This is a genomic window from Gemella sp. 27098_8_149 (assembly GCF_041433745.1).
Lineage (GTDB): Bacteria > Bacillota > Bacilli > Staphylococcales > Gemellaceae > Gemella.
In genome coordinates, this window is the sequence record NZ_JAPWCB010000007.1 from 1 (window position 1) to 57,671 (window position 57,671).

General features: G+C 30.3%; 48 protein-coding genes, 6 tRNA genes, 1 pseudogene and 1 CRISPR repeat array (1 of these 56 running past the window's edge). Of the genes and pseudogenes, 45 read left to right on the plus strand and 10 right to left on the minus strand.

What is annotated here, in order from left to right; all coding sequences use genetic code 11:
• Positions 1-2: 2 nt before the first annotated feature.
• On the minus strand, positions 3-1,496 hold the full coding sequence (locus O3801_RS04460; RefSeq protein ID WP_371454193.1) for a TrkH family potassium uptake protein: 1,494 nt from the start codon (positions 1,494-1,496) through the stop codon (positions 3-5).
• Positions 1,497-1,499: 3 nt separating this feature from the next.
• The gene (trkA, locus tag O3801_RS04465) at positions 1,500-2,873 is read right to left on the minus strand and encodes a Trk system potassium transporter TrkA (protein ID WP_371454194.1); all 1,374 of its coding nucleotides are present in this window, start codon (positions 2,871-2,873) and stop codon (positions 1,500-1,502) included.
• 286 nt (positions 2,874-3,159) lie between these two features.
• Between trkA and dnaG the strand changes: the two genes are divergently transcribed.
• Both dnaG and rpoD read left to right on the plus strand, forming a co-directional pair.
• Positions 3,160-4,950 carry a DNA primase gene (gene dnaG, locus O3801_RS04470; RefSeq protein ID WP_371454195.1) on the plus strand — a complete coding sequence of 597 codons (1,791 nt, stop codon included), beginning with the start codon at positions 3,160-3,162 and terminating at the stop codon, positions 4,948-4,950.
• 11 nt (positions 4,951-4,961) lie between these two features.
• A complete protein-coding gene (gene rpoD, locus O3801_RS04475; RefSeq protein ID WP_371454196.1) occupies positions 4,962-6,047 on the plus strand; it encodes an RNA polymerase sigma factor RpoD in 1,086 nt (361 codons plus the stop codon).
• 282 nt (positions 6,048-6,329) lie between these two features.
• Here rpoD and O3801_RS04480 read toward each other — a convergent pair.
• The 3 genes and pseudogenes from O3801_RS04480 to O3801_RS04490 form a co-directional block, all read right to left on the minus strand.
• Positions 6,330-7,670, minus strand: a pseudogene (locus tag O3801_RS04480) (IS3 family transposase).
• Between the two features lie 65 nt (positions 7,671-7,735).
• The gene (locus tag O3801_RS04485; protein WP_371454197.1) at positions 7,736-7,996 is read right to left on the minus strand and encodes a TM2 domain-containing protein; all 261 of its coding nucleotides are present in this window, start codon (positions 7,994-7,996) and stop codon (positions 7,736-7,738) included.
• Between the two features lie 175 nt (positions 7,997-8,171).
• Positions 8,172-8,558, minus strand: a complete 387-nt coding sequence (locus O3801_RS04490) for a rhodanese-like domain-containing protein (protein ID WP_294683053.1) — start codon at positions 8,556-8,558, stop codon at positions 8,172-8,174.
• Positions 8,559-8,679: 121 nt separating this feature from the next.
• Here O3801_RS04490 and O3801_RS04495 point away from each other — a divergent pair, with 121 nt between their 5' ends.
• From O3801_RS04495 to rpsI, 29 genes are all read left to right on the plus strand, one after another.
• A complete protein-coding gene (locus O3801_RS04495) occupies positions 8,680-9,435 on the plus strand; it encodes a TrmH family RNA methyltransferase (protein WP_371454198.1) in 756 nt (251 codons plus the stop codon).
• Positions 9,436-9,503: 68 nt separating this feature from the next.
• Complete coding sequence (gene corA, locus O3801_RS04500) at positions 9,504-10,457, plus strand: magnesium/cobalt transporter CorA (protein ID WP_371452609.1); 954 nt, start codon at positions 9,504-9,506, stop codon at positions 10,455-10,457.
• Between the two features lie 55 nt (positions 10,458-10,512).
• Positions 10,513-10,686 carry a DUF1146 family protein gene (locus tag O3801_RS04505; protein WP_371452629.1) on the plus strand — a complete coding sequence of 58 codons (174 nt, stop codon included), beginning with the start codon at positions 10,513-10,515 and terminating at the stop codon, positions 10,684-10,686.
• Between the two features lie 42 nt (positions 10,687-10,728).
• Positions 10,729-11,877 (plus strand): AI-2E family transporter, encoded by a 1,149-nt coding sequence (locus tag O3801_RS04510; protein ID WP_371452610.1) that lies wholly within the window; start codon positions 10,729-10,731, stop codon positions 11,875-11,877.
• 209 nt (positions 11,878-12,086) lie between these two features.
• Positions 12,087-12,509, plus strand: a complete 423-nt coding sequence (locus O3801_RS04515) for a cell division protein SepF (RefSeq protein ID WP_371454199.1) — start codon at positions 12,087-12,089, stop codon at positions 12,507-12,509.
• A 2-nt stretch (positions 12,510-12,511) separates the two neighbouring features.
• Positions 12,512-12,793, plus strand: a complete 282-nt coding sequence (locus O3801_RS04520; protein ID WP_371454200.1) for a YggT family protein — start codon at positions 12,512-12,514, stop codon at positions 12,791-12,793.
• 4 nt (positions 12,794-12,797) lie between these two features.
• Positions 12,798-13,568 (plus strand): YlmH family RNA-binding protein, encoded by a 771-nt coding sequence (locus O3801_RS04525; RefSeq protein ID WP_371454201.1) that lies wholly within the window; start codon positions 12,798-12,800, stop codon positions 13,566-13,568.
• A gap of 144 nt (positions 13,569-13,712) precedes the next feature.
• Complete coding sequence (locus O3801_RS04530) at positions 13,713-14,597, plus strand: phosphate/phosphite/phosphonate ABC transporter substrate-binding protein (protein WP_294683047.1); 885 nt, start codon at positions 13,713-13,715, stop codon at positions 14,595-14,597.
• Between the two features lie 180 nt (positions 14,598-14,777).
• Positions 14,778-14,851: transfer RNA gene (locus O3801_RS04535), tRNA-Asn, on the plus strand.
• A 2-nt stretch (positions 14,852-14,853) separates the two neighbouring features.
• Positions 14,854-14,941: transfer RNA gene (locus O3801_RS04540), tRNA-Ser, on the plus strand.
• Positions 14,942-14,951: 10 nt separating this feature from the next.
• Positions 14,952-15,026: transfer RNA gene (locus O3801_RS04545), tRNA-Glu, on the plus strand.
• Positions 15,027-15,056: 30 nt separating this feature from the next.
• Positions 15,057-15,132 (plus strand) — tRNA-Asp (locus O3801_RS04550).
• A 5-nt stretch (positions 15,133-15,137) separates the two neighbouring features.
• A tRNA-Phe gene (locus O3801_RS04555) sits at positions 15,138-15,210 on the plus strand.
• A gap of 26 nt (positions 15,211-15,236) precedes the next feature.
• Positions 15,237-15,312: transfer RNA gene (locus O3801_RS04560), tRNA-His, on the plus strand.
• Positions 15,313-15,471: 159 nt separating this feature from the next.
• Positions 15,472-15,819, plus strand: a complete 348-nt coding sequence (locus O3801_RS04565; RefSeq protein WP_371454202.1) for a DUF6568 family protein — start codon at positions 15,472-15,474, stop codon at positions 15,817-15,819.
• Positions 15,820-16,034: 215 nt separating this feature from the next.
• The gene (phnC, locus tag O3801_RS04570) at positions 16,035-16,772 is read left to right on the plus strand and encodes a phosphonate ABC transporter ATP-binding protein (protein WP_274459277.1); all 738 of its coding nucleotides are present in this window, start codon (positions 16,035-16,037) and stop codon (positions 16,770-16,772) included.
• Positions 16,773-16,812: 40 nt separating this feature from the next.
• On the plus strand, positions 16,813-18,306 hold the full coding sequence (locus O3801_RS04575) for a PhnE/PtxC family ABC transporter permease (RefSeq protein WP_371454203.1): 1,494 nt from the start codon (positions 16,813-16,815) through the stop codon (positions 18,304-18,306).
• Positions 18,307-18,337: 31 nt separating this feature from the next.
• Positions 18,338-18,847 (plus strand): ribosome maturation factor RimM, encoded by a 510-nt coding sequence (gene rimM, locus O3801_RS04580; RefSeq protein WP_371454204.1) that lies wholly within the window; start codon positions 18,338-18,340, stop codon positions 18,845-18,847.
• Positions 18,847-19,578 (plus strand): tRNA (guanosine(37)-N1)-methyltransferase TrmD, encoded by a 732-nt coding sequence (gene trmD, locus O3801_RS04585; RefSeq protein WP_060913888.1) that lies wholly within the window; start codon positions 18,847-18,849, stop codon positions 19,576-19,578. Before rimM ends, trmD begins: the two co-directional genes overlap by 1 nt.
• Positions 19,579-19,659: 81 nt before the next feature.
• Entirely contained in the window at positions 19,660-20,868 is a 1,209-nt protein-coding gene (gene rpsA, locus O3801_RS04590) for a 30S ribosomal protein S1 (protein WP_371454205.1), read from the plus strand.
• A gap of 157 nt (positions 20,869-21,025) precedes the next feature.
• Positions 21,026-22,333, plus strand: coding sequence for a ribosome biogenesis GTPase Der (gene der / locus O3801_RS04595; protein ID WP_294683523.1), 1,308 nt, complete (start codon positions 21,026-21,028; stop codon positions 22,331-22,333).
• A 242-nt stretch (positions 22,334-22,575) separates the two neighbouring features.
• Entirely contained in the window at positions 22,576-23,301 is a 726-nt protein-coding gene (locus tag O3801_RS04600; protein WP_371452618.1) for a zinc metallopeptidase, read from the plus strand.
• A 223-nt stretch (positions 23,302-23,524) separates the two neighbouring features.
• The gene (acpS, locus tag O3801_RS04605; RefSeq protein WP_371452619.1) at positions 23,525-23,890 is read left to right on the plus strand and encodes a holo-ACP synthase; all 366 of its coding nucleotides are present in this window, start codon (positions 23,525-23,527) and stop codon (positions 23,888-23,890) included.
• Positions 23,883-25,010, plus strand: coding sequence for an alanine racemase (alr, locus tag O3801_RS04610; RefSeq protein WP_371454206.1), 1,128 nt, complete (start codon positions 23,883-23,885; stop codon positions 25,008-25,010). The genes acpS and alr overlap by 8 nt, the downstream gene beginning before the upstream one ends.
• A 1-nt stretch (position 25,011) precedes the next feature.
• Complete coding sequence (locus O3801_RS04615; protein ID WP_371454207.1) at positions 25,012-27,180, plus strand: Tex family protein; 2,169 nt, start codon at positions 25,012-25,014, stop codon at positions 27,178-27,180.
• Positions 27,181-27,191: 11 nt separating this feature from the next.
• Positions 27,192-29,051, plus strand: a complete 1,860-nt coding sequence (locus O3801_RS04620; protein ID WP_371454208.1) for an acyltransferase family protein — start codon at positions 27,192-27,194, stop codon at positions 29,049-29,051.
• Positions 29,052-29,596: 545 nt separating this feature from the next.
• Entirely contained in the window at positions 29,597-31,060 is a 1,464-nt protein-coding gene (gene gltX / locus O3801_RS04625) for a glutamate--tRNA ligase (RefSeq protein ID WP_371454209.1), read from the plus strand.
• A 259-nt stretch (positions 31,061-31,319) separates the two neighbouring features.
• On the plus strand, positions 31,320-31,757 hold the full coding sequence (gene rplM, locus O3801_RS04630; RefSeq protein WP_003144827.1) for a 50S ribosomal protein L13: 438 nt from the start codon (positions 31,320-31,322) through the stop codon (positions 31,755-31,757).
• A gap of 19 nt (positions 31,758-31,776) precedes the next feature.
• A complete protein-coding gene (gene rpsI, locus O3801_RS04635; RefSeq protein WP_003145894.1) occupies positions 31,777-32,169 on the plus strand; it encodes a 30S ribosomal protein S9 in 393 nt (130 codons plus the stop codon).
• 169 nt (positions 32,170-32,338) lie between these two features.
• Here rpsI and O3801_RS04640 read toward each other — a convergent pair whose 3' ends face one another.
• Positions 32,339-32,959, minus strand: a complete 621-nt coding sequence (locus O3801_RS04640) for a hypothetical protein (protein ID WP_371454210.1) — start codon at positions 32,957-32,959, stop codon at positions 32,339-32,341.
• Between the two features lie 230 nt (positions 32,960-33,189).
• Here O3801_RS04640 and O3801_RS04645 point away from each other — a divergent pair, with 230 nt between their 5' ends.
• From O3801_RS04645 to O3801_RS04665, 5 genes are all read left to right on the plus strand, one after another.
• Positions 33,190-33,852, plus strand: coding sequence for a gamma-glutamyl-gamma-aminobutyrate hydrolase family protein (locus tag O3801_RS04645; protein ID WP_371454211.1), 663 nt, complete (start codon positions 33,190-33,192; stop codon positions 33,850-33,852).
• A gap of 268 nt (positions 33,853-34,120) precedes the next feature.
• Positions 34,121-34,723, plus strand: a complete 603-nt coding sequence (gene rpsD / locus O3801_RS04650; protein ID WP_003145898.1) for a 30S ribosomal protein S4 — start codon at positions 34,121-34,123, stop codon at positions 34,721-34,723.
• 360 nt (positions 34,724-35,083) lie between these two features.
• A complete protein-coding gene (locus O3801_RS04655) occupies positions 35,084-36,457 on the plus strand; it encodes an amino acid permease (RefSeq protein ID WP_371454247.1) in 1,374 nt (457 codons plus the stop codon).
• Between the two features lie 702 nt (positions 36,458-37,159).
• Positions 37,160-38,275 (plus strand): alanine dehydrogenase, encoded by a 1,116-nt coding sequence (gene ald / locus O3801_RS04660; protein ID WP_371454212.1) that lies wholly within the window; start codon positions 37,160-37,162, stop codon positions 38,273-38,275.
• Between the two features lie 266 nt (positions 38,276-38,541).
• Complete coding sequence (locus O3801_RS04665) at positions 38,542-39,915, plus strand: amino acid permease (protein WP_294682540.1); 1,374 nt, start codon at positions 38,542-38,544, stop codon at positions 39,913-39,915.
• Positions 39,916-40,007: 92 nt separating this feature from the next.
• Here the strand turns inward: O3801_RS04665 and O3801_RS04670 are convergent, their stop codons facing one another.
• Positions 40,008-40,553: a thermonuclease family protein gene (locus O3801_RS04670; protein WP_371454213.1), complete on the minus strand. Its 546-nt coding sequence runs from the start codon at positions 40,551-40,553 to the stop codon at positions 40,008-40,010.
• Between the two features lie 215 nt (positions 40,554-40,768).
• Here O3801_RS04670 and cas9 point away from each other — a divergent pair, with 215 nt between their 5' ends.
• Genes cas9 through csn2 form a run of 4 tightly spaced genes read left to right on the plus strand, consistent with a single transcriptional unit; the run spans position 40,769 to position 46,778 of the window.
• Entirely contained in the window at positions 40,769-44,947 is a 4,179-nt protein-coding gene (cas9, locus tag O3801_RS04675) for a type II CRISPR RNA-guided endonuclease Cas9 (protein ID WP_371454214.1), read from the plus strand.
• Positions 44,922-45,797: a type II CRISPR-associated endonuclease Cas1 gene (gene cas1, locus O3801_RS04680; RefSeq protein WP_371454215.1), complete on the plus strand. Its 876-nt coding sequence runs from the start codon at positions 44,922-44,924 to the stop codon at positions 45,795-45,797. The genes cas9 and cas1 overlap by 26 nt, the downstream gene beginning before the upstream one ends.
• Before the next feature lie 4 nt (positions 45,798-45,801).
• Positions 45,802-46,107, plus strand: a complete 306-nt coding sequence (cas2, locus tag O3801_RS04685; protein WP_371454216.1) for a CRISPR-associated endonuclease Cas2 — start codon at positions 45,802-45,804, stop codon at positions 46,105-46,107.
• Complete coding sequence (csn2, locus tag O3801_RS04690; protein WP_371454217.1) at positions 46,104-46,778, plus strand: type II-A CRISPR-associated protein Csn2; 675 nt, start codon at positions 46,104-46,106, stop codon at positions 46,776-46,778. The genes cas2 and csn2 overlap by 4 nt, the downstream gene beginning before the upstream one ends.
• A 161-nt stretch (positions 46,779-46,939) precedes the next feature.
• Positions 46,940-47,900: direct repeats of the CRISPR family, unit length 36 nt; unit sequence GTTTGAGAGATATGTAAATTTTGAATTCTACAAAAC.
• 206 nt (positions 47,901-48,106) lie between these two features.
• On the opposite strand, the gene O3801_RS04695 is transcribed toward csn2, so the two are convergent.
• The 3 genes from O3801_RS04695 to uvrB form a co-directional block, all read right to left on the minus strand.
• Complete coding sequence (locus tag O3801_RS04695; protein WP_371454218.1) at positions 48,107-49,468, minus strand: UDP-N-acetylmuramoyl-tripeptide--D-alanyl-D-alanine ligase; 1,362 nt, start codon at positions 49,466-49,468, stop codon at positions 48,107-48,109.
• An 8-nt stretch (positions 49,469-49,476) separates the two neighbouring features.
• A complete protein-coding gene (locus O3801_RS04700) occupies positions 49,477-50,544 on the minus strand; it encodes a D-alanine--D-alanine ligase (RefSeq protein ID WP_371454219.1) in 1,068 nt (355 codons plus the stop codon).
• Between the two features lie 264 nt (positions 50,545-50,808).
• Positions 50,809-52,806 carry an excinuclease ABC subunit UvrB gene (gene uvrB / locus O3801_RS04705; protein WP_371454220.1) on the minus strand — a complete coding sequence of 666 codons (1,998 nt, stop codon included), beginning with the start codon at positions 52,804-52,806 and terminating at the stop codon, positions 50,809-50,811.
• Between the two features lie 281 nt (positions 52,807-53,087).
• On the opposite strand from uvrB, the gene O3801_RS04710 reads away from it, so the two are divergent.
• The 5 genes from O3801_RS04710 to O3801_RS04730 all read left to right on the plus strand — a co-directional run.
• On the plus strand, positions 53,088-54,044 hold the full coding sequence (locus O3801_RS04710; RefSeq protein WP_371454221.1) for an Rpn family recombination-promoting nuclease/putative transposase: 957 nt from the start codon (positions 53,088-53,090) through the stop codon (positions 54,042-54,044).
• Positions 54,045-54,092: 48 nt separating this feature from the next.
• Positions 54,093-54,371, plus strand: coding sequence for a hypothetical protein (locus tag O3801_RS04715; RefSeq protein WP_371454222.1), 279 nt, complete (start codon positions 54,093-54,095; stop codon positions 54,369-54,371).
• Positions 54,372-54,849: 478 nt separating this feature from the next.
• Positions 54,850-55,749, plus strand: a complete 900-nt coding sequence (locus O3801_RS04720; protein ID WP_371454223.1) for an RluA family pseudouridine synthase — start codon at positions 54,850-54,852, stop codon at positions 55,747-55,749.
• Between the two features lie 368 nt (positions 55,750-56,117).
• The gene (gene fba / locus O3801_RS04725) at positions 56,118-56,984 is read left to right on the plus strand and encodes a class II fructose-1,6-bisphosphate aldolase (RefSeq protein ID WP_060914755.1); all 867 of its coding nucleotides are present in this window, start codon (positions 56,118-56,120) and stop codon (positions 56,982-56,984) included.
• 81 nt (positions 56,985-57,065) lie between these two features.
• Positions 57,066-57,671: the 5' portion of a M42 family metallopeptidase gene (locus O3801_RS04730; protein WP_371454224.1), read on the plus strand. Its footprint extends 429 nt past the window's final position; only the first 606 of its 1,035 coding nucleotides appear in the window; it begins with the start codon at positions 57,066-57,068; its stop codon lies off the right edge, out of view.

Here is a 57,671-nt window from a genome sequence, read left to right on the forward strand (position 1 = left end):
TTTTATTCGTTATAATTATTGATTATTCTATGGTTTTCTCTAGCTTTTTTTCTACGTTTTTTCCAAGTTTTAGCAGAAAAGAAAACTATCAATGGCATTAATTCCAAACGACCAAGTAACATTGAAACAGATAAAATTATTTTTGTAAAATATGGAATCTGTGAAAAGTTACTCATAGGACCATAGTGGTTAAAAGCTGGTCCAGCATTACTGATTGATGTTACTGTTAAAGAAATAGCATCTTCAAAATCATTAATCTGGAATGTTATTAAGAACAAAATAATAACATATACAAATCCAAATAATAATAGATAGTTAGATAACGGAGTAGTGTCTTTTACTACCTTTCCATCTATCTTGAACATAGAGATTTTTCTTGGATTTAGTGCTTTACTTATACTTTGTTTAGCATTTTTAACAAAGAAAATTAGTCGTGGTATTTTAATTCCACCAGCAGTGCCGCCAGTACAACCACCAACAATCATAAGAATTAGTATTATCATTTTTGAAAATACAGGCCAGATATTAAAATCGTTGTAGGTAAACCCTGTAGTTGAGACAACTGATGAAACTGTGAAGAATACGTCTAGTAAGCTATGGTTTGGTGTGTCATAAGAACGATAGATATCTAAAAACATTATTATTGATAAAATAGAAATCATACCGAAGAACCAACGTAACTCTTCACTTTTTAATACTTTAAAAAATCTTTTGAATACAATAAAGTATATCAAGGTAAGATTCATAGAAAAAATTAGCATGAATATAGCTATTACTACGGTAATATATGTACTATTATAATATGCTATTCCTGCATTTTTCACAGCAAAGCCTCCAGTTCCTGCTGTAGAAAAGGCTAGATTTATACTATCAAACACTCCAATTCCACCTATCATTAGCAGGAAGAATAAAATAATTGTTAGAGCAATATAAATTCCGTATAGATAAATTGCTGTTTGTTTCATAGAAGATACTACTTTACCAAAATATGGTCCTGGAACTTCAGCTTTTGCTATATGAATAGTGTGAGGTGAACGTGGGAGAATTGCTAAAGCAAACACTATAACCCCCATACCGCCGATAAAATGTGTAAAACTACGCCAGAATAATAAACTTTTTTCTATAGATTCTACGTCTTGCAATATAGTTGATCCAGTTGTTGTAAAACCACTAACTGTCTCAAAGAAACTATCAATATAATGAGGTATTTCTCCAGATAAATAGAATGGAAGTGCCCCAAGAATAGAGAAGATAACCCATGTTAATGTAACAATTACATATCCTTCACGTTTATAAAAATCACGTTCTGTAACATCTCTTGTAAGAAAATGTATTATTAATGATAGAATAAAACAAATAAAAATTGTACTGAAAAATGAATTAGTAATTTTAATTGGTTCATGATAGATCACTGATACTATTGTTGGTAAAATTAATAAAGCAGCTAAGAGCATTATCATCTTACCAACAACGTGAAAGACCATTTTGAAGTTCATAGATTACCTCCTTACAAGTATGTCGTCGATATGTTCAATTTTATGACCATAATTTACTACGACAACATTATCATTTACCATTATTTCATCTTCACCGTTAGGGAAAATTTGTTTGTTATTACGAATTATAAAAGCTATAAGCATATTATCATTAATATCTAATTCCTTCAGTTTTGTTCCCAGTACTCTAGCATTTTCATTAGAAATTTTAAATTCAATAACCTCAGCTTTACTGTTAGCAATACGATAGTAGCTTTCTATATCGGTAGTTCGACTACATTGTAATGATTTAGTATACTTTTTAATAATATTACCAACAATTTCTTTTGGTGTTATATAAGAATATTGCCCGATATCTTCAGCAATCTGCTTAAGAGATGCACGGTTAACTTTAGCGACTGTCTTTTTAATTCCTAATTTATCAGCATATAGATTAATAATAATATTCTCTTCATCTAGTCCTGTTAAGGAAATACAACTATCAAATGTTTGTATACCTTCTTCAATTAGTGTATCACGATCACTTCCGTCTGCCCATATAACATCAATCTCAGGAAAAGTCTCACTTAATGCTATTGCCTTTTCTTTATCAATTTCGATTACTTTCGTGTAGAAAGATGCTTTTTGTAAAAATTCTACAAGATAATGAGCTACTTTTCCTGCTCCGATTATTAAAGAAGAGGTTACTTTTTTCTCAAGATTCTCTTTATTTCCTAGTAGTTTATAGAATTTTTTTAAATTTTTATTTGAAGCCGTAATATGAACTTTATCTCCAACTTCAAAAACATAATTTCCTCGAGGAACAAAAACAGTTCCTTTTCTCTCAACAAGACACACTAATGAAGGAAAATCAATATATTTTCTACTATCGATAAGTGAAACCCCGTTAAGTAAACTATCTTCATTGATAATAACTTCTAATATATTAAATTTATTATTAGAAAAACTCTCAACTTTTGTTGCAGTAGGATACTTCAACATATAGAAAATTTGTTTTGCAGCTTCATACTCTGGATTAACCATAAGGTCAATACCTAGAGATTTTTTTATAAATTCTTTTGTTTTTGAATATTCAGGGTTACGAATTCTCGCGATTGTGTATTTTGCCCCCATCTGTTTAGCTGCAATACATGAAATCATGTTTATTTCATCACTAGTTGTTACTGATATAAACATATCAGCATTTGCAGCATCAGCTTCAGCTAATATATCTGAATTTGCACCATTTCCAACTAATCCATTAATATCATACGTCTCAACTAGTTTTTCAACACGGCGTTCATTTGTGTCAATAATTGTTACTTCATCAAATGTGTTAGAAAAATCAGCGCAAAGAAGTTCACCGACTTTACCACCACCGACTATAATTACTTTCACGTTAATACTCCTTTTTTAAATGATATTCATATTATAACGCAAAATAAAATAAATTTCTATAAAGTATTTATTTATAATCAATTAATAACCTAATATTAATTGATTATAATTTTAAGATAATAATTAATGAGTAGTAGAATAAATAAAAGAATAATTTGTTGAAGTACTATAAATATTTAAACAAACTATATTAAAATAAGTCAGTATATGATATAATTAGTGTTGGGAAATAATCTTTTCATTTTAATCTTAATAGTTGATTTTTTTTAAAAAAGGAGGACACAAGGTGGCGAAAATATCTAAACAGGACATCGACTATATTTTTGATAATATTGATATAGTTAGTCTTGTTAGTGAATATGTAAAATTAGAAAAACGAGGACAAAACTACTTAGGATTATGTCCATTTCATAATGAAAAAACACCATCTTTCACTGTTTCTCCTGAGAAAAAAATAGCCCATTGTTTTGGATGTGGTAAAGGTGGTAATATATTTCAATTTGTATCACTAATAGAAAATATTACATACAATCAAGCAATCGCAAAGCTAGGAACGAGGTTAGGACTAGATTTAGAGTCAAATGATAATAAAGAAGCTAGTTACGATTTAAATAATGAAATTGATATAATGTACTATGGGCATAGACTTTTGGCAGATTATTATAATTATATTCTTTTAAATACAAAAGAAGCAGAAGATGCTCTTAAGTATTTATTAGAGAGGGGACTAAATGAAGATGTCATAAAACATTTTAATTTAGGATATGCTCCTCGTGATAATAATATAGCATTAAACTTTTTTTATTCTAATAATATAAATTTAGATTTAATGGTTGAAGCAGGATTGTTAGGGAAAAATGATTCTGGAGATTACTATGATGTCTTTAAAGATAGAGTAATGTTTCCTATAAAGAATGATCAAAATCAAGTTGTAGCATTTTCTGGAAGAACGATGTCTACAGATAAAAATGTTCCAAAATATTATAATACGCATGAGACTAAGATTTTTGAGAAAAGAAAAGTTTTATATAACTTTTCTGATGCACGATCATTTATAGCTAAAGAAAATGAAGTGATATTATGCGAAGGGTATATGGATGTTATTAAGGCTCATCAAAATGGAATGAAAAATACCGTTGCTTTGATGGGAACCAACATAGATAATAATAAATTAAAAGAACTTTTATCACTAGTAAAGAAAATTACATTGAGCTTAGATAATGATGAAGCAGGATCGAAAGCGCAGATTGAAATTGGTAATAGAATTATTCAAACTACCGATAATGTCTATAAGCTAAAATTTTCAGGGGCGAAAGATTTAGATGAATTTCTAACTGAAAAAAATTCTAAAAATATTGATTTTGATTCTGAGATTTATTTAAAAAATAATAAAGATCACTTTATTAATTATAAAATTGAATATTGTAAAAATGATTCTAGAACAAATATTGAACAACGCATTAAATATAAAAATGAGATACTTGTTAATATTGCTTATGTAGAAGACGAATCATTAAAATACATATTACTTACTAATTTGGCAGAGGAGTTCGGAATCGAACGACAAGTTCTTCTTAAAGAATTAGGTAAAGTAGATGTGAAAAGAAAGAAATCAGCAGGAGAATGGACAGCTCCAACTAATCCAACACTGTTATTTCGAACAACTAATTATGACAAAAAAATGTGTAAATTATTTAAATACTTTTTTGTCAATAGGGCGTTATTTATTGAAAAATATAGTGATTTAGAAAAATGTCAATTCCCTCAAGAAGTATTTATAAATTTAATGGATTACTTAGTAATTTATTATAATAATAATCTGGAATTCCATATTCATAGATTTATTCATAGTATTGAGGACGAGGAAGTGGTGAGACTTGCCACATATATAGATGAGACGGATTTTTTAATTGAAGAAAATCCAACGTCTGATATTGTTGGAGATTATATAAAATATTTTTCAAATAAACAAATAACATTAAAAGAACTAAAAGATAGACTCAGAGTTGCTATCCAAGAGATGGATGCTGAAGCTCAAAAAGAGTTACTATTAGAACTAAAAAATTATAAGAAATAGAGGAGAAGAACATGGCTAAGAAAGTAAAAGATTTTGAAACAATAAAAAAAGAATTGTTAGAAAAAGGTAAAAAGCAAGGTGAGTTAACTCAAGAAGAAATCGTAGATGCTTTATCAAAATTAGATATTTCTTCAGAAGCGATGGATGATTTCTATGAAGAATTAAATAATGAAGATATTATTTTAATCAATGCCAATCATGAAGAAGAAGAGGAAGAAGATTTAGACTTAGAAGATCTGTCTGTTCCAGCAGGAATTAGAACTAATGACCCTGTGAGAATGTACTTAAAAGAAATCGGGAAAGTACCGCTATTATCAAAAGAGAAAGAACTAGAACTTTCTAAACTTATTGAAACAGGAACAGAGGAAGAAAAAGAACAAGCTAAAAAGGATTTAGCTGAAGCTAACTTACGTCTTGTTGTAAGTATTGCTAAACGTTATGTTGGGCGTGGAATGTTATTCTTAGACTTAATCCAAGAAGGTAACATGGGATTAATTAAAGCGGTAGAAAAATTCGACTATTCTAAAGGATTCAAATTTTCAACATATGCAACTTGGTGGATTCGTCAAGCAATCACTCGTGCTATCGCAGACCAAGCTAGAACTATCCGTATTCCAGTTCATATGGTTGAAACTATTAACCGTTTAATTCGTATTCAAAGACAATTACTTCAAGATTTAGGGCGTGAACCAAAACCTGAAGAAATCGCTAAGAAAATGAATATGACTCCAGAAAAAGTTCGTGAGATCCTAAAAATAGCCCAAGAGCCAGTTTCATTAGAAACACCAATCGGTGAAGAGGATGATTCACATTTAGGAGACTTTATCGAAGATAAAGAAGCTCAATCTCCAGTAGAGCACGCTGCAAACGAACTTCTGAAAGAACAACTAGAAGAGATACTAGAAACACTTACTGATCGTGAAGAAAATGTTTTGAAATTACGTTTTGGTCTAAAAGATGGTAAGACTCATACTCTAGAAGAAGTAGGGAGTGCGTTTGGAGTAACTCGTGAACGTATTCGTCAAATTGAAGCAAAAGCTATAAGAAAATTAAAACACCCATCTAAGCTTAATAAACTAAAAGGCTTCATGGAATAATTTTAGAGGCTTAAATAGAATAGAGTTAAATGTAAAAAATCAAGGTTAAATATGGTACTGCACCCAAAAAGTTGGACAAAATATTAAGTTATTTTGGTTTAGTATTTTAAACTTTAAAGTCAGTAAATTTTATTACTTTTAGTGGCTTTCATTCCTTACAGTTATTTAAGATTTTTCGAACTATTTAGTCAAGGATTTTTTAAAAGGCGTAGCCCTTGTCCTTGACTAAATAGGAGGAAAATCTAAACTGTGAAGGGGAATGAAAGTTTCTTTTTATTTATATTAGTTTCTATTCATTCTTCTGTAAGTTACAGGACTTAATCCACCTAAGTTCAATTTTATTCTCTCTTCATTATAGTACTTTATATAATCTATAATGGCTTCTTTTAATTCATATTTATTCTTAAAAGTATCTTCAAATCCGTAATACATCTCAGATTTTAAAACGCCAAAGAAGGATTCCATAAATGCATTATCTGCCGATGTTCCCTTTCTAGACATTGATTGTGTAATTCCTTTTGCTTTAAGAATTTGTCTATATTCAATATGTTGATATTGCCAACCTTGATCACTATGTAATATCATACCATCGTATCTTTCATTTTGAAGTTGAGATAACATTTCATGTTGTTGTACCATATTAGGTGAAAATGAAACACTATACGCTATTATCTCTGCATTATATCCATCAATTATAGGTGCTAAATAAACTCTATCCTCTCCAATCTTGAATTGAGTTACATCTGTATAACATTTCTTTAATGGTTCTGAGGCGAAGAAATCTCTAGCTATTATATTATCTGCGATTTTTCCAATTTTTCCTTTATAAGAGTTGTATTTTCTAGTAGGTCTTACGAATGATAATACACCTAGTTTTCTTGTTAATCTTAAAACTTTTTTATGATTTACTACAAATCCCATATTTCTAAGTTCTAATGTTATTCTTCTATAACCGTATCTATATTTGTTTTTTTTCCTGAATTAATAGAATTGCTTCTTCTATATTTTTATTTTTGTTATCTTTGTCTTCTTTATTTTTTGTATAATAATATGATGAACGAGATAAGCCTAAAATCTTTAATAGTATATTTAATCTATGTGTTTCCTTTAATTCTTCTACTATTTTTGTTTTCTCTTCGTTTGAGATTGTTTTAACCTTATCTCCCTCAACTTTTTTAAGACTGCATTTTCCGCACGTAGGTACTCAAGTTCCTTCTCTAATTGTTCTACTTTTGATAATTCATTTTTTTCGATCTTTTTATTATTATTTTTCATTTTACTAGTTCTTCCTCTCGGTTTCTCTAGTATATTATACCCGTTTTCTTTAAATTTTGAAATCCAATTATGAAGTAAACCGGGATTTGGTAATGCGTACTTTAATGAAGTAGCTTTTATAGAGTTTCCTAATATTAAAACTTCATTGATTATATCTAATTTTAATTCTACTGGATAGTAAGTATTATTTCTTTTAATCAGTATTGTCTCACCATGTAAATCAGCTAATTTTACCATATACCTCACATTACTAGAATTAATCTTAAACTTTTTAGATAGTTCCATGTATGAGTATCCTTCTTTCTTAAGTCTATACATTTCTATCTTATTTTCATCTGTTAATTTCATAATAAATAGCCCTCCAAAATTTGTCCAAATTTTGGGGGCTATTACCTATTTTAACCTTGATTTTTTTAATAGTGTATAAATATCTCACCATGTTCATTTGTTGGTTTGAATAATGTCACTACGAAAGTAAAAACTGCTATAATTGATGGAATAAAAGTCCAACAAAATAGTAAGCACAGTAGTCCTTTAAAGTTTTTTCCGATGTAGAAATATTGAATTCCGAAATGACCTAAAAAGAAAGTGATTAATAAGAATACCACTTTGTTAACATATCTACCAGGGATATAGCCACGATTATTTCTAGGATCATAATAATATTTAGTCATTAGTAGACCTCCATATGGATTATTTAAGGATAATAATACCATAAAATATTCTAGTATTCAATAGAGAAGAGATAATGTTAAAAATATTCGAATGTAAGTTAATCTACTGTATTTTTTTAAAATCAATATAAATAAAAAGTACCTAGCGTTGAAAGTATGCTAGGCACTTTGAAAATTATCGTTTAGTTTTAAGGTTTTCTTTCCAATCTTGAAGACCGTTTTTTAGCATATAAACGTTTGTATAACCGTTCTTTTTAAGAGTTAAAGCAGCACGTGGAGCTAAAGTTCCGTTTTTATCGCAAAGATAAATAGGTTGATCTTTTCTTAAAGATGTATATAAGAAATTGAATTGAGAAGAAGGCATATTACGAGCACCGTTGATGTGAGCGTATTTGAAATCTTCTTTCTCTCTAACGTCGATTAATTGAACTTTTCTAAGATTTTTTCTAAATTCTTCATAAGGAAGTTTCGTTACAGCGCCTTTTAATCTGAAGTAATTAAATAGTCCTACTGCTCCTAAAACAACCACTAAAACTATTGTTGATAGTAAAAATGATGACATAATGAACTCCTTTTTATTATAATATCTGTAAGTGAATTATATCATAATTTGAAAATTTGTTCAACATTGATTATAATTAGTATGAATGCTAAAAATATAAAATTAATTAATTGGAGAAAAAATGATAACATCAGCAAGTAATAAAAGAATTAAAGATATTCAAAAATTAAAAGAGAATAAAAATATAAAAAAATACGGCAGATATTTAATAGAAGGTAAACACCTTGTAGAAGAAGCTTTAAATGCAAAAGTAGTAGAAGAAATAATTGTTTCAGAAAGATTTGATGACTACAATATAGTTGATTCTTTCACAGGTAATTTAATAAAAGTCACTGATAGTGTCATGAAGAATATATCTGATACGATAACTACGCAAGGAATTATAGCTGTATGTCGTATTGATAAAAAAGAATTAGATATTAACAATTATAGTAAAGTTCTAATCTTAGATAAGATTCAAGATCCAGGAAACTTAGGAACAATAATCAGAACAGCCGATGCCTTCAATTTTGACTGCATTATTCTTGGTAAAGGAACGACAAGTTTATATGGTCATAAAGTTATTCGAAGTACACAAGGTAGCAACTTTCACATAGATTGTTTTGATAATATAGATTTAGTTGAGTTAATTGATAAAATGAGTAATTTCAATATTTTCGCTACTAGTCTAAAAGCGGATAAATATATAGAACAATTAGATAATATTTCAGGAAAAGTTGCAGTTGTCTTTGGAAATGAAGGCGCGGGAGTTAGTGAAGAAATATTGTCAAAAGTAAATAATCTACTTAAAATCGCTATGCCTGGACGAGCAGAGAGTTTAAATGTCTCTATAGCCGCGGGTATTGTGATGCACTATATTTCTACTAATTTAAAATAATAAATTTACTATTTTTTATAAGTGTGGTATTATGGTAAATGTGAAAATAAAGAGAGAGGTGAAATCTAATGTTAAAAATTATAGCAGTAGATAAAAAAGGAGATATCCTTACTGATGTTAGTTTAGAAAGACTTAAAGAGCAAGACATAGCGTGGTATTGGGTTGATTTTGATACTCCTACACGTAGTGAAATTAACTTGCTAACAACTTTCTTCAAGTTCCACGAACTTTTAATTGAAGACTGTTTAACGCTTTTACAAAGACCAAAAATTGAAATTACAAGACAACAAATTTTCTTAGTATCTCATGTATTAAAAAATATAGATGATGACTACGAAACTCTAAATATGTTTGTTGGGAAAAATTATATTGTAACGTTCCACCTCTCACACATACGTTATGTAAATAAAATCGTTCCAAAAATATTACAACGTGGTGCAGAATATTCACCATTACATGTTATGCACATGCTTGTATCAGAAATAGTAGAGGGATATATTCCTATTATTTCAAAAATTGAAAATCGTCTTGATGAAATTGAGGAAACAGATTCATATACTTCTGGAAGTAAGATTATGGATGAGGTATTTGATCTTCGAAGTGATCTGTTAAAACTTCGTCGTGGGTTACTACCAATGCGTGAGCTTATTCATAGATTCTTAGTTTCACGTCGTGTAGAAATGACAGATAATGATAGAAAATATTTCCACGATATTTATGATGATCTTGTTCAACAAACTGAGATAATCGAAGCAAACCGTGAGTTAGCCAGTGATATCCGTGAGAACTTTATGACATATAACTCACTTAAATCTAACAATATCATGATGACACTTACCGTTATTTCTACTATTTTCTTACCATTAACCTTCATAGTAGGGTGGTACGGTATGAACTTTAAATATATGCCAGAATTAGAATGGCAATATGGCTATTATATTGTTGTTGCAATTATGTTAGGTATTACGTTCGGTATGTTGTGGTTCTTCAAGAAAAAAGGATGGCTTGATATGTTTAAATAACATTATCAAGTAGGTTGAAATAATGAATGTTTTTAAATTAATGATCTTATTTTTTATGATATTACTTGCGAATTTTTCAATGATACGAATAGATTTTGGAAAATTTTTCAAGAAAAATAGTACAAGAGAAATTAAGGTATTTGTGATTTTAGTTTCTTTTGCACTAGGATATCTTGGATATATAACAATTATTAAAATTTATGAATTATCGTTAAATTTTTTAAAATGATTTAGTTGAATTGTTTAAATGATTTAACAGAAAGGAAATTGTATGGATAAAGAATTAGAAAAAAATAAAAAAGAAACAAGAATTGAAAAGTCACGTGAAGATAAGCTATTAGCTTTTATCGGAGGGAAATTCATAATCTATATACTATTAATAGTTATTTTATTAGGTATAGCTATTTATCTTTATACAGAAATATCATATATTTTTACACCGATAAATACGATAGTTTCGAGCATAATTACACCAATAATAGTCGCATATGTATTTTATTACATGTTGAATCCATTGGTGAACTTATTCGAGAAGAGAATGTCTAGGTTTATTGCTAGTTTGCTTGCTATATTCGTTGGTATAATTACTATACTTATTGTAATTGTAGGAGTAGTTCCTATTATTGTGGAACAAACACAGAATTTAATAACTGCATTGCCAAGATATATTGAGGTAGTGAAAGGATATTTGGAGACATATTCTGATAATGCATACGTGCAAGTAGTTGTGGAATATGTCAATAATAACCTTAATGTTTCTAAAATTAGTGAAAAACTAGTTAGCGTAGCTACATCTATTGCACAAGGGGTAGTATCATCTATTTCTTCTACTGCATCAGTTTTAGTTACCATGCCATTTGTGTTATTCTTCTTATTAAAAGATGCATCTCACTTTAACAAGTTTGTAATCAGTCTACTACCAAAAAAATTGGAACAACCTGTTGCTGAAACAATTGATGAAATTGATGATAAAGTAGGATCTTATATCCAAGGACAGATGTTAGTTTCTTTATGTATAGGAGTAATGTTATTTATAGGTTATAACATTATAGGATTACATTATGCATTTTCATTAGCTACTATAGCTGCATTTTTAAGTATCGTACCTTACCTTGGGCCAGTTATTGCAATAACACCAGCTATGTTAGTTGCAGCTTCAACAAGTTGGATAATGGTACTTAAAATGCTAGTGGTATGGGGAATCGTGCAGTTCTTAGAAGGAAATATAATTTCTCCTAATATAATGGGAAGAAGTATGAATATGCATCCTCTTACAGTAATTTTTGTTATTCTTATCGGAGTGAATATAGCAGGAGTTGTTGGCGCAATTTTAGGAATTCCTGTTTATTCTATTCTGAAAGTATTAGTAGGAAAATTATTACTTTCAATAAGAGATAGATATAATAAATTCTATGGATAAAATTAAAGCTTTAGAGTATTTTACTCTAGGGCTTTTTTTGTGATTATTATATGTGGAAATTTATTGATTTTTGTCGGAGAACCAAAAAAGCCTTAATGAAAATTAGAATTTTAAACTTTTGTAAGTGTTTTTTGTCTTATTACTTTATAAATTACCTCTTACATGCTATAATATTATAGTTAAATATAAGTAAGTTGAGGTTTGAGAATATGAGTATGATGAAAAAATTCAATAATCTTTTTGTTGGAGAAGAGGATTTTGAAGAAGAAGTAGTAGAAAACAATGAAGTGAGACAAGAACAACCTAAGCCAAGACCGGTGAAAAAGGAGAATCCAGTGGTAAGTAAACAAAATGTGCAAAGTCAATCTGCAGGAAGAACTAATAATGTTATACTAACTGAACCATTAGTTTTTGCTGATAGTAAAGATATCGTAGATGATATTAAACGAAATAAAGTAGTAATTATCAACTTAAGTAAGTTGGATATTGAGACTTCTGATAGACTTTTAGATTTTATTTCTGGAGGGATCTATGCATTAGGTGCTAGACTAAAAACTATTGGTGAAGATATTTATTTATGTGTTCCTAATGGTGTTGAAGTTTCAGGAGACTTTTACGAAGGAGAGTATTAATATTGTTAAATATAACAGAGTATTTTTGGGTATATAAGTTCGTAAAATATTTATTTAATTTTTATGAATACAGCATGTTAGCATATATTTTAACTTCATGGTTTCCTCAAATTAAAAATAATTTTATTGTAGAATTTTTAGAGGCGATTTGTGAACCATATCTAAAAATCTTTAGAAAAATCATTCCACCTTTCGGAATGTTGGATATATCACCAATAGCAGCTCTTATAGTACTTAGTGTTATAGAAAATCTAATCATAATGCTATTATTTAAGTTATCTTAATGCTATGAAGAAGATAAATTTTTTACAACAAGGGTCTGCTGAACAAAGAGAAGTAGCAGAAAAATTACTACAAAGTATTAGTTTTGTAGAAAATCGAAACACTGTTACAAAATTCCTAACGAACTTTGAACAAATTGTTCTTAGCCAAATAGTGGCGTATAACTATAGTGACTTTAAAGTTGAATTTTTTGGTGGTTTTGATGACGCTGAAAGAAAAAAAGCTAAGATCATTTCTAATGAATATTATGAAATAGATTATGATATTGTCTGTTTAAAAGCAAAGTTTAATAATAAATTTAATAAAATAGAACATAGAAATATTTTAGGTGCGATTTACAATCTTGGAATAAATTTTAATAGATTTGGGGATATAATTGTTTTAGAAAATGAGGTCTATATTTTTGTCGATGAAGAAATTGCGGATGTTATCTCAATGGAATTTACAAAAGCAGGAAGAGTAAACCTGAATTTTGAAAGAGTTGATCTTTCGGATGTGACTATCGAAAAAAAATATGAAGACTTTGAAATAGTTAGTTCATCTTTCAGAATCGATTCAATAGTAGCGAAGATTACTAATAAATCTCGTAGTAAGGTAAAAGAATTTTTGGAACAAGATTTCATTAAATTAAACCATGTTATCTTAAGAAATGGTGAGAAAACATGTACTACGGATGATATAATTTCTATTAGAAAGTATGGACGATTTGTAGTAAAAGATTATAGGCAAAATAAAAAAAGTTTAAAATATAGAATAACAATTTCAAAATTAGTTTAAAAATAGCTAGTATTAAAGAATACTAGTTATTTTTTTATTTTCAAATAATTTTTTAAAATATGAGCGTTTTCATTTTTATTATATAATTATTATGCTATACTCTATGATATAAAATAAAATATATACAAATATGAGGTAGATAAAATGAAAAAAATATTATTAACTATTTTTTCTTTTCTATTGGTATTTTCTTTAATTGGTTGTTCTCAAAAAAGTACAACAAAAGAAGAAAAAGTGTTGAAATTGGGTGTAGTGCCTAGTAGTAATAGCGAAAAGCTAGTAGATGATCTGACGCCGTTTGCGAAAGCACTGGGTGATAAATTAGGTATGAAGGTTGAAGTATTTACAGCAAGTAGCTATATAGGGGTTATAGAAGGAATAGGTAGTGGGAGTGTAGACTTCGGATTAGTTCCACCATTTTCAGCTGTTCTTTCAAATAAACAAAGTAATACAAAAAATCTCCTTGTAGGTAGAAGTACAAGTGGTAAACCTGGTTACTTTGCAGAAGTTTTTGTAAGAAAAGATTCTGATATAAAAAGTATAGCTGATTTAAAAGGTAAGAAAATTGCTTTTGTTGATCCATCTTCAGCTTCAGGTTATATTTACGCAGGGGCAATGCTAAAAGATGCTGGTATTGATTTAGAAAAAGATATTCAATACCAATTTAGTGGTGGACATGATAAAAGTTTACAATTATTACTAAATAAAGATGTAGATGCAGTAGCAAGCTATGAAAATGTAATAAGAAAATATACTAAAGAATTTCCTACATTAAAAGAAGATGTTAAAGTTATTGCTAAGAGTGAATTGATTCCAGGTGTAACAGTAGTAGCATCTAATAATCTTGATGAAGAAACTCAGAAAAAAGTAAAACAAGCTTTATTAGAGATTCAAAATGATAAAGAAACAATTCAAATTTTAACAAACTTATTTAGCATTACAGGATTTGAAGAACCAAATAATGATGCATATAAAGCTATTGAAAAAATCTCTGAAAAAATGAATATTGACCTAAATAAAGTTAAATAAAAGGGATATTTCATATAGAGATTAGATATAAAAAAGTAGCTATAAAATGTGGAAAATCAACGTTTGTTAAGTAAATGATATTATAGAATTGAAAATAATAAAAAAAGTTATACAAAAGTATTGACATTATGTTAATACTTTTGTATAATAAATATTGTTCGTTAGGAACACAAATATTTATCCACAGTAGCTCAGTTGGTAGTAGCATCTGACTGTTAATCAGAGGGTCGCAGGTTCGAGTCCTGCCTGTGGAGTTGGAGTAGTACTCAAGAGGCTGAAGAGGCGCCCCTGCTAAGGGTGTAGGTCGGGAAACCGGCGCGAGGGTTCAAATCCCTCCTGCTCCGTTTTTTTATTGGCCCGTTGGTCAAGTGGTTAAGACACCGCCCTTTCACGGCGGTAACACGGGTTCGAATCCCGTACGGGTCACCATTTGAAATAATACATTGAGAATAAGAGTTAGGTCCCGTGGTGTAGCGGTTATCACGCCTGCCTGTCACGCAGGAGATCGCGGGTTCGATTCCCGTCGGGACCGCCATTTTTGCCTTGATAGCTCAGTTGGTAGAGCAATGGATTGAAGCTCCATGTGTCGGCAGTTCGACTCTGTCTCAAGGCATTTTTTTATTTTAACTTAATATTTTGGCGGCTGTGGCGAAGTGGTTAACGCATCGGATTGTGGTTCCGACATTCGGGGGTTCGATTCCCCTCAGCCGCCCCATTTTTTTGAATTGAAGTAGAGAAGTAGTGTAAGTTTACATTGCTTCTTTTTTGTTTTTAAAACTATAATTTGTGCATGTTTACTTTTGTAAGCAAAATATTGGCATATTTATAAAAAGAGGAGTAAAATGGTATCTATAAAATATTAGGAGATTAAAAAATGGAAAAATCATTCGAACAACATTTAGAAAACTTTAAAGTTATTGATTCAAAAACTGCATTACAAAAAATTGAATCAAAAGAAAAATTTGTATTATTTATTGGGAGATCTTCATGCCCATTTTGTAGAAAATTCATGCCGAAATTAAGTGAAGTAGTTGTTTCTAATAAAGTAGAAGCATTCTTCCTTAACTCAGAAGATTTCTCAGATGCATCAGGTATTGAATCATTACGTGCAAAATACTCTGTAAGAACTGTGCCAGGTTTATTAGTAGCTGAAGCAGGAGAAGTTAAAGTTGTATGTGATTCTAGCTTATCTGTAGAAGAAATTACTACTTTCATTAAATAATAATCAAACTCGTCTATTTTGTGTAGGCGAGTTTATTATTGTCTTGTATAAATTAATTATAAAACGTATAAGTAATTAAACTAAATATTAAACAAGATGTAATATTAAAATACTGAAAAAAACTATTTTAAATGATATAATAGTAGTTATAAAATTTTACTAACAATGTAGATTAGTTTATTTTATAGTTCATTGTAAAATAATGAGGTGATAGTGTGAATAGTGAAAAGTTAGAAGTAAAGAATCTAATTTTTAATTATGGTGTAAAAAACATATTAAATGATATATCATTTGAAGTACCTAATGGTGATTTTGTTGCAATTGTAGGAAAAAGTGGAGCGGGGAAATCGACCTTACTACGTTGTTTGAACTTGTTAAACAAGCCTCAATCAGGAGAGATAATTATAACAGGTGAAAATATAGTACAGTTTAATAGAACAAGGTTGAAACGCATCAGAAGAGATATTGCTTTTATATTTCAAGATTATAATGTACTAGATAATTTATATACTGTTGAAAATGTTTTAACACCTTATTTAGTAAAAAAATCTGCCTTGGGTCTTTTATTAGGATATACAAAAAAAGAATATAATGAAGGTGTTGATTTCTTAAAGCAAGTTGGATTAGAGGATGAGGCTTTTAAAAAGTCTAAGTATTTATCAGGTGGTCAAAAGCAAAGGGTCGCTATAGCTAAAGCATTAGCCCAAAACCCAAAAATTTTACTAGCCGACGAACCTGTTAGCAGTTTGGACGAAAAAAATACGACACTGATAATGGATACATTTAAAAAATTAAATGAAGAAAATGGAATAACAGTGCTTATAAATCTTCACGATGTTAATCTAGCGAAAAAATATAGTACAAAGATTTTAGGATTAAAGGACGGAAAAGTTTTATTTTATAAAGATTCTGAGAAGGTGACTAAAGATGAATTTGAAGAACTTTATAATTAAAAAATCTATAACGAAGTTAGCTTCGTTGTCTTTTATTGTTTTGATTATTTTTATTGCATATAGCCAATATGATACAAAAACTTTTTCATTAGGATTTAAAAGGATACAAAATCTTCTTGGACGCATGTATCCCGTAGATTTTTCTATTTTACCTGAATTGAAACAACCGATTATAGAAACAATTAACATTGCTCTATTTTCATCTATATTAGCTTTATGCACAACGTTAATATTATTACCAATACTAACTAATGTACTATTTAAACTTAAGATAATTCCAAAAATATTTAGTGCGGTTTTCTCTATTTTTAGAACAATGCCATTTCTAATAATTGCTGCTATCTTAGTAAGTTTATTCAGTACAGGAGTATTTAGTGGTTTTGTGAGTATTTATTTAATAAATATTCTAACATCAGCTAAGTTATTGAAAGAATATGCTGAAGAAGTCGAGATTAAACAGTTAGAAGCTATGGAATCGTTAGGAGCTTCAAAATTTATTATTTATAAGAATGCTATTTTATCTAATCTTAAGCCCCAAGTTATCTCGGTATACTTTTTAACTTTAGAATCAAGTATCCGTGGAGCAAGTGTCTTAGGATTAGTTGGAGCAGGAGGAATAGGTCAAAGATTATGGCAAGAGCTAAATCACTTAAGATATGATAGAGTTTCTATAATAATTATTACTCTTGTTATTTTAATCTTCGTAATTGATCTAGTGAGTTATTATTTTAGGAATTTACAGAATACCTCTCAGTTAAATTTTGAAAAGTTTTTATTAAGAAGAAATGTAGTAAAATTTGGTATTCCTCTTATTATTGTAGGGAGTATTTTATACGTTACTAATTTCATTAATATTTCACATGAGAGATTTATCATAGGATTAAAACAGTTAAATGTATTGGCTAAAGGAATTATAAACCCTGATTTAGCATATGTTCCAAAAATGCTTAGCGAGCTGTTTGTGAGTATAGAAATTGCATTTAGTGCGACGATTTTTGCGGCTGTAACAGCTATATTTACATCTTATTTATCATCGGTAAATCTTTTTGGTAAATATAAAGCATTAGGCGTAAAAGTCTTTATAAATATATTAAGAACATTTCCACCGATAATAGTGGCATTAATATTCTTTAGAGGATTTGGGCCTGGAGCAATTAGTAGTTTCTTTGCATTATATATTTATACAGTTGGTGTTATGACAAAAATGTATAATGAGGTACTAGAAGGAATTAATAACAATGTATTATTAATGACAAAAAGTCTAGGGCTTGGAAGTTTTATTAGTTATGTTAAAATAATATTTAATGGATACTTCCCTGAATTCGTTACTATAGTTTTATATAGATTTGAATCAAATATCAAAAATTCAACTATTTTAGGTATGGTAGGTGCAGGTGGTATTGGACATTTGCTTGTAAATAATATAGAATATAGAAATTGGAATAGAATTTCAACATTATTAATCGGCTTATCGTTATCGATAATTATTATAGAAAATATCTCATACTTTATTAGAATGAGAGTAAAAAAATAATTAAAGAAAATATTAAAACAAGGAGAAATAGATGCGTCTAAAAGTAGGAAAAATTGTTAATACTCATTCTTTAAAAGGAGAGGTGAAAGTAATTTCATCAACTGACTTTGAAGAAGAACGTTTTAAAAAGGGTAGTGAATTATTAATAACTAGAGGAAATCAAGTTGTTAAAGAAGTGGTTGTAGAAAGCTACAGAACACATAAAAATAATCTTCTAGTAAAATTCGTAGGGATTGATACAATTGAAGAAGCAGAAAAATTTAAAAATTTACAAATCAAAATCGATTCTGATAATATTGGAGAACTTGAAGAAAATGAGTTTTATTTCCATGAGATTATCGGATGCGAGGTATTTGATGAAAATAATAAATCACTAGGTGAGGTAGTTGAGATCCTTACACCTGGTGCAAATGATGTATGGGTAATAAAAGCAGAAAACGGCAAAGAAATTTTAATACCTTACATTGAAGATGTGGTTAAAAAAATAGATGTTACTAATAAAAGAATTGATATCGAAGTTATGGAAGGGTTAATTGACTAATGAAGATTGATATACTAACGCTGTTTCCAGATATGTTTGATTCATTAAATCATTCAATTTTAGGAAAAGCAAAAGATAATAAATTATTGGATATAAATATAGTTGATTATCGTAAATTTTCTGGAAATAAACATAACCAAGTAGACGATTATCCTTTCGGTGGTGGTCAGGGGATGGTATTAAAACCAGAACCGATATTTAATGCTGTTGAAAGTTTAGATAAAACCGATAAAACACGAATAATTTTACTGTGTCCGCAAGGTGAAAGATTTAGTCAGAAAAAAGCTGAGGAGCTTTCTGAAGAAGAACACTTGATTTTCATCTGTGGTCACTATGAAGGTTATGATGAAAGAATTAGAGAGTACTTAGTAACAGATGAATTATCTATTGGTGATTTCATTTTGACAGGTGGAGAATTTGCTGCTATGACAATGGTCGATAGTATAGCACGTCTTGTTCCTGATGTTCTAGGAAAGGAAGAATCCCACAAGGATGATTCATTCTCGACTGGGTTACTAGAATATCCTCAATATACACGACCAAAGGACTATAAGGGAATGGTAGTTCCTGATGTGTTGACAAGTGGTCATCACAAAAATATAGAAACTTACAGAAAAAAAGAAAGTCTACGAAGAACGTTGACAAGACGACCAGATTTACTGGAAAACTATGAATTAAGTAAAGAAGAAGCCAAATTACTTGATGAAATAAAAAAAGAATTAAAAAATTAACATAAAATAAATGACATAACTGTATTTTTGATGTATAATATTAATATAGTATGTATTGTAAGCACAGGAGGATTAGAAGTAATGACAACTTCATTTGAGGAATTATTAAATAGCTCAGAAATGCTGAAAAAAGGAGATAAAGTAACTGGTACTGTATCAAAAATCGATAACGATAAAGTTTACGTTGATGTAGCAGGAGCACAATATGACTGCGTAATTTTACGTAACCAAATTACAAGAAAACCATTCGAAAACATTGAAGACGTATTATCAGTTGGTGACGAAGTAGAAGCTCAAGTAACAGGAATTAGAGCTGATCGTGAAAAAAGATCAGAAGATGTACCTGGTGTAATCTACTTATCACACAAAATTTTAGAAAATGCTGAATATAAAAAATTAATGGAATTATCATGGACTGGAATTATTGAAAAATTCGAAAATGGTGAATTAATTCAAGCAACAGTTTCTGGACAAACTAAAGGTGGATTATTAGCTGACGTAGAAGGATTACGTGCGTTCATTCCAGGTTCATATATTGATACTAAATTCAGAAAAGACTTATCAAAATTCGTAGGAAATGAATATACATTCAAAATCGAAGAAGTAGATAAATCTAAAAATAAAATTATCTTAAACAGACGCGTAATCTTAGAAGAAGAAAAAGCTAAAAAATTAGCTGAAGTTTATGGAAATATTAATGAAGGTGATGTTATCGAAGGTAAAGTTAGTCGTATCACTGACTTTGGAGCATTCGTTAACATCGGTGAAGTTGATGGACTATTACATATCTCAGAAATTTCTCACGCTCGTGTAGAAAAAGTTTCAGATGTGCTTTCAGTTGGAGATACTGTAAAAGTTGCAGTTATCGCTGTAGATAAAGAAAATGAAAAAGTTTCACTTTCAGCTAAAACTTTATTACCAACACAATGGGAAGTAGCTCGTGCTACAATTAAAGCTGGAGATGTATTAGAAGGTGTTGTTCGTAACACAACTGCATTTGGAGCATTTGTTGAAGTATTACCAGATGTTGAAGGATTAGTTCACATTTCTCAAATTTCTCACGATAGAGTAACTAACGTAGAAGACGTTCTTAAAAAAGGTGATAAAGTAAACGTAAAAGTTTTAGAATTTGATTTCGAAAACGAAAGATTATCTTTATCAATCAAAGAACTTTTAGAAAAACCAGTTAAAGAAGAAGTTAAGGAAGAAGCTGAATATGATACTTCTTACTTAAAAGATGAAGATACTTCATTCAATCTAGGGGACAAATTTAAAGATATCGAACTTTAATTTGAAAAAATAAAGAAATAAAGGCAGTAGATAAGCTTGTCTATTGCTTTTATTTTTTAGGTAGAAATGAATAGTGAAGTTTAGTTGAAATATGGATTTTAACTAATGAACTTTGCTATTTTAGCAAAAAAATATTTAAAGATATGGAGGTAAAAACATGGCAAAACCAACAGTTGCAATAATAGGTAGACCAAACGTCGGTAAATCTACAATTTTCAATAAAATAATTGGTGATAGATTATCTATTGTAGAAGACGTGGCAGGTGTTACTCGTGATAGAATATACTCAAAAGCAGAATGGTTAAATTACTCATTCTTTATGATAGATACTGGAGGAATTGAATTAGAAGATACTCCTTTCCAAAAACAAATCAGAGCACAAGCTGAACTAGCAATCGACGAAGCAGATGTTATTATTTTCTTAACAAATGGTCGTGATGGAGTAACTAGTGATGATGAAGAAGTTGCTAGATTACTTTATAAAACTGATAAACCAGTTGTACTTGCAGTAAACAAAATTGATAACTTTGATATGAATCATATGATTTATGATTTCTATTCATTAGGATTTGGAGATCCATTCCCAATTTCTGGATCTCATGGACTAGGTATCGGTGATTTACTTGATGAAGTTTGTAAAAACTTTAAAGTTCTAGAAGAAGAGGAAGAAGATGACAAAATTAGATTCTCTCTTATCGGGCGTCCTAATGTTGGTAAATCTAGTTTGATTAATACAATTTTAGGTGAAGAACGTGTTATTGCATCTGATATCGCAGGTACTACACGTGATGCAATCGATACTGATTTCAAACACAACGGGGATGAATATGTAGTAATCGATACTGCTGGTATCAGAAAACGTGGTAAAGTATATGAAAGCTGTGAAAAGTATTCAGTACTTCGTTCTCTTAAAGCTATTGAACGTTCAGATGTCGTCTTAGTTGTTCTTAATGCTGAGGAAGGTATTATTGAACAAGACAAGAAAGTTGCAGGATATGCACACGAATCTGGAAAAGGTGTAATCATAGTTGTTAACAAATGGGATGCAATTGCTAAAGATGATAAGACAATGAAAGAATTCGACGAAAAAATTCGTGATAGTTTTGCTTACTTAGATTATGCTAAAATTATCTATGTTTCAGCGAAGACGAAACAACGTGTATTTAACATCTTCCCATTAATTAAAGAATCATATGAAAATAGACAACGTCGTATTCAAAGTTCAACACTTAATGAAATCGTTGTGGATGCTGTTTCTATGAACCCAACACCACAAGATAAAGGTAAGAGACTTAATATTTTCTATGCATCACAAGTTGCTATTAATCCACCGACATTTGTGTTCTTCGTGAATTATCCAGAACTTATGCACTTCTCTTATGAGAGATTTTTAGAAAATAGAATCCGTGATTCTTTCAATTTTGAAGGAACACCGATTAAACTAATAGCGAGACAAAGAAACTAATAGTTTAGAATATAAATTTATAGTACGATCTAGAAGTAAGTTAACTTTTGGATCGTATTTTTTTATTGAAAATTAAAGTATAAATTAGGTAATCTTATGAAAAATATTGAAAATATAATAAAAAATAATAAAAATAACTAAAATGAATTATCAATGGTAAAATTTAGTCGAAATACTAGCAAATAATTTTAGAACGTGGTATAATTCTTCTTATATACTTTACTAATTAGGAGGTAATCTATATGCCATTAGGATATTATGGAATGTCAGGAAGTTATATACTTTACTTTTTACTAATTATGCTGATTCCTTTATGGGCTCAATTTAAAGTAAAAAGAACATACGAAAGATATAAAAAAGTAAGAACAAAATCAGGATTAACTGGAAAAGAAGTTGCAGAAATTATAATGCAAGCAAATGGAATAACAGGTGTTAAAGTAGTAAGAGGTGAGGTTGAGTTATCAGACCACTACGATCCAACTAATAATATTGTAGTACTTTCACCCATAGTTCATGATCAACCGACAGTTGCATCAGTTGCGATTGCAGCCCACGAAATTGGTCACGTTATTCAAGATAAAGTAGCAGACTATAAACCGATGAGATGGAGACACTCATTAGTACCATTAGCTAATCTTGGAGGAAACTTATCAACAATTCTTATTATGGTAGGATTCTTATTAACAGGATTAATTGGTCAATTCGGTTATACAGTTGCTTGGGTTGGAGTAGGATTCATGCTATTTGCAGTACTATTCCAAGTAGTAACATTACCAGTTGAGTTTGATGCTTCAAAACGAGCATTAGAACAAGTGGTTGACTTAAACATTGTAGACGATCAAGAACACAGACATTGTCGTAAAGTTTTAACAGCAGCAGCTTTAACTTATGTTGCAGCAGCAGTTGTAGCTTTAATGGAGATGTTAAGATTCGTCTTCATATTACTAAACAGTAATAATAGAGATTAATAAATATTAGATTGTCAATGAAAATTGGCAATCTTTTTTTGTTAAAAAGATGCAATATTTTACAAGATATAAATTAAACTTTCAATTCAATTAAAGTGAAACGTGTTTCAGCAGAGCACTGAACTTATGTAAATAATAAAGCTGAATATCAAGCTAATATTTCTTTCATAATATCTATATTAGTGATATAATATTGTAAGACTATATAATGAAGAGGTAAAAAATGATTTACGGAATCGGTTGTGATATCGTCGATATTCATCGCTTTGAAAAATATGTCGATGATAAAAAACGACTTGAAAAATTATATACAGAAAATGAATTAAATGAATTTTATAAAATAACAAATCATAGAAGAAAAATGGAGTTTTTGGCTGGGCGTTTTGCTGTAAAGGAGGCTACTTCAAAAGCTTTAGGAGTAGGGATTTCTAAAGATTTTTCTTTTAATGATGTAGAAGTAAAAAAAGATGATAGAGGGAAACCTTATATTGAATACAAAGACTTTATTACACATTTAACGATAAGCCATACTGATTCAACGGTTGTGGCATTTGTTATTTTAGAGAAGGGGGACAAGATTAATGATTAATGATAGACCAACAGAATTAAGAGTAGACTTAGATGCGTTACTTAATAATTATAATAAGCTAACAGCACTTAATAATGAAAAAACTGGTATAGCAATAGTAAAAGCTGATTCTTATGGGTTAGGTGCAAGAGTAATCGCAGATCATCTATATAAAAATGGTGTTAGACATTTTGCCACTGCTACATTAGAAGAAGCATTGGAATTAAAAGATGTAGTTTTTGATAGTATGGTGCTTGTATTAGGAGTAACAAATCCCCAAAATGTAAAATATGCTGTTGAAAACAATATATCATTAACATGTCCATCTAAAGTATGGTTAGAAGAATGTCTAGAAGAGTTGGAAAATATTGAAGGTAAATTAAAAATCCATGTTAAGATTGATACCGGAATGGGAAGAATAGGTACTTCTGATAAAGAAGAAATAATTGAAATAGATAAGCTACTTTCATCTGAAAAAATTGATTTCGAAGGTATTTTTTCACATTATTCTAATGCTGATGGTAGTGATAATAATTATGATGATTATCAAACTAAAAATTTCGATGAAAGAATAAAGCTATTTACCCATAAACCAAAATACATTCATATTGGAAATTCAGCTAGCACAGTAAAATATAGTGATAGAAAAGATCAGTATAATATGACTAGATTAGGGATTTCACTTTATGGATGCTATCCTAGTGAAAACATTGAAAAATTAGACAAAATTAAATTAGATCCAGTAGTTTCGTTAGTGAGTAAGATAACGCATGTTAAGAAATTTTTAAAAGGTGAAAAACTAGGGTATGGTGTTAGTTATGAAGCTAAACAAGATGAATATATTGCAACAGTTCCTATCGGCTATGCTGATGGTATTCTAAGGCGTGCTCAAGGGTTCAAGATTAAAGTGGGTTCGGAAGACTGTGAGATAGTAGGACGTGTTTGTATGGATCAACTTATGGTGCGTTGTAGTGAAAATATAAAAGTAGGAGACGACGTTCTATTTTTTGGAGAGAATAATGGCCAAAAAATATCAGTCGATGATTTTGCTACATTCCAAGATACAATAAGTTATGAAATATTCTGTTGTATAAATAAACGTGTTCCAAGAGTTTATTACAAAAATAAAATGGAGTTATAGTATGTACGAGAAAATTACAAAAAACTTAGCAACTAAGTTAAAAATACAAGATAAGTATATAGTAAATGTATTAAACTTACTAGAAGAAGGAAATACAATTGCATTTATCGCAAGGTATAGAAAAGAATTAACAAATTCTCTAGATGAAGTTGCTATTAAACAAATTCAAGATGAATTTAATTATTTAAAATCGCTTGAAGAAAGAAAAGAAGAGGTAATTAGATTAATTTCAGAAAAAGGTCTACTTACTGATGAACTAAAAAAAGATATTTTAGCTCAAGAAAAATTACAAAGGGTTGAAGATTTATATCGTCCTTTTAAAGAGAAAAAACGTACTAAGGCAACGATAGCTAAAGAAAAAGGATTAGAGAAACTAGCAAATTATATTTTAAAACTTCCAAAATCATTAGAAGATTTGAATAAAGAAGCTGCTAAGTATATAAATGCTGAAAAAGAGGTTAATACAGTAGAAGAAGCAATTAACTATGCATTAGATATTATCGCAGAAAATATTTCTGATAGTGCGAAATATCGTGAGTATGTATTAGAAAACACTAGAAAATTCGGTCAAATTACTTCAGTACTTAAAAAAGGTGGAGAAGAAAAAGACGAAAATTCTACTTATAAAAACTACTATGAGTTTGGAGAACAAATTTCGAAAATTGCTTCTCATAGAATTCTTGCATTAAACAGAGCGGAAAAAGAAGGAATAATCCGTGTAAATATAGAAAATGATAAAGATAGATTACACAATTATATACTACGTGGTTTAACAAAGAATCGTCAGACTGCTATTAGCAATTTGCTACTAGAATGTATAGCTGATAGTATGAAGAGGTTAATTTATCCATCAATTGAAAGAGAAATTCGTAGTGATTTAACGAAAAAAGCTGAGGAAGATTCTGTTGTTATCTTCTCAGAAAATTTAAAACAACTATTGATGCAAAGTCCTCTTAAAAACAAAAAAGTTTTAGGAATTGACCCTGCATTTAGAACAGGTTGTAAGATGGCGATTGTTGATGAATATGGTAATTTTATAGATAAAATGGTAATCTACCCGCATAAACCAGCTTCAGCAGATAAGCAAGAAAAATCAAAGAAAGATTTAATTAAATTTATTAATAAACACAATATTAACTTAATAGCTATCGGTAATGGAACAGCATCTCGTGAAACTGAGAAATTTGTAGTAGATAATTTAAAAGAAGCGGGATTAAAAATTGACTATGTTATTGTAAATGAAGCGGGGGCGAGTGTGTACTCAGCTAGTGAAGTAGCTCGTGAAGAATTTCCTGACTTTAATGTAGAAGAAAGAAGTGCTGTATCTATAGCACGACGTATTCAGGATCCATTAAGTGAACTTGTAAAAATTGATCCTAAATCAATCGGTGTAGGACAATACCAACACGATATTACTCCTAAGTTTTTAGAAAAAGAACTTACTTTCGTAGTAGAGACTGCGGTTAACAAAGTAGGGGTAAATGTTAATACCGCATCTGTTTCGCTATTATCATATGTTTCAGGTGTTAATAAACAAATCGCAAAAAATATCGTAGCGTATCGTCAAGAAAATGGAAAAATAGAAACAATTAAAGAAATAGCTAAAGTTCCAAGACTTGGTAAAAAGACATTCGAACAATGTGTAGGATTCTTTAGAATTCCAGATAGTAAAAATATTTTCGATGCTACAGGTATTCACCCAGAAAGTTATAAAGCAGCAGAGAATTTACTAAAAGAGCTGAAACTATCAACTAAAGAAGTGGGAACAGAAGAGTTTGCAACGACAGTTGATAGTGTAGATAAAAAAGCTCTAGCAGAAAAAATTGGTGTTGGACTTGAAACTTTAGAAGATATAATTAAAGATTTAAAACAACCGCTACGAGATGAACGTGAATCATTCGCTAAACCGTTGTTAAAATCTGATATTCTAACTATCGATGATCTTCAAGTAGGTGTGAAATTAGCAGGTACTGTTAGAAATATTACACAGTTTGGAGCATTTATCGATATCGGTTTAAAACAAGATGCGATGGTACATATTTCAAAAATTAGTAAAAATTATATAAAAAACCCACTTGATGTTCTTAGTGTAGGTCAGATCGTAGATGTTTATGTAATAGACATAGACAAAGAACGAGGACGAGTTGCACTAGCAATGTTTAAAGATTAAAGGAGGTAAAAATGAGTAATACTAAATCAAAATACCTTCCAAGTATAGATAGCTTGAGGGCATTGGCAGTATTAGCCGTTATTATTTATCATGTTGATGTAAATTACCTACCGGGTGGATTTTTAGGGGTTGATCTATTTTTTGTTTTATCAGGATATTTAATTAGTTCATTAATTATAAAAGAATTCAGAAAAACAGGGACTGTAAATTTATATAACTTCTATATAAGAAGGGCTAGACGTCTGTTGCCAGCCGTTTACTTTATGATAACGGTTGGGTTAGTAGTAATGGTACTTTTTAATGAAGTTCTGCTTCGTAAGAGTCATATAGATGCTATATTTGGTTATATATATTCTAGTAACTGGTGGTATATTTTCCATAAGCTAGACTATTTTGATAGCTTCGGTGCGCAAAGCCCATTTAAACATTTATGGTCTTTAGCAATAGAAGAGCAATTTTATATGATTTTTCCATTGCTATTCTTATTAGTCAATGGAAAGAAAAAATCAAAAGATGGAACGTATAAATTAAATAAGAACTTTTTATATGTTGTTCTTGGATTAATATTAGTATCATTAATAGCTCATATTCTTTTATTTGATATAAATAATATTAGCAGAATTTATTTTGGTACAGACACAAGAGCATTTTCTCTGCTTGTAGGGGTGGTAGGAGCAATATTATATCCTATGGAAAGATTACATTCTAAGGTAACTCCTCAACAAAATATGATTTACAGTGTAGTTTCACTAGCTTCTATCGCTACTTTAATTACAGTTATGGTTTATACATCTGAATATAATACATGGTTATATAGAGGAGGATTCCTTCTTGTAGCTATATTAGGGTTAATCGTCATTATTAGTAGTGGTAAACAACACACATTAATGTCGAAATTATTATCATTTAAACCTATTGTGTTTATTGGGAAAATTTCATACAGTTTATATCTATGGCATTTTCCGATACTAGTATTAACAACGCCGGTATCAGAGATTGGTAACCCAAATATATTCTTTGTAATTTTAAGAATAGTTTTAACATTTGCTGTAGCAATAGTGAGTTATGTATTTGTTGAAACTCCGATAAGAAAATTAGGATTTATAAATTACATAAATGCTATATTCAAAAAACTGAAAAAACGTCCTAGAAAATCTCGTAAGATTTATGCAGGTATTGTTGGATTAGTTTCGGTATTATTCTTAATGGGAATTTTCGGGAAAAGTGTTCCATTTATCTCTACAGCTTTTGTAAAAGAAATGGAAACTAATAAAGAAACTCAGTTTGTAAATAACGGAAACAATAAAGATAATAATCAAGAAAAGTCAAGTGATTCTAACAAAGATAAAAAAGAGAATCAAGAAGATAAAAATAATTCTGATAAGAAATATAGTTCAGTACTGGTTATGGGTGATTCATTAACAGTAGATATTGGAGAAAAATTCCAAGAACTATATCCAGGAGCTGTTATCGACGGAAAAATTGGCCGTCAATTATATGTAGCAGTAGAAGAGGCGAAAAATTATTCTAAATACAATAATGAAAATTCAGCAATAATCTTCCAATTAGGAACTAATGGACCATTTACAGAAAGTCAAATTGAAGAATTAGTAAAAGAGTTTGATAAAGCTGATATTTACTTCGTAAATATTAAAGTACCAAGAGCTTGGGAAAAAACAGTAAATGCAGCACTAAAAGAAACCCAAGAAAAACATTCAAATGTAAAAATTATTGACTGGTATTCAGTGGCAAACAGTACCAAAGATTTATTTGAGCCAGATAGAGTTCACTTAAATCAAGCTGGTATAGCTGAAATGGTAACATTAATAGAGAAAAACTTAAAACGCCCAGTGGAAATTAAGACAAATTAATAATAATTTAGAGAACTAAGTAGTAGGTAAATGCTATTTAGTTCTTTATTTTGAATCTTTATCACGTTCGAGGCATTGGAAAAAATCTAGCTCGCATTTATTATATAGGGAGTGACTCAAAAATCGTGATTTCATAGAAATCGATTTTGTCGAGTCACCCCCGCACAGTTTATTAGATATCTAAAAAGCTTTTATAAAGCGAATTTAGATATCAATAAACCACTTGCGTTGTACGTTAGAATTTTTAGTGCCAAAGACACGTTAAAATTCTTACGTATAACGTATGCAAGGATACACCAAGAAGTGAGTCATAAGACGAAACTGATTGGATTGTGTCTACTGCTGAGGCTATGGGTTTTCATGTAAACTATTTTAATATCTAGTACTTTTGGGTCAGCCCCGTTAATACATAGATTTGTCATAGAGATAATAAAATTAAAGTGTCAATTCTGGTTGAAATGTTTAACTTTCGTTGAAATATCAATATAGTTTGTGATATAATATCTTAGTATTATAATTTATAGAATAATAAAAAGGAGATAACTATGACAAAAGTAAGAGTAAGATATGCACCATCTCCAACAGGAAATTTACATATCGGAAATGCAAGAACTGCATTATTTAATTACCTTTTTGCTAAACACAACGGTGGAGATTTCGTATTAAGAATTGAAGATACGGACTTCAAACGTAACAAAGAAGAAGGTGAACGTAGCCAACTTAAATATATGAACTGGTTAGGTTTAGATTATGATGAAGGTATTGGAAAAGAAAAAGAATTCGGTCCATACCGTCAATCTGAGAGAATCGATATTTATCAAAAATATGCTGATCAACTTATTGCAGAAGATAAAGCTTATAAATGCTATATGACTGCTGAAGAATTAGAAGCTGAAAGAGAAGAGCAAATTGCTAACGGATTACCACCACGCTACAGTGGAAAACACGCGAACTTAACAAAAGAAGAGCAAGAAGCTTTCGAAAAAGAAGGTAGAAAACCTGCTATCCGTATCCGAGTTCCTCAAGACAGAACATACAAATTTGACGATATGGTTAAAGGTGAATTATCATTCGAAGGAAAAGATTTCGGAGATTTCGTAATCATTAAAAATGATGGAGTAGCAACATACAACTTCGCTGTTGTTATTGATGACTACTTAATGAAAATTTCTCACGTATTACGTGGAGACGACCACGTTTCTAATACACCAAAACAACTGGTTGTATATGAAGCATTAGGATTTGAACCACCAAGATTCGGTCACATGACTCTAATCGTAAATGAAAACAAGAAAAAATTATCAAAACGTGATGAAAGTATTATTCAATTTATCGAACAATACGATGAATTAGGATACCTTCCAGAAGCATTATTCAACTTCATCGCATTATTAGGGTGGTCTCCAGAAGGTGAACAAGAAATCTTCTCTAAAGAAGAATTTGTTAAAATCTTTGATGAAAAACGTCTAAGTAAATCACCAGCGTTCTTCGATAACAATAAACTTACTTGGATTAACAACCAATACATCAAAGCTCAACCTTTAGAAAGAATCGTAGACTTATCATTACCATTCTTTATTAAAGAAGGTGTAGCGACTGCTGAAGAAGTAGAAGCTAACAAAGCATGGTTTGAAAAACTAATTTCATTATACCAACCACAAATGAGTTATGGAGCTGAAATCGTTGAGTTAACAAAACAATTCTTTGTAGAAGATGTTAAATTTAATGAAGAAGAATTAGAAATCTTAAAACAAGAAACTACAGCAACTGTATTCGAAGATTTCTTAACAAAAGTTACTGAAGTAGAAGAATTTACAGCTGATAACATTAAAGCTTTAATTAAAGCTATTCAAAAAGATACAGGAGTAAAAGGTAAAAACTTATTTATGCCAATCCGTATCGCATCAACAGGATCAATGCACGGTCCAGAATTAAACACAAGTTTAGAATTACTTGGTAAAGAACGTGTAGCTGCTAGAGTAAAAGCCGCATTAGAAACAATTAAATAGTATAAATTAAGAAAAGAAATAACGAAAGATTAAGGGTGAAATAAGTTAGAACTACTAAATTTTAGAGTAACCCTTAATTTTAATTTTTCGAGCTGAAAAAAGATAGAGAAATATATATAAAAGTAAAGAAAATATCTTGACATTTATCTTCAAATAAGGTATTATTACTTATGATATTGTTTATATATCTTCACGAGTAAGCCCCGGAAAACTTAGTCGTTATGACAGATTAAAAACAACATCTAGGAGGAAAAAAGACATGCGTCAAACATATATGGCAAAGCCATCAACTGTAGAAAAAAAATGGTATGTAATCGATGCTGAAGGACAAACTTTAGGTCGCTTATCATCAGAGGTAGCTTCAATTTTAAGAGGGAAACACAAACCTACTTATACACCACACATCGATACTGGGGATAATGTTATCATTATCAACGCTGAGAAAATTGTGTTAACTGGTAAAAAATTAACTGATAAAATTTACCGTCGTCACACAATGCACCCAGGTGGGTTAAAAGAAAGAACTGCTGGATTAATGGTAGAAAAATATCCAGAAGAACTTTTAGAACTATCTATCAAAGGTATGTTACCAAAAAATACTTTAGGTAGAGCTCAAGGAATGAAACTTCACGTTTACCGTGGAGCTGAACACCCACACGCAGCACAAAAACCAGAAAAATACGAATTACGTGGATAATATAGGAGGAAATAATTAAATGGCACAAGTAGAATATCGCGGTACAGGACGCCGTAAAAGCTCAGTAGCACGTGTAAGATTAGTACCTGGAACAGGGAAAGTTGTTATCAACAACAGAGAAATGCGTGAATACTTACCATTAGAATCATTAGTATTAGACTTAATGCAACCTTTAGAAGTTACATCTACTACAGGTAACTATGACGTTTTAGTTAACGTTAACGGTGGAGGATACACAGGACAAGCTCAAGCAATCCGTCACGGAATTGCACGTGCTTTACTAGAAGTAAACCCAGAATACCGTAAAGACTTAAAACCAGCAGGATTACTAACTCGTGACCCTCGTATGAAAGAACGTAAAAAATACGGTCTTCGTGGTGCGAGACGTGCTCCTCAATTCTCTAAACGTTAATATTGGTCTTATACCAAATTACGTCAAGACATCAGAGAACTTTCTCTGGTGTCTTTTTTTGTTTTGGTTAAAACAGGTTCTCTTATAGTAGTATTTATTAAGATAAAATAAAAAAACTGAAACTTTATGAATTATTCATAGTCATTTCAGTTTTTTCATTATAAATATATTATTCGTATATTTCAGAATCTTTCAGTGTGAAGACTACTTCTGTTCCAGCTGGATAATTATCTAAAGATAATAATAGTATTTTTTCTTCAATTTTCTTAGGTTTAATTTCTGCGCTTACTTGAGCTATCTCATTTAATTCATCATAAAGATTTTTAAATAATCTTGCATCTTTTACCTTAATCTTTGGATTTATTTGATAACTTGGCGTTTCACCAAACCAAGTATCTTCATTCTGAAAATCAATTTCTGATTTCTCATTGATTTTTAATTTGATTGCAATATCATAATCAAATGTATAACGATCAAAAAGTTTAGCAAGGCTACTGATATAGTCATGTGATCCTTTATTTGATCCATTGATAAATTTTAATTTTGCACTATAATCGATGGCATTAAGATCGAAAATCTCTGCCATTTTGAAAACGTCAAATTCATCATAAACATCAGAAGTTACAAAATTGACTTTAACATCATATCCCACACGTTGAAATTCTTGATATTTTTCAAGAAGTTGGTCTACCGTAGCATCTTCAATGTTCTCTTTCACATTTGTAACAGATTCTTTCCCATCTTCTATAACTTCTTGTTTAGGATACTTAACTGTTAATATATAGTTCATCCAATTATTCCTCCTTAAATTTAACACAATTTATATTATACATATCTTTTTATCTATTTACAATAGTGTAAAATTAGTTTTAATAAATTTACGATTATTATTATAATATATTGAGTGAATATTTTTCAAATTTTCAGAAACATCTGAAAATGATGAATACATAATCTTGACATTTTTATGCAAAGTTTATATAATAAGAATCATAATTTAAAAAAAGGAGGTCATTGCACATGAAAATAATTGCAATTTCAACAAGAAGTGTCGATTACAAATCAGATGCAGGTATAGCTAAAAGACGTTTATACATTAATGGTTATTTTTCAGAAATAGCAGAAAAAGCTGGCTTTATTTTATTCCCAGTTTGTTCTGATAATGGATTAGAGGAAATTGCAGCCATGTGTAGTGGCTTGATAATTGCTGGAAGAGATAGGGACATAAATCCTAAGTATTATGGAGAAGAGCCTTTAGAGGGCTTAGAATACCCAGAGGATCTCTATGAAGATAAGTTAGACTTTAGACTTATTGAGCTTTTCGAAAAAAGTAATAAGCCTATCTTAGGTATATGTAGCGGATTACAGAGTTTAAATATATACCACGGAGGTACTTTAAAACAGCATATAGATGAGCATACAAGTAAAGAACACTTAGTCCGTCATAATATTGATATTGAAGAAGGTTCATTTGTTCATAGTTTATATGGAAGTAAAACAGAAGTTAATTCAATACATCACCAGGCAATTAATAAAGTAGCTGATGGTTTTAAAGTTACAGCAGTAGCAGAGGATGGTAATATTGAAGCGATAGAGAAGGGGAATCTTATTGGAGTGCAATGGCACCCAGAAGTAGACTATGAAATAGATACCTTTAAAAAATTCCTTGACCTATGTGAATAATAATAATAAAGTTTTTAATCAATATAAAAATAAAGAATATCCTATCAAAATAGTTGACTAATATCTAAAATGATGGTAAACTATTCTTTGTGTAAAATAATAGCAGTGGATTAATTGTTATTGCCTCTATGTTATACATTTTTTAATGTGGCAACTCGTAGCCTATGCTGCTAGGCGAAGTTCCAGTTTTATAACATATACAACAACGATAATCGTGCTTTTTGTTTTCACAACAATAAAAACAAAAAGATAAAAGGAGGAGCACATAATGGCTCGTTTTACAGGTTCAACTTGGAAAAAATCTCGTCGTTTAGGAATTTCACTAAGCGGTACTGGTAAGGAGTTAGCAAAACGTCCTTACGCACCAGGACAACATGGTCCTAACTTAAGAAAAAAACTATCTGAGTATGGTTTACAATTACAAGAAAAACAAAAACTTCGTTACCTACACGGTATGAACGAAAAACAATTCCGTAAATTATTTGATAAAGCTGGTAAATTACAAGGTCTTCACGGGGAAAACTTCATGGCATTACTTGCTACACGTTTAGATTCTGTAGTATACAGCTTAGGTTTAGCTAGAACTAACCGTCAAGCTAGACAATTAGTAAACCACGGACACGTTCTTGTAGATGGTAAAAAAGTAGACATCGCTTCTTACGCTGTTAAACCAGGTCAAGTAGTTTCAGTAAGAGAAAAATCTAGAAACCTTGAAATCATTAAAGAAGCTGTTGAAATCACTAACTTCGTACCTGAGTACTTAACTTTTGATGCTGATAAATTAGAAGGATCATTAGTAAGACTTCCAGAAAGAAGTGAATTACACCCAGAAATCAACGAACAACTTATCGTTGAGTACTACAGCCGTTAATAAGACAAAGCCCTTTAAACTAACGTTTAAGGGGCTTGTTTTTATTTTTGAGTAAAATCTGCGTATAAAAATTAGAAAAATATTTTATTGAATTCTTCAAAATTTAGAACTGATGAGAAAGGGGCATGAGCTTTAAATTCATGATTCTTTATTTTTAATAGATATTAAGTTCTTAATTCCACATTTATTATGACGATTATAATTTTATTAAAATAATATAATATTTTATTAAGGTAATTCATAGTATCATTTTTTCTTTACTTACATAAGTGAAGTGTTTATTAGCAATATTTCTGTAATTATGATATAATTAATAAATATTATTAATAGCGAATAATATTTATTTTAAAATAGGAGGATATTATGAACGTTTTTAGAAAAAAATCAATTGACTCTATTTTAGCAGAGTCAAGAAATAAGACGTTAAATCCCACGATGAAGACTATGGATTTAGTTCTATTTGGTATTGGGGCTATTATTGGATCAGGTATCTTAGTATTAACTGGTAAGGCTTCAGCAGAAGCAGGACCAGCAGTTGTATTTTCTTTCCTAATTGCAGGATTAGCTTGTTGTTTAGCGGCGTTATGTTATGCTGAACTAGCTTCTACAATTCCTTCAAGTGGTAGTACATATACTTATTTATATGTATCAGTTGGTGAAATTGTAGCGTATGTGATAGGTTGGGTATTAATAGGTGGATATGTTCTTACCGCCGCGACAGTAGCGAATGGTTGGTCAAGTTACTTCTCACGTCTATTAGCAGGTTTAGGTATAGAAATTCCTAAAGAATTTTATACATTACCAGCTGCTGGAGGATATGGTAACATTCCAGCGATTATCATTGTATTATTAATTACTTTTATCTTATCAAAAGGTACTTCAAGTAGTAAACTTGTAAACAACCTTATGGTAGCTGCAAAAGTAGGGATTGTAGTTTTATTCATCGTGGTTGGTGTATTTTATGTAGAACCAACAAACTGGACAAACAACTTTGCACCATCAGGATTTTCAGGTGTTATGTTAGCTGCAACTACAGTATTCTTTGCATACCTAGGATTTGATGCGATTTCTACTTCAGCAGAAGAAACAATTAATCCAGAAAAAGCTTTACCAAAAGCTATTATTATTACAATGTTAATTTGTACAGCATTCTATATTTTAGTATGTTTAGTACTTACTGGAGTTGTTCAATATAATAGACTAGGAACTGGTGATGCCTTAGCATTCGTACTAGAAGAAGTAGGGCAAAACAAAGTAGCAGGTATCGTATCTCTTGGAGCAGTAATTGGTCTTATGGCTGGTATTTTATCATTTCTGTATGCAGGTATCCGTATTACATATACAATCGCACGTGATGGTTTATTACCAAAAGGATTAACAAAAGTTAATTCAAGCCAAGTACCAAGTACAGTAACATGGGGATTAGGAATTTTAACAGCATTATTAGCAGGATTCTTACCATTAGGAAAACTAGCTGACCTTGCTAACGTAGCGTCAATTATTGCTTTTGCATTAGTAAGTTATACAACTATCGTATTCTATAAAAAATTCCCAGACTTAAAACGTGGATTTAGAGTACCAGGTATGCCAATTTTACCAATTATTTCTATTATCTTATTTGCCGCGTTACTATATAGTGTAACATTAACAACATGGATTATCTTTGTTGTTTGGGTTATCGTAGGTATGATCGTATACTTCACGTTCTCATATAAAAACAGTAAGTTAAAATAGTATAGAAATAACATAAAAATCTGGTTCAATATTTAAAAATCAAAAAGAATCGTGAGAGAAAAGCTCATGATTCTTTATTTTTTTGCATTATAAACGTATTAGTTATATGTTACAAAAATAATGTTTATTAATTATCTTTATAAAGTGATAACAAAAAATATAATGATATGATAAAAATTTATTTTGAAGAATATAACGTTTATAATATATTACTATCGATTAATCATAGAAAAAAAGAAAATTTAATAAATAGTTAGTTATAACACATAGATAAAAATTGTATTATCGAAATTCTGTAATTTTCAATATTCAATAAATAGTTAGAGATGAAGAGCATAATTAATTAATTTTTTATAAAAGTTTTACTGGATGAGAAAAATAATAAATACTAAGCAAATAATTTTTTATATGTTAAATTGTGTAATGATAAAAATAGTTATAGTATAATCATACAACAGCTATATTTGAAAAGTAAAACAGCTGTTTTTCAAATTTCTTTTCTAAGAAAGAATTAACACTTATTTTCAAAAAAATTAATATTGAATTATTTTAAGAAAGTTTAATTTATCAGGTTATACAGGGTTTACATAGTAAAAAAATAAAGAAAATATTTTCACTAAAACTTTCAATGGAAAAACGCTTTCATTATTAAAAGATCTGTGTTATTATATAAGTACAGAAAAAAATTAGGAGGTAAGGGAAATGATTATCGGAGTACCAACTGAAATAAAAAACAATGAAAGTAGAGTGTCAGCTATACCGGGAGTAGTACATGAATTAGTACTAGATGGCCACACTGTATATGTAGAAAAAGGAGCAGGATTAGCTTCAGGTATTTCAGATGCTGAATATGAAGAGGCAGGTGCTGTTTTACTTGAGAAAGCAGAAGATGTATGGAATAAATCAGATTTAATCTATAAAGTAAAAGAACCAGTACCATCTGAGTATAAATATTTTAGAAAAGGGTTAATTATTTATACTTATCTACACTTAGCTGCTGATCCTGAATTAACAAAAGAAATGGTAGATAAAGGGACTATCGGTATTGCTTTTGAAACAGTAAAAGTGGGAAAAGGACTACCATTACTTAGACCAATGAGTGAAATCGCGGGTAGAATGGCTGTGCAAGAAGGAACAAGATTCTTATCGAAAGTTCAAGGTGGTAAAGGTATCTTATTACAAGGTGTTCCAGGAGTTCAACCAGGGCATGTTGTTATTATTGGTGCAGGTGTAGCAGGTACTGCTGCGGCAACAGCTGCTGTAGGACTTGGAGCTCGTGTAACAATGATTGATGTAAACTTAGATGCGTTAACAGAGTTATCACATATTTTCGGTGGTAAAATTGAAACTCTTTACTCTAATAAATTCAATATTGCAAATGCTATTAAATCAGCAGATTTAGTAGTAAGTACAGTATTAATACCAGGAGCAAAAGCACCTAAATTAGTAACTAAAGAAATGGTTAAAGATATGCCAGATGGTGGTGTAATCGTTGACGTAGCGATTGACCAAGGTGGTACAACAGAATACACTGAAGGACGTCCAACAAGTCATGATAATCCAATCTTCGTTGAAGAAGGAGTATTACACTACTCGGTAGCTAATATTCCAGGAGCAGTAGCACAAACATCTACTTATGCATTATGTAATGCAACTGCTAAATACGTTAAAGTTATTGCTAAATTGGGAGTTAAAGAAGCTGTATCAAAATTCCCAGAATTAGTTCCTGGAGTTAACGTAGCGAATGGAAAAGTTACATTCAAAGCTGTAGCTGATGATTTAGGTTATGAGTATACTCCAGTAGAGCAAGCTTTGTAATATAATAGTTGAAATTAAAAATATGAAATAGTCGAAAATTTGTATAAATAGAGTGCTCTATCTGTTATAGAGCACTCACTTATTTTATAAAGGGTGTATTGTAGAAAAATTATAATACGAAAAACAGAAAAATAGTAATATATTTATTGTTAAATCACAAAGTGGCTTACATATACCTAAGTAACTGTAGTAAAAGGTTTACAACTATGCTATAATTTAATTAAAGAATATTAGTAGGGAGAATATTTAAAAAATTAGGAGGATTTATTATGAGTATTTTAAGAAAAAAATCAGTTGAATCTATTTTAGCAGAAGCTAGAAGTAAAACTTTAGCTCCTACGATGAGAACGATGGACTTAATTCTATTCGGGATCGGGGCAATTATAGGATCAGGGATTCTAGTATTAACTGGTAAGGCTTCAGCAGAAGCTGGACCAGCCGTAATCTTTTCATTCTTGATCGCAGGGGTTGCCTGTTGTTTAGCGGCACTTTGTTATGCGGAACTAGCTTCAACAATTCCATCAAGTGGTAGTACATATACATATTTATATGTATCAATTGGTGAAATTGTAGCTTATATTATAGGTTGGGTATTAATTGGAGGATATGTTCTTTCTGCAGCCACTGTATCAAATGGTTGGTCAAGTTACTTCTCTCGTCTACTGGCAGGTCTTGGTGTAGAACTCCCTAAAGTATATTACACATTACCGTCAGATGGAGGATATGGTAACATTCCAGCTATCGTAATTGTATTATTAATTACATTCTTACTATCAAGAGGTACATCAAGTAGTAAACTTGTAAATAACCTTATGGTAGCTGCAAAAGTTGGTATCGTAATCCTATTCATCGTTGTTGGATCATTCTATGTTGAACCAACACACTGGACAAACAATTTTGCACCTACAGGTTTCTCAGGGGTAATGTTAGCAGCCACTACAGTATTCTTTGCTTATCTTGGATTTGATGCAATTTCTACTTCAGCAGAAGAAACAATCAATCCAGAAAAAGCCTTACCAAAAGCTATCATTGTCACTATGATCGTATGTACTGCATTCTATATCTTAGTATGTCTAGTGTTAACAGGGGTTGTTGAATATAACCGTCTTGGAGCAGGGGATGCATTAGTATTCGTACTTGAAGAAGTAGGTCAAAATAAAGTTGCCGGTATTGTTTCTCTAGGGGCAGTAATCGGACTTATGGCTGGTATCTTGTCATTCATGTATGCAGGTATTCGTATCGCTTATACAATCGCACGTGATGGATTATTACCAAAAGTATTCACTAAAGTTAATGACAACAAAGTACCAAGTACAGTTACATGGTCTTTAGGATGCTTAACTGCAGTATTAGCTGGGTTCTTACCATTAGGAAAATTAGCAGAACTTGCTAACGTAGCTTCTATCATCGCATTCGCATTAGTAAGTTACACTACTATCGTATTCTACAAAAAATTCCCAGATGTAAAACGTGGATTTAGAGTACCAGGTATGCCAGTATTACCAATTATCTCAATTGTATTATTCGCAGCTTTACTATACAGTGTTACATTAACTTCATGGATTATCTTCTTCGTATGGGTAATCGTAGGATTAATCGTATACTTCACATATTCATATAAACATAGTAAAATTGAATAGAATGTTAAAAATAAACCGACTATAGCCATTTGGTTATAGTCGGTTTTTTATGTTCAAAATTATAACATATATAGTAATAAATTTTTTATAAATTATGTATTTGACCAGAGATTTCTTTTGTTACTTTTTGCTTTGTTTTGAGCTTTTTTATACTTATCTAAGTATCTTGTATCAGGTGGTTTTACATATTTTATTTCAGCCAGACCTGCCAGTAATAACTCTTCTTGAATATTTTTTCCATCTGCATAAACATAACATAATGCTCTATGATATTTGTCTTCTTTCTCATAAACATCAAATTCGATTTCAACATCTTTAGCATTAGATAATAATTTTCCATTTAGTTCACTAGCTTCCGGTCCATATTTCTGAACCTCAACACCAGGTTTGACGGTTTCTGGTGTATCAATTAATAAATATCTTACTTTCAATTCTTTGTTGTTGAAGTTAACTATAATAGTATCGCCATCAACTTTTTTTATAAATTTAACTTTATACTTAGTCTTATCTCCCTTGATAAAAACTTCATTGATAGTTGCTTCTTTATAACTTTCACCAGTATGATTAATTATCAAAGCGATAACTAAAAATATTGCCGTGAATAAACTAAAGAAAATAATAAAAACCTTTTTATTCATAATGATTCCCCCTTAATATTAATTTTAACACTTTTGAAGATTGGGATAAAGTTATAAAATAGCAATATTAATAAAATTTAATGGTATTTATTCAGATTTATAAAAGATGGAAAAAATACTTTACATTACTTTCAATATTTACAGTATTTATGGTAAAATAAGATATGAAAGTGTTTTTATACACGTAATAAAATTTCTGTGAAGGAAAAGGACATATGGTTAATAAAACATGGTATCTTGGTTTAGATATTGGTTCTGCGAGTGTAGGTTGGGCAGCGACCGATACTGAGTATAAAATAATTAGAAAAAATAAAAAAAGATTATGGGGAGTTAGATTATTCGAAGAAGCTACAACAGCAGAAGACCGTCGCGGATATCGTTCTAGTAGAAGGAGACTTGCTAGAAGAAAATGGCGTTTAAATCTTCTTGAGGAGTTATTCGCTACTGAAGTAAAAAAAGTTGATGAAAATTTCTTCTTGAGATTAAAAGAAAGTCAATACCATTATGAAGATAAAACTCATAAGGTTCCTTATGCGATTTTTAATGATAAAGATTATACAGATAAAGATTATTATAAAGATTATCCAACAATATATCATTTAAGATCAAAACTTATGACTGAAAAAAATCCTGATATTAGAAAGGTATTTTTAGCTATACACCATATACTTAAGAATAGAGGTCACTTTTTACTACAGGGTCAAAGTTTTAAAGATGGTAATTTAAACAATTTGATTAAAGAATTATTAGAACTTGATATACTTCATGTAGGATTTGAAGTAACAGAAGAAGTTGTTGGTAAAATTGCGGATATTTCATTAGAGAAAAAAACTTTAACAGACAAGGTAAATGATCTTAAGAAACTTTATCCAAAAGAAAAACAATTATTAGAAGTATTTAGATTAATTTTTGGTGGGAAAACCTCGCTGGATAAATTATTCGCAATAGACGAGTATAAAGAATTAGATGCAGCTATAAAATCTGTATCATTTAAAGAGAAAATTTATGAAGAAGTTCGTCATGATTATGAACAAGTACTATCAAATTATATAGAGCTTCTTGATTTAGCTAAGCTAGTTTATGACAGCATTATTTTGTCAGATATTAAAAAAGAAGGAAAAACACTATCAGAATCAAAAGTAGAACTTTATGAAAAACATAGAGAGGATTTATTAAAATTAAAAAATCTTGTGAAAAATGATTCTAAATTAGTTGATGATAAGAAAGTGGAATTGTATGCTTCGATATTTAAAGAAGATAAAGATAAAGGTACTAACTACGTAAATTATATTCGTAAGAGTGAAGAAGGTAAAGGGTGTAATTACGAAGACTTCAAGAAATTCCTAGTTAAAGAATTAGCAAAATTAGAAGAAAGTTCAGTTAAGGTTGAAATAATTAAAGATTTAGAATTAGAGCAGTTCTTGCCACTACAAAGAACAAAAGATAATTCAGTTGTACCTTATCAAATTCATAAAGAAGAATTGGTGAAAATATTAGATAATGCAGTTATATATCATAACTTTTTAGATGAAAAAGATGAAAGTGGCTATAGTATAAGAGAAAAAGTCATTCAATTATTAGAATTCAGAATACCTTACTATGTTGGTCCTCTTAACTCTAGTAAAAAAGCTAAGGAAGGTGGCTTTGCATGGTCTGTGAGAAATAAAGGATATGAAGATACACCAGTAACACCATGGAACTATAGTAAAGTTATAGATGAAAGTGCAAGTGCAGAGAAATTTATTACAAACTTAACTAACAAATGTACATATCTAAAAGGAGAGGATGTACTTCCAAAAAGTTCATTACTTTACTCTGAATTTGCATTATTAAATGAGTTGAATGCACTTAAATACGATGGTAATAGAATTAGTCTTGAAGCTAGAAATACAATTATAGAGAAACTGTTTAAACAACAAGGGAAAAAAGTAACAAAAACTAGTATAAAAAATCTCCTTAAAGCAGAAGGTTATATAGATGGTAAAGGTGAAATCACAGGTATAGATATTACTGTGAAAAATGATCTTAAGTCTTATAGAGATTTCAAGAAAATCCTAGGGAACAAGTTTAACTCTGAACATGTAGAAAATATAATTCTTTGGATTACATTATACGGAGAATCTAGAAAACTAATAAAAGCAAAAATCGAATCTGTTTATGGAGATGTTTATTCTAAGGATGAAATTACAAAAATGTCTAGATTAGTTTATAAGGATTGGGGAAGATTCTCAAGAAAACTATTGACAGAATTAGTTAGTAAAAAAGTGTACAATGAAGAAACAGGAGAATGTTTAAACATCATTGGAGCAATGCGTCTGAATAATATTCTATTTATGGAATTATTGGCAGATAGATTCGATTACTCACAACAAATAGTCGAATTCAATAAAGAACTTCAAGGAGATGTAACAGAAATTACACCAGAAATCTTAGATGATTTATATGTATCACCAGCTGTTAAACGTTCTATTTGGCAAACTGTTAGAATAGTAGAAGAACTTAAGAAGATTATAGGTAGTGCACCTGCAAAAATCTTTGTAGAGACAACTAGATCTAACCAAGGGAAGAAAGAACCAACAGATTCTCGTAAAAAACAATTAGAACTTGCTTATAAAGCCGTAAAAAAAGATGTAAAAGAGCTAGAAAAAGAAATTGAAGAGTTAAAGTTTGATACATTGAACAATAGACTAGGCGCTGAAGAACCGTCTAAGCTAAAAGCGAAAAAACTATATCTATATTATACTCAGTTAGGAAGATGTATGTATAGTGGAGAATCAATTATAATTAGTGAATTATATGACAATAATAAATATGATATAGATCACATCTACCCTCAGGCAAAGATAAAAGACGATAGTTTTACGAATACAGTATTGGTAAAAAGGGATCGTAATGCTAAGAAAGAAGATAGATACCCTTTAAGTTCAGATATTCAAACACCTAACAATAGAAGATTCTGGAAATTCTTAAAAGAAAAAGGATTGATTACTGATGAAAAATATAATAGATTAGTTAGAACAGAAGAGTTTTCTGATGAAGAGTTAAGTGGTTTCATAGCACGACAATTAGTAGAGACATCTCAATCTGTAAAAGCAGTAGCTAGTATCTTAGGAGAATTAAATCCGGAAACTTCAATCTGTTACTCTAAAGCAGAAAATGTATCTAGCTTTAGACAAAACTTTGGGAAAATTAAAAAAGGTAATAGAGATTCAAAAAACAATGATCAGTTAATAAAAGTACGTGAAATCAACGATTATCACCATGCGAAAGATGCTTATCTAAATATAGTGGTAGGAAATGTCTATGATACTAAGTTTACGCGTAACGTATTTAATTTTATTAAATATAAAAAAGATGGAAGAAAATATTCACTTAATAAGGTATTCTATGAAAATGTTAGTGATTCAAAAACAGTAGCTTGGGAAATGGATAAAACAATTTATCAAGTAGAAAAAGTTATGGATAATAATAGTATCTTGGTAACAAGAAGAACATCTGAACAAAAAGGTGGGTTATTCGATGCTACAGTTTATAAAGCAAAAGTTGCAGCAAAAGCTAAAGATGGAGTATATTATCCATTAAAAACTTCTAATTCTGTAGTGAAAGATGTTACTAAGTATGGTGGATTTACAAAAATTAAAATAGCGTATTATTCTATTTTTGAATATGTACTTGTAAATAAAAAAGGTGAAGAGAAAATAACAAGAATTATTCCAATCCCAATTTATATCTCGCAAAATATTAAAGATGATAATACACTATTAGAATTCGGTAAAACTCAAATTAATTTAAAATCTTCTGAAAATATTAAAGACCTTAAGTTGAAATATAGAAAGTTATGTATTGGTGATTTAGTTAAAATAAATAATTTCTTTAATTTTATAGGTGGTAAGACAAATGACAGTTTTGTATATGATGGAGCAACGCAAGTAGTCCTAGACAATGATAGTGAAAAATATATAAAAAATCTATCAAAATATCAAAATTGGAAAAAAGAAAATAAAGATGGTGAATTGTGGGAAAGTATTACTGAGGAAAAAAATATAGAGCTGTATAATAAACTGGTTGAAAAGATGAATTCAGGAATTTTCACTAAGAAAAAACCAAATAAATTCAATGAATTAAATAGTGAAGAGATTAGAAATAACTTTATTAAAATTAGTGTAGATGAGCAAGCTAAAGTATTATTAGAAGTGTTGAATTTATTAACTAATAAAAAATCTACATTTGATTTGAAAGTTATAAAAATGACTGCTGCAAGAGGAATAGCGAGTTTCAATTTAACAAATCAAAATCAATTCTCAATAATTGAACAATCAGCTACAGGATTCTATGAAAAAGAAATAACAATAATAGGGGATAAAGGGAATGACATGGAGAACAATAATAGTTAGAGATAGGGCGAAGCTGGATTATAGCTTGAATTTCCTAACTGTAAGAAAAGAAGCGGAGACTAGAAAAGTTAGTCTTAGCGAAATATACATGATCATTATTGAAAGCACAGCGGTATCTATTACCGCCGTGCTTTTAAATGAACTCATGAAAAATAAAATTAAGGTAATCTTTTGTGATGAAAAAAGAAATCCTAGCTCGGAATTAATACCGTACTATGGAACCCATGATACAAGTCTAAAGTATAAAAATCAGTTAGAATGGTCTATCGAGAGTAAAGAACGAATATGGACAAGAATAGTATATGAAAAAATTAATAATCAAATGTTGTTGCTGAAGAAATTAGGAAAAGCAGAGTATAAGCTATTAGAACAATATCTTACGGAACTAGAGTGGAATGACAGCAGTAATAGAGAAGGGCATGCGGCTAAAGTTTACTTTAACGCAATGTTTGGTATGGATTTTAGTAGAAATAAAGAGTGTTTTACGAATGCTGCATTAGATTATGGTTATTCAATTATACTTTCTGCATTTAATAGAGAAATTGTATCGTGTGGATATTTTACCCAATTAGGATTATGTCACAGAAATCCATATAATAAATTTAATCTAGCCAGTGATTTTATGGAACCTTTCAGAATATTAGTAGATGAAACAGTATCTAGTTTAGATGCTGATGAATTTACTAAAAATCATAAAAACTTATTAGTTAATATTTTAAATAACACAGTTGAAATTGATGACAAAGAACAAACAGTAGCCAATGCAATTAAAATATATGTTCGTAGTTTGTTTACTGCACTAAAAGAAAATGATTTAGAATATATAAAGATGTATAAGTATGAGTTATAGATTTATGAGGGTTTTAGTAATGTTCGATCTTCCTACAGAAACATCTCTTCAAAGAAAAAATTATAGAAAATTTAGAAAAACACTAATAAAAAATGGATTTATCATGATGCAAGAATCTGTTTATGTTAAGTTAGCGATGAATCAAGGGAGTGCTGAATTAATTGTGAAGAGTATTCGAAAAATGTGTCCGGATGAAGGGATAGTTCAAGTATTACAGATTACTGAGAAACAGTTCTCTAAGATAGAGTTTTTAGTAGGAGAGAGTCAGACTGAATATGTAGATAATGATGAAAGGTTATTAGAATTATGAAGATTATTAATAAAAACTGGCAGAGAAAAATAGAAATAGAAGATAATATTATATATACATTAGTTTTTGAAAATAAAAAGTATTATAGAGAAAATATAATTGAATTAATCAGTCAATATAAGGGTAACGAGGGGAGTTACATTTTATCAAATGATAATAAAGAAATGTCTTTTGATAAGAATAGTTACATTATTACAGATATATTTAATATAGACATAAATAATAAAAAAGTACTAACAAAAATATATAACTCTTTACTTAAAGAAATAGTAGAGGATATTTCTAGTTATAATGAATTAACAACAAATATTAGAGTATATTTTGAAAAATTAATATTTAATAGTTCTTTAGAAATCGAACAAGGTGAAGAGATAGATATGTCATCCTTATTAAAACTTGGAGATTTCAAAGTTCATGTTGAAAACGATGATATTTTAGAAAAATTTATAAAGTTCTTAAAAGTATTAACAGAACTATGTGGTTGTAAAATTATTTTTGTAGTCGGACTTCATAACGTTTTCACAAAAGATGAAATAATAGAAATTTATAAAGAAGTATGTTTGAACAAAATAAATATTAAAAATATAGAGTATCAACAATTTAGTAATCAGTCTAATGAGAATTATAAAGAAATAGTTTATATATTTGATAAAGATAATTGCGAACTATAGTATTGCATTTTTGCGAAAATACTTGTATAATATAGGTAGATTCAAAATTTACATTCAAGTTCAAATAAAGATTTTATCTAAATTGCCTTCGGGCCTGGATCGGTGTCGGTCCATTTTTTTATACCCAAATTCAAAATTTCTACTCCAAATCTCAATTTGAGGTTTGAGAGATATGTAAATTTTGAATTCTACAAAACATTGGAGCGGTTTTTGGAACGCTAACGTTGGTTTGAGAGATATGTAAATTTTGAATTCTACAAAACTTAGAAAACAGACACTATATTTCAGATGTTGTTTGAGAGATATGTAAATTTTGAATTCTACAAAACATACATAAACAAATATAAATTCAAATGTAAGTTTGAGAGATATGTAAATTTTGAATTCTACAAAACCCTGATGGGACAACTACGTTACGAACATCTAGTTTGAGAGATATGTAAATTTTGAATTCTACAAAACACGGAGTTATTTCAAACGTATGGATATATTGTTTGAGAGATATGTAAATTTTGAATTCTACAAAACGGTGTAGGTCGTCCATATCAGTCCAAAATGGTTTGAGAGATATGTAAATTTTGAATTCTACAAAACCAAAATTATTTGAAAGGTACGCATTAGTTGGTTTGAGAGATATGTAAATTTTGAATTCTACAAAACTTATTCGCTGGAGAAACTGGACTTACTCTTGTTTGAGAGATATGTAAATTTTGAATTCTACAAAACTGAAAAATCGGGAGTACATTTTAATACGATAGTTTGAGAGATATGTAAATTTTGAATTCTACAAAACCCCTATCAATACATATTGAATAGAACTCTGGTTTGAGAGATATGTAAATTTTGAATTCTACAAAACCATTTGAAGACGGTGAAAGCAATGACTAGAGTTTGAGAGATATGTAAATTTTGAATTCTACAAAACCATACTCAGATAAATCTTGATGTGTTGTTAGTTTGAGAGATATGTAAATTTTGAATTCTACAAAACTACACGGAAAAGAACGCAGTGATGTTTGATGTTTGAGAGATATGTAAATTTTGAATTCTACAAAACTTTTGAAATTTAAATTCACGTACTAGTTTGTTTGAGAGATATGTAAATTTTGAATTCTACAAAACTATCTGAAGCACTGTAAATAGTCTTGGTGGGTTTGAGAGATATGTAAATTTTGTGATTATACTATAAGATTATTGATGAGATAACATTGAGTGTTATTTGATCTATAATCTTATTTTTGTTTACATAAATGCGGATGATTATAAAACTAAGTACAAAAAAGCATTTACGTTAATCTTAATAAACGTAAATGCTTTTTAACATTCTCTTACTTCGTTATTTCTTCAATTATCGTTTCTAACTTCATAGATCGGCTTGCTTTGAATAAGATAACTTCGTTTTTGTGCTTGTTATTCTTTAGATATTCACTAACTTCTGCTGTAGTAGGGAAGTGTAGTGTTTTAATTTTGTCGTTTTTAATTTGTTTAGTAATGTTTTCTGCTAGTTCACCAACGCTGATTACTAAGTCAATATCGTTTGTATTTTCAGAAATATACTCCCCAACTTCAGCGTGATAGCTAACTTCGTTAGGTCCTAGTTCGAACATACTTCCTAATACAAGTGTTTTATAATCGAAGTCGTCATAACTACTTACTACATCAACACCAGCTTTCATAGAAGTAGGGCTGGCGTTATATGCATCGTTGATTATTAGTGAATCCTCTTTGTAAGGAATACTTTGTAGACGCATGCCTGTTATTTCCACAGTATTTTCAATAGCTTTGCGGATTTCTTCGTTAGTTAATCCGATTTTACTTGCGATTGCTGTAGCAAACATAATGTTATATAGATTATGTTTTCCTTTTAATTTTGTGAAGTATTGTTCATCACTTATATTAAGTTTGAAATCAATTTTATCACGTGTAATTGTGTAGTTTTCTAATATAATATCGTTATAGCTGTTCTCACCACATGATGTTGCATTGATTTTTGAAGAATCTACTAATGTTTTTAGAAGAACTTCATCTCCATTATAGACGAAGTATCCGTCTTTCTTCATACCATTAGTAATTTCAAATTTAGCCTTAGCAATTCCTTCGCGTGATTTGAAGAATTCAATGTGACTTTCACCGATATTAGTAATTACTGTATAATCAGGTTCAACTAACTTAGATAAAAAGTCAAGTTGTCCAAAACCATCAGCTCCCATCTCAAGAACTAGTATTTCACTATCTTCAGGCGCAGCAAGAATTGTAATTGGCACACCAAGTTCGTTGTTAAAGTTCCCTTGTGTTTTGTGAACTTTATATTTTGTTGATAATACACTTGTAATAATATCTTTAGTAGTAGTCTTACCGTTACTACCTGTGATTGCGATAGTTTTGGCATTTAAACTTTCTAAATAGTGTTTCGCTAGAGTTTGAATTGCTTCGTAACTATCATCAACGTAGATAATATTATTATCAGAAACAAAGTCATCTTTTAATGATAAACTTGCTGCAGCACCTTTTTCAAAGGCACTTTCTAAATAGTTGTGACCATCGACATTTTCACCTAAGAAGGGAATAAATAAGTCACCTTGTTTAACTTTTCTACTATCAATAGCGATACCAGTAATTTCTACATTGCTAGTAATATTTGCTTTTTTTGCATTTAATATTTTTTCTAAATCTGTAACTAAATATTTCATGGTTAATCCTATTCTTCAGTTAATAAGTTTTTACGATCTTCGTAACGTACTACAGCTAGTGCGAATAGTTCTTCGATAATTTCTGAATAACTCACGTTCATATTTGCCCATAGAGAAGGGAACATTGAGAATGGAGTGAATCCAGGCATTGTGTTTACTTCGTTAATGAAGATTTCTCCTTCTTTAGTATAGAAGAAGTCAGCACGTACTAATCCTGATCCGCTGATTGCACGGAATGCAGTTGCTGCCATTTCTCTGAATTTAGGATATAGAGTAGTATCGATTGGAGCTGGAATATCCATACGAGATTGTCCATCTGTGTATTTAGTTTCATAATCGTAGAATTCTGTTGAAGAAATATTTACGATTTCACCTGGATCTGTAGTCTTAACTTCGTTGTAACCAAGAACGGCAACTTCGATTTCTTTAGCACCTACAGCACCTTGCTCAACAACGATTTTTTTGTCGAATTTAAGAGCTTCTTGGATACCTTTTACTAATTCAGCTTCATCGTTACAACGGCTAATACCAACTGAAGAACCTAAGTTCGCAGGTTTAACGAATACAGGGTATTTAAGATTTTCATTAATTTCAGCGATAAGTGCTTCTTTTTTGTTTTTCCAAGTATATTCGATAAAGTGAACGTATGGAAGTTGTGGAAGGTTGTAAGCAGCGAATAATTGCTTCATAACTACTTTATCCATACCAGCTGCACTTGAAAGTACGTTGTTACCAACATAAGCGATATCCATAATTTCTAGTAATCCTTGGATTGTTCCATCTTCACCGTTTGGCCCATGAAGAACAGGGAAGACGATATCGAATTTACGTCCATCTTCAAATAATAATCCACTGATATCGTTGTCAAAGTTAGAAAAAATTAAATCATGTTGATCAGTTACTTCTGATGTAATTTTTTCACCACGTGCCCAGTTACCTTCTAATGAAATAAAGATAGGGAATACGTTGTATTTTTCTTTGTCTATTGCGTTAATAATTGATTTCGCTGTTAAAAGTGATACTGAGTGTTCAGCGCTTTTACCACCGTATACAATTCCAATATTTTGTTTTGTCATGTTTAAATCTCCTAAGAAATAAAAATTGTTTTTAATTATAATGTATAAATTTCAATATACACATATTTTAATTTAGTTATGATCGAAATTTGTTAATTACGATGCAAAACTAACATACTTTATTATATCATAAAAACTTAAAAGTAGAATAAATTTGTAAGGTTTAATAGAAGAAATTTTATAAAAAATTAAATCTGAAAAAATTATAGAAGCAACTAGTTGTTACAAGTCAAAATAACATAGTTGCTTCTATCAGATCATATTCTATAGTTTATATTTCTCTTTTAATTCTGCGATAGTATCACGAAGTTTTGCAGCTTGCTCGAACTCGAATTTTTCTGCAGCGGCGAACATTTGTTGTTCTAATTCTGCTAAGTGTTCCTCGATATTATCATCGTTGATATTTGCAGTTTCTTCAATTTCAACAATATCTTCATCAACCACTTCTTTCTTAGCACTGATAGAATCACGGATATCTTTAATAATTGTTTGTGGGGTAATACCATGCTCTTCGTTATATGCCATTTGAATTTCACGACGACGGTTTGTTTCATCAATCGCTTTTCTCATACTTCGAGTAATATTATCTGCATACATTATTACACGACCATTCGCATTACGTGCGGCACGTCCAATAGTTTGAAGAAGAGCTTTATCTCCACGTAAAAATCCTTCTTTATCAGCATCTAAAATAGCGACAAGTGATACTTCAGGAATATCTAAACCTTCACGAAGTAAGTTGATACCTATTAGTATATCGAATTTACCAAGTCGAAGATTTCTAATTATTTCGGTACGTTCTAATGTTTTAATATCAGAGTGTAGGTATTCTACTTTTAGACCATTTTCTTTTAGATAAGCTGTTAGAGATTCTGCCATTTTCTTCGTTAGGGTAGTGATTAGTACACGTTCTCCTTTAGCTATAATCTTCTCGGCTTCTTTGGTAATATCGAATACTTGGTCACTAACAGGTCGAATGTCGATAATTGGATCTAGTAGACCTGTAGGACGAATGATTTGTTCAGTAATCTTTGTACTGTTTTCTAACTCGAAATCCCCAGGTGTTGCTGATACGAAAATAGCTTGATTAAGTTTTTTCTCAAATTCTTCGAAGTTTAAAGGACGGTTATCTAACGCTGTCGGTAATCTGAATCCATAATCAACAAGCACTTGTTTACGGGCTCTATCTCCGTTAAACATACCACGAACCTGAGGAAGAGTTACGTGTGATTCATCGACTACTAGTAACCAATCATCTGGGAAGTAATCTAGTAGTGTATATGGCGTACTACCGGGTTCACGAAGTGTAAGATGAAGAGAATAGTTCTCGATACCTGAACAGAATCCCATTTCTTCCATCATTTCAAGGTCGTAGTTAGTACGTTGTTCAAGACGTTGTGCTTCTAAAAGTTTGTTTTCCATATTTAGAACCTTAAGTCTTTCTTCTAGCTCAGCGCGTATTCTCTTAATCGCTTCTTTAGTTTTTTCATCACCAGCAACGAAGTGACTGGCAGGATATATCGCGATATGTTCAAGTTCACTTAGTACTTCACCAGTTAATGGATTAATCTCACGAATACGATCGATTTCATCACCGAACATCTCTATACGAACAGAGTTTTCACTACGAGATGCAGGGAAGATTTCAATTACATCTCCTCGAACTCTAAAATTACCACGAGTAAACTCAATATCATTTCGCATATATTGAATGCTAATTAATTTTTCCATTATTTTATTACGATTGATTTCATCACCAACACGTAATGAAAGTACTAGTGATGAATATTCTTCTGGCGAACCAAGACCGTATATACAGCTGACACTCGATACGATAATAACATCATCACGATCGAATAATGACGATGTAGCACTGTGTCGTAGTTTATCTATCTCATCATTTACTGATGAATCTTTTTCTATATATGTATCTGTAGATGGAACGTATGCCTCAGGTTGAAAGTAATCATAGTATGAAACGAAGTACTCAACACGGTTATTCGGGAAAAATTCTTTAAGCTCATTGTATAATTGACCAGCTAATGTTTTATTATGAGCCAGAACTAGGGTAGGTTTTCCTACATTTTTTACTATATTAGCTATTGTAAATGTCTTACCAGTACCAGTTGCACCAAGTAAAGTTTGATATTTCTCTCCATTATTTAAACCTTCAGTAAGTTCGGCAATCGCATTAATCTGATCACCTTTAGGATCGTACTTACTCTGAAGATCAAAATCAACATGTAATCTATTAATTTCCAAAAAATCCACTCCTTATATAGGTTGTTTTGTGAGTTAATAGTATAAATAATAAAACTCACACAAAAGGTTAATTAATTCTTTCATTAAATATTATAATATAGAAAGGGTAATTGTGAAAGAAAAAGTGATTAGTATAAAATCTTTTAATTGGGTAGATCTGTAGCTGTAGCTTCAAAGAAATTAACCATAAAACACTATATATCAATGGAATAGCTAATATTACTATGGTATAATATTGGTATAGGAGATTCTAATTAATCACATTTGGGAGGTGTGAAATTATGAAAAAAGTTAGACATGAACATGTAAAACCAACAGAAGACTTAGTAGCTAAAAAAATATTCTCAAATACAGAGATAACATCAGCTTTTATTAGCGATATACTAGGGCTTTCGGTTAAATGTTCAAAAATTTTAGACGGGACGCAAATTCATTCAAGCTTCGAGGATGAGATATTACTGTATAATACATCTTTAGACGTTTTAGCTGAATTGGACGATGGTACTCAAGTTATTATAGAAATACAAGTGGCCAAGCAGTTAGAATTTTTAAAAAGATTATGGGTGTATATATGTAATCAAGTGTCAAAAAATATGGATACAATAAGATTACAACTAGGTAGAACTAGTCCTATATATTCAGAGTTAATACCAGTTTATTCAGTTTCGATTTTAGAAAAAAATTATTTTGACGATGATAGAGCAATAAGAAGTTTCAGTCTAAGAGATGATGATACTAATAAACAGCTAAAAGTTGATGTAAAAGGAATACAAGAAAAAAGAAATTTAATTACTATGGCATTTTTAGAACTAAATAAATACAATCCAGACATAAGAGAAAACTATAATAAAAAACGATGGCTAGAATTATTTTCTAATCAGCCGTTTACTCAAAGTCAAGATGAAATAATTGAAAGTGCTGATAGTTTGATGGAGTATAAAAATTGGAGTGAGGAGGAAAAAGCTATGTATGATGAAAAAACAAGGAAATATGATGCATATATAGATTCGTTGCAATATAAGTTTGTGGAAGGTCTAGAGTTAGGACGAAGTGAAGGAATAGAGCAAGGAATAGAAAAAGGACGAAGTGAAGGAATAGAACAAGGGCGAACTGAAGAGCGAGAGAATTCGATAGCGAGATTTATTAAGTATGTAAAACTAGGAGTAATCTCAAAAAAAGACGCATGTCAAGATTTAGGGATGACGGAAAAAGAGCTTGATAAATATTTACAAGCATAGATAAGCCTGTAAAAAAATCTTCGTTGATAATGAGGTGATTTTGAGAAGATGTATGATGAAAAAACAAGGAAATATGATGCATATATAGATTCGTTGCAATATAAGTTTGTGGAAGGTTTAGAGTTAGGACGAAGTGAAGGCATAGAAAAAGGAATAGAACAAGGGCGAACTGAAGGCATAGAAAAAGGAATAGAACAAGGGCGAACTGAAGAGCGAGAGAATTCGATAGATAGATTTATTAAGTATGTAAAATTAGGAGTAATCTCAAAAAAAGATGCCTGTCAAGATCTAGGAATGACAGAAAATGAGTTAGAAAGATATTTATAAAAGATGTGAAGAAGCGGCTAGAAATTGGTTTTAAATTAACCGATTTTCTAAAGTCGCTTTTTAATAATTATGATTTGTTTATTTTGGGGGCTGCCCCAAGAGTACTAGATTTTGAAAATAGTTTACATGAAAACTCATAGCCTCAGCAGTAGACACAATCCAATCAGTTTCGTCTTATGACTCACTTCTTGGTGTGTCCTTGCATACGTTATACGTAAGAATTTTAACGTGTCTTTGGCACTAAAAATTCTAACGTACAACGCAAGTGGTTTATTGATATCTAAATTCGTTCTATAAAAGCTTTTTTTGATATCTAATAACCAGTGCGAGGTTGACTCTAAAAAATCAATTTCTACGAAATCACGATTTTTGAATCACTCCCAATTAATACCATAAATTTAAACATTTCTACTATATTTTATTTTGTTTTTTTCAGTGTATATGTTAAGATAGTATAGTATGAAAAAAGGAGGAAGTAATGGATACACAAAAAATTATATATACTTCACCGAAAAGTGAGAGAATTGATAAATTTTTACAACAAGAATTAACAGATGTTTCTAGAACAAATATCCAGAACTTGATTTCTGAAGGTTATATTAAAGTAGATGGGAATAATATTAAAACTAACTATAAGTTAAAAGAAGGAAATGTTATTACTATCGATTACAAAGAACCTGAAGAGTTAGACGTTGTAAAACAAGATATCCCAGTGGATATTGTCTATGAAGATAATGATTTAATCATTGTAAATAAAGCTAAAGGTATGGTTGTTCACCCATCTGTAGGACATAAAGATGGAACATTAGTTAATGCCTTATTATTCCACAGTGAACTTTCAAGTATTAATGGTACTATCAGACCTGGTATTGTTCACAGAATAGATAAAGATACGTCAGGATTATTAATCGTTGCGAAAAATGATAAAGCACATGTTAAATTATCAGAAATGATCGCGAATAAAGACGTTAAGAGAAAATATTACGCTCTAGTACACGGAAGTATTAAACACGATTACGGGACTATTGATGCGCCAATCGCTCGTAATCCGAAAGAACGTAAAGAAATGGCTATTATCGATGAAGGGAAACCATCTATTACACACTTTAAGGTTATAGATAGATTTGAGAAATATACTCTTATTGAATGTGAATTAGAAACTGGACGTACTCACCAAATCAGGGTACACATGAAATATATTAACCACCCATTAGTAGGGGATCCAGTATATGGGCCAAGAAAAACATTAAATACAAATGGGCAGTCACTTCATTCGAAAAGTATCGAATTTAATCACCCAATTACAGGTGAACACCTGTATTTTGAAACAGAAATTCCAGAGTATATGGTTGAAACAATGTCTAAATTAGATAAATAGAATATTTTATAACATATCACTTCAAATGTTGGTAATTGTTGCCGACTTTGAGGTGATTTTTCACAACGTTAATTCTGTATTAGTATAGATTCATAATTCAAGAATATTTTTTTCTAAAATTAAAAAAATAAAAATTTTAGAAAAAACAGTAACATAATTGTAGAATAAAAAATTAAGATAACTATTAAATTAATCTTGTATACGTTATCACTGTAACCTTGTAATGGCAAAGAATAGATAAGTTAATATACAAGAATTTTGTTAATAACATACATAATTGAAAATTATTAAATAAAATAGTTTATTTTTTCTAAAAAGTGTAGTATTATAATATATATATTAGTAGTTATTTAAGGAGGACAAATAACATGGTATTAGTACCAGCAAAAGACATGCTAGTAAAAGCAAGAAAAGAAGGATATGCAGTAGGGCATTTCAACATCAATAACTTAGAGTGGACAAAAGCTATTTTAGAAGCTTGTGAAGAAGCAAAAAGTCCAGTTATCTTAGGTGTAAGTGAAGGAGCAGTTAAATACATGACTGGTTTCAGAACTGTTGCAGCTATGGTAGAAGCTATGGTTGAAGAAATGAAAATCACAGTTCCTGTTGCATTACACTTAGACCACGGTTCATACGAAGGAACTCAAAAAGCTATCGAAGCTGGATTTAGTTCAGTAATGTTCGACGGATCTCACTACCCATTCGAAGAAAACATTGCTAAATCTAAAGAAATGATCGCTTTAGCTCACTCTAAAGGATTATCAATCGAGTGTGAAGTTGGTTCAATCGGTGGAGAAGAAGATGGAGTTATCGGTTCTGGTGAATTAGCTGATCCAAACGAATGTAAAACAATGGCTGACTTAGGAATTGACTTCTTAGCTGCAGGTATTGGTAACATCCACGGTAAATACCCAGAAAACTGGGCTGGATTAAGCTTTGAAACATTAGAAAAAATTTCTAACATCACAGGTGGAATTCCATTAGTATTACACGGTGGTTCAGGTATCCCAACTGACCAAATCCAAAAAGCTATCTCTCTAGGAGTATCTAAAGTTAACGTTAACACTGAATGTCAATTAGCGTTTGCTGATGCTACACGTAAATACATTGAAGAAGGTGGAGATCAAAAACCTAAAGGTTTCGACCCTCGTAAATTATTAAACCCTGGATTTGAAGCTATTAAAGCTATGGTTCACGAAAAAATCGATATCTTCGGTTCAAGAAACAAAGCATAATAACTACGCAATTTTATAAAAAGGCTCATGCTTTGCATGGGTCTTTTGTTTTTATATATTTATAGGTAAAGGAGCATTTCTATGCAACAAACAATAGATTATTTAAAAAAACTTACTAGTATTCCTTCACCAACAGGTTTCACAAGAGAAGTCGCTGACTACCTAGTGGAAGAACTAGAAAGATTAGGATATAGCCCTATTCGAACTAACAAAGGTGGGGTAAATGTAATAGTTAAAGGTAAGGACGATAACAAACACCGTGTCGTAACAGCTCACGTAGATACATTAGGAGCGATGGTACGTGCGGTAAAATCAGATGGTCGCTTGAAAATGGCTAAAATCGGTGGTTATCCATGGAATATGATAGAAGGTGAGAACTGTCTTGTTCATGTAGCAAGTACAGGAAAAACTGTTAGTGGAACTATCTTAATTCATCAAACTAGTACACATGTATATAAAGATGCAGGCACTGCAGAACGTACAGAAGATAATATGGAAGTAAGATTAGATGCCAAGGTAAGAAATGAGAAAGAAACACGTGACCTAGGTATTGATGTTGGAGATTTCATCTCTTTTGATCCTCATACAATAGTTACAGAAACAGGATTTATAAAAAGTCGTTTCTTGGATGATAAAGTCAGTGCTGCAATTTTATTAGACTTACTAAGAAAATATAAGGAAGAAAAT

What these genes read in the sequence shown, in the direction of transcription:
- O3801_RS04460 (WP_371454193.1), bottom strand. Translation starts at nt 1,496, where the DNA reads ATGAACTTCAAAATGGTCTTTCACGTTGTTGGTAAGATGATAATGCTC.
- rpoD (WP_371454196.1), top strand. Translation starts at nt 4,962, where the DNA reads ATGGCTAAGAAAGTAAAAGATTTTGAAACAATAAAAAAAGAATTGTTA.
- O3801_RS04485 (WP_371454197.1), bottom strand. Translation starts at nt 7,996, where the DNA reads ATGACTAAATATTATTATGATCCTAGAAATAATCGTGGCTATATCCCT.
- O3801_RS04490 (WP_294683053.1), bottom strand. Translation starts at nt 8,558, where the DNA reads ATGTCATCATTTTTACTATCAACAATAGTTTTAGTGGTTGTTTTAGGA.
- O3801_RS04495 (WP_371454198.1), top strand. Translation starts at nt 8,680, where the DNA reads ATGATAACATCAGCAAGTAATAAAAGAATTAAAGATATTCAAAAATTA.
- corA (WP_371452609.1), top strand. Translation starts at nt 9,504, where the DNA reads ATGTTAAAAATTATAGCAGTAGATAAAAAAGGAGATATCCTTACTGAT.
- O3801_RS04505 (WP_371452629.1), top strand. Translation starts at nt 10,513, where the DNA reads ATGATATTACTTGCGAATTTTTCAATGATACGAATAGATTTTGGAAAA.
- O3801_RS04510 (WP_371452610.1), top strand. Translation starts at nt 10,729, where the DNA reads ATGGATAAAGAATTAGAAAAAAATAAAAAAGAAACAAGAATTGAAAAG.
- O3801_RS04515 (WP_371454199.1), top strand. Translation starts at nt 12,087, where the DNA reads ATGAGTATGATGAAAAAATTCAATAATCTTTTTGTTGGAGAAGAGGAT.
- O3801_RS04525 (WP_371454201.1), top strand. Translation starts at nt 12,798, where the DNA reads ATGAAGAAGATAAATTTTTTACAACAAGGGTCTGCTGAACAAAGAGAA.
- O3801_RS04530 (WP_294683047.1), top strand. Translation starts at nt 13,713, where the DNA reads ATGAAAAAAATATTATTAACTATTTTTTCTTTTCTATTGGTATTTTCT.
- O3801_RS04565 (WP_371454202.1), top strand. Translation starts at nt 15,472, where the DNA reads ATGGAAAAATCATTCGAACAACATTTAGAAAACTTTAAAGTTATTGAT.
- rimM (WP_371454204.1), top strand. Translation starts at nt 18,338, where the DNA reads ATGCGTCTAAAAGTAGGAAAAATTGTTAATACTCATTCTTTAAAAGGA.
- trmD (WP_060913888.1), top strand. Translation starts at nt 18,847, where the DNA reads ATGAAGATTGATATACTAACGCTGTTTCCAGATATGTTTGATTCATTA.
- rpsA (WP_371454205.1), top strand. Translation starts at nt 19,660, where the DNA reads ATGACAACTTCATTTGAGGAATTATTAAATAGCTCAGAAATGCTGAAA.
- der (WP_294683523.1), top strand. Translation starts at nt 21,026, where the DNA reads ATGGCAAAACCAACAGTTGCAATAATAGGTAGACCAAACGTCGGTAAA.
- O3801_RS04600 (WP_371452618.1), top strand. Translation starts at nt 22,576, where the DNA reads ATGCCATTAGGATATTATGGAATGTCAGGAAGTTATATACTTTACTTT.
- acpS (WP_371452619.1), top strand. Translation starts at nt 23,525, where the DNA reads ATGATTTACGGAATCGGTTGTGATATCGTCGATATTCATCGCTTTGAA.
- alr (WP_371454206.1), top strand. Translation starts at nt 23,883, where the DNA reads ATGATTAATGATAGACCAACAGAATTAAGAGTAGACTTAGATGCGTTA.
- O3801_RS04615 (WP_371454207.1), top strand. Translation starts at nt 25,012, where the DNA reads ATGTACGAGAAAATTACAAAAAACTTAGCAACTAAGTTAAAAATACAA.
- O3801_RS04620 (WP_371454208.1), top strand. Translation starts at nt 27,192, where the DNA reads ATGAGTAATACTAAATCAAAATACCTTCCAAGTATAGATAGCTTGAGG.
- gltX (WP_371454209.1), top strand. Translation starts at nt 29,597, where the DNA reads ATGACAAAAGTAAGAGTAAGATATGCACCATCTCCAACAGGAAATTTA.
- rplM (WP_003144827.1), top strand. Translation starts at nt 31,320, where the DNA reads ATGCGTCAAACATATATGGCAAAGCCATCAACTGTAGAAAAAAAATGG.
- rpsI (WP_003145894.1), top strand. Translation starts at nt 31,777, where the DNA reads ATGGCACAAGTAGAATATCGCGGTACAGGACGCCGTAAAAGCTCAGTA.
- O3801_RS04640 (WP_371454210.1), bottom strand. Translation starts at nt 32,959, where the DNA reads ATGAACTATATATTAACAGTTAAGTATCCTAAACAAGAAGTTATAGAA.
- O3801_RS04645 (WP_371454211.1), top strand. Translation starts at nt 33,190, where the DNA reads ATGAAAATAATTGCAATTTCAACAAGAAGTGTCGATTACAAATCAGAT.
- rpsD (WP_003145898.1), top strand. Translation starts at nt 34,121, where the DNA reads ATGGCTCGTTTTACAGGTTCAACTTGGAAAAAATCTCGTCGTTTAGGA.
- ald (WP_371454212.1), top strand. Translation starts at nt 37,160, where the DNA reads ATGATTATCGGAGTACCAACTGAAATAAAAAACAATGAAAGTAGAGTG.
- O3801_RS04670 (WP_371454213.1), bottom strand. Translation starts at nt 40,553, where the DNA reads ATGAATAAAAAGGTTTTTATTATTTTCTTTAGTTTATTCACGGCAATA.
- cas9 (WP_371454214.1), top strand. Translation starts at nt 40,769, where the DNA reads ATGGTTAATAAAACATGGTATCTTGGTTTAGATATTGGTTCTGCGAGT.
- cas1 (WP_371454215.1), top strand. Translation starts at nt 44,922, where the DNA reads ATGACATGGAGAACAATAATAGTTAGAGATAGGGCGAAGCTGGATTAT.
- cas2 (WP_371454216.1), top strand. Translation starts at nt 45,802, where the DNA reads ATGAGGGTTTTAGTAATGTTCGATCTTCCTACAGAAACATCTCTTCAA.
- csn2 (WP_371454217.1), top strand. Translation starts at nt 46,104, where the DNA reads ATGAAGATTATTAATAAAAACTGGCAGAGAAAAATAGAAATAGAAGAT.
- O3801_RS04695 (WP_371454218.1), bottom strand. Translation starts at nt 49,468, where the DNA reads ATGAAATATTTAGTTACAGATTTAGAAAAAATATTAAATGCAAAAAAA.
- O3801_RS04700 (WP_371454219.1), bottom strand. Translation starts at nt 50,544, where the DNA reads ATGACAAAACAAAATATTGGAATTGTATACGGTGGTAAAAGCGCTGAA.
- O3801_RS04710 (WP_371454221.1), top strand. Translation starts at nt 53,088, where the DNA reads ATGAAAAAAGTTAGACATGAACATGTAAAACCAACAGAAGACTTAGTA.
- O3801_RS04715 (WP_371454222.1), top strand. Translation starts at nt 54,093, where the DNA reads ATGTATGATGAAAAAACAAGGAAATATGATGCATATATAGATTCGTTG.
- O3801_RS04720 (WP_371454223.1), top strand. Translation starts at nt 54,850, where the DNA reads ATGGATACACAAAAAATTATATATACTTCACCGAAAAGTGAGAGAATT.
- fba (WP_060914755.1), top strand. Translation starts at nt 56,118, where the DNA reads ATGGTATTAGTACCAGCAAAAGACATGCTAGTAAAAGCAAGAAAAGAA.